At 72.1% G+C, this 55,365-nt stretch carries 52 protein-coding genes, 1 tRNA gene and 1 pseudogene (2 of these 54 only partly in view); 17 read left to right on the top strand and 37 right to left on the bottom strand.

All coding sequences use genetic code 11. The features are described from left to right. From bcp to AC2RP6_RS24870, 4 genes are all read left to right on the top strand, one after another. A protein-coding gene (gene bcp, locus AC2RP6_RS24885; protein WP_486448204.1) for a thioredoxin-dependent thiol peroxidase crosses the window boundary here: on the top strand, positions 1 to 54 show its end. The gene continues 414 nt to the left of window position 1, outside the view; the window shows 54 of its 468 coding nt (coding positions 415–468); its start codon lies off the left edge, out of view; its stop codon occupies positions 52 to 54. 126 nt (positions 55 to 180) lie between these two features. Then, a complete protein-coding gene (locus tag AC2RP6_RS24880; protein WP_486448203.1) occupies positions 181 to 807 on the top strand; it encodes an HNH endonuclease signature motif containing protein in 627 nt (208 codons plus the stop codon). Then, a complete protein-coding gene (locus tag AC2RP6_RS24875) occupies positions 804 to 1,676 on the top strand; it encodes an HNH endonuclease signature motif containing protein (RefSeq protein ID WP_486448202.1) in 873 nt (290 codons plus the stop codon). The genes AC2RP6_RS24880 and AC2RP6_RS24875 overlap by 4 nt, the downstream gene beginning before the upstream one ends. A gap of 11 nt (positions 1,677 to 1,687) precedes the next feature. Next, positions 1,688 to 1,763: transfer RNA gene (locus AC2RP6_RS24870), tRNA-Leu, on the top strand. Between the two features lie 57 nt (positions 1,764 to 1,820). Here the strand turns inward: AC2RP6_RS24870 and rdgB are convergent. From rdgB to AC2RP6_RS24850, 4 genes are all read right to left on the bottom strand, one after another. Beyond that, positions 1,821 to 2,435, bottom strand: coding sequence for an RdgB/HAM1 family non-canonical purine NTP pyrophosphatase (gene rdgB / locus AC2RP6_RS24865; protein WP_486448201.1), 615 nt, complete (start codon positions 2,433 to 2,435; stop codon positions 1,821 to 1,823). A gap of 7 nt (positions 2,436 to 2,442) precedes the next feature. After that, the gene (locus AC2RP6_RS24860; protein WP_486448200.1) at positions 2,443 to 2,823 is read right to left on the bottom strand and encodes a hypothetical protein; all 381 of its coding nucleotides are present in this window, start codon (positions 2,821 to 2,823) and stop codon (positions 2,443 to 2,445) included. 138 nt (positions 2,824 to 2,961) lie between these two features. Continuing rightward, positions 2,962 to 3,687, bottom strand: a complete 726-nt coding sequence (rph, locus tag AC2RP6_RS24855) for a ribonuclease PH (protein WP_486448199.1) — start codon at positions 3,685 to 3,687, stop codon at positions 2,962 to 2,964. Between the two features lie 161 nt (positions 3,688 to 3,848). Then, positions 3,849 to 4,082: a PTS sugar transporter subunit IIB gene (locus tag AC2RP6_RS24850; RefSeq protein ID WP_030026567.1), complete on the bottom strand. Its 234-nt coding sequence runs from the start codon at positions 4,080 to 4,082 to the stop codon at positions 3,849 to 3,851. 243 nt (positions 4,083 to 4,325) lie between these two features. On the opposite strand from AC2RP6_RS24850, the gene AC2RP6_RS24845 reads away from it, so the two are divergent. Further along, positions 4,326 to 5,621: a PTS transporter subunit EIIC gene (locus AC2RP6_RS24845; RefSeq protein WP_486448198.1), complete on the top strand. Its 1,296-nt coding sequence runs from the start codon at positions 4,326 to 4,328 to the stop codon at positions 5,619 to 5,621. Between the two features lie 353 nt (positions 5,622 to 5,974). After that, the gene (locus AC2RP6_RS24840; protein WP_486450439.1) at positions 5,975 to 7,201 is read left to right on the top strand and encodes a PTS transporter subunit EIIC; all 1,227 of its coding nucleotides are present in this window, start codon (positions 5,975 to 5,977) and stop codon (positions 7,199 to 7,201) included. A 76-nt stretch (positions 7,202 to 7,277) separates the two neighbouring features. Here AC2RP6_RS24840 and AC2RP6_RS24835 read toward each other — a convergent pair whose 3' ends face one another. Next, positions 7,278 to 8,030, bottom strand: coding sequence for an MBL fold metallo-hydrolase (locus AC2RP6_RS24835; RefSeq protein ID WP_486448197.1), 753 nt, complete (start codon positions 8,028 to 8,030; stop codon positions 7,278 to 7,280). A gap of 195 nt (positions 8,031 to 8,225) precedes the next feature. Between AC2RP6_RS24835 and AC2RP6_RS24830 the strand changes: the two genes are divergently transcribed. Both AC2RP6_RS24830 and AC2RP6_RS24825 read left to right on the top strand, forming a co-directional pair. Next, on the top strand, positions 8,226 to 8,645 hold the full coding sequence (locus AC2RP6_RS24830; RefSeq protein ID WP_486448196.1) for a hypothetical protein: 420 nt from the start codon (positions 8,226 to 8,228) through the stop codon (positions 8,643 to 8,645). After that, the gene (locus AC2RP6_RS24825) at positions 8,645 to 8,998 is read left to right on the top strand and encodes a DUF488 domain-containing protein (protein WP_486448195.1); all 354 of its coding nucleotides are present in this window, start codon (positions 8,645 to 8,647) and stop codon (positions 8,996 to 8,998) included. The genes AC2RP6_RS24830 and AC2RP6_RS24825 overlap by 1 nt, the downstream gene beginning before the upstream one ends. Before the next feature lie 130 nt (positions 8,999 to 9,128). Here the strand turns inward: AC2RP6_RS24825 and AC2RP6_RS24820 are convergent, their stop codons facing one another. The 7 genes from AC2RP6_RS24820 to clpS all read right to left on the bottom strand — a co-directional run bounded on the left by AC2RP6_RS24820 (position 9,129) and on the right by clpS (position 13,871). Beyond that, positions 9,129 to 10,079 (bottom strand): PLP-dependent cysteine synthase family protein, encoded by a 951-nt coding sequence (locus AC2RP6_RS24820; RefSeq protein ID WP_486448194.1) that lies wholly within the window; start codon positions 10,077 to 10,079, stop codon positions 9,129 to 9,131. Next, positions 10,079 to 10,366, bottom strand: a complete 288-nt coding sequence (locus AC2RP6_RS24815; protein ID WP_486441971.1) for a MoaD/ThiS family protein — start codon at positions 10,364 to 10,366, stop codon at positions 10,079 to 10,081. The genes AC2RP6_RS24820 and AC2RP6_RS24815 overlap by 1 nt, the downstream gene beginning before the upstream one ends. A gap of 91 nt (positions 10,367 to 10,457) precedes the next feature. Further along, positions 10,458 to 10,565, bottom strand: coding sequence for a putative leader peptide (locus AC2RP6_RS24810; protein WP_310941867.1), 108 nt, complete (start codon positions 10,563 to 10,565; stop codon positions 10,458 to 10,460). 77 nt (positions 10,566 to 10,642) lie between these two features. After that, on the bottom strand, positions 10,643 to 11,065 hold the full coding sequence (locus AC2RP6_RS24805) for a M67 family metallopeptidase (protein WP_486448193.1): 423 nt from the start codon (positions 11,063 to 11,065) through the stop codon (positions 10,643 to 10,645). Positions 11,066 to 11,187: 122 nt separating this feature from the next. After that, positions 11,188 to 12,627 carry an amino acid permease gene (locus AC2RP6_RS24800; protein ID WP_486448192.1) on the bottom strand — a complete coding sequence of 480 codons (1,440 nt, stop codon included), beginning with the start codon at positions 12,625 to 12,627 and terminating at the stop codon, positions 11,188 to 11,190. A gap of 318 nt (positions 12,628 to 12,945) precedes the next feature. Next, positions 12,946 to 13,557 (bottom strand): DUF2017 domain-containing protein, encoded by a 612-nt coding sequence (locus tag AC2RP6_RS24795; RefSeq protein ID WP_486448191.1) that lies wholly within the window; start codon positions 13,555 to 13,557, stop codon positions 12,946 to 12,948. Next, positions 13,557 to 13,871, bottom strand: a complete 315-nt coding sequence (gene clpS, locus AC2RP6_RS24790; RefSeq protein ID WP_030026546.1) for an ATP-dependent Clp protease adapter ClpS — start codon at positions 13,869 to 13,871, stop codon at positions 13,557 to 13,559. The genes AC2RP6_RS24795 and clpS overlap by 1 nt, the downstream gene beginning before the upstream one ends. Positions 13,872 to 13,951: 80 nt before the next feature. Between clpS and AC2RP6_RS24785 the strand changes: the two genes are divergently transcribed. Both AC2RP6_RS24785 and AC2RP6_RS24780 read left to right on the top strand, forming a co-directional pair. Further along, a complete protein-coding gene (locus AC2RP6_RS24785; protein ID WP_486448190.1) occupies positions 13,952 to 15,280 on the top strand; it encodes a nicotinate phosphoribosyltransferase in 1,329 nt (442 codons plus the stop codon). 175 nt (positions 15,281 to 15,455) lie between these two features. Continuing rightward, on the top strand, positions 15,456 to 16,058 hold the full coding sequence (locus AC2RP6_RS24780; protein WP_486448189.1) for an isochorismatase family protein: 603 nt from the start codon (positions 15,456 to 15,458) through the stop codon (positions 16,056 to 16,058). Positions 16,059 to 16,084: 26 nt separating this feature from the next. On the opposite strand, the gene AC2RP6_RS24775 is transcribed toward AC2RP6_RS24780, so the two are convergent. Beyond that, positions 16,085 to 16,387 (bottom strand): hypothetical protein, encoded by a 303-nt coding sequence (locus AC2RP6_RS24775; protein WP_030825287.1) that lies wholly within the window; start codon positions 16,385 to 16,387, stop codon positions 16,085 to 16,087. 113 nt (positions 16,388 to 16,500) lie between these two features. Further along, entirely contained in the window at positions 16,501 to 18,858 is a 2,358-nt protein-coding gene (locus tag AC2RP6_RS24770; protein WP_486450438.1) for an immune inhibitor A domain-containing protein, read from the bottom strand. A 475-nt stretch (positions 18,859 to 19,333) separates the two neighbouring features. Between AC2RP6_RS24770 and AC2RP6_RS24765 the strand changes: the two genes are divergently transcribed. After that, positions 19,334 to 19,630: a hypothetical protein gene (locus tag AC2RP6_RS24765; RefSeq protein ID WP_486448188.1), complete on the top strand. Its 297-nt coding sequence runs from the start codon at positions 19,334 to 19,336 to the stop codon at positions 19,628 to 19,630. 90 nt (positions 19,631 to 19,720) lie between these two features. Here AC2RP6_RS24765 and AC2RP6_RS24760 read toward each other — a convergent pair whose 3' ends face one another. Beyond that, positions 19,721 to 20,446 (bottom strand): RDD family protein, encoded by a 726-nt coding sequence (locus AC2RP6_RS24760; protein ID WP_486448187.1) that lies wholly within the window; start codon positions 20,444 to 20,446, stop codon positions 19,721 to 19,723. A 119-nt stretch (positions 20,447 to 20,565) separates the two neighbouring features. After that, on the bottom strand, positions 20,566 to 22,026 hold the full coding sequence (locus AC2RP6_RS24755; protein ID WP_486448186.1) for an RDD family protein: 1,461 nt from the start codon (positions 22,024 to 22,026) through the stop codon (positions 20,566 to 20,568). 258 nt (positions 22,027 to 22,284) lie between these two features. On the opposite strand from AC2RP6_RS24755, the gene AC2RP6_RS24750 reads away from it, so the two are divergent. Then, complete coding sequence (locus tag AC2RP6_RS24750) at positions 22,285 to 22,764, top strand: SsgA family sporulation/cell division regulator (protein WP_486448185.1); 480 nt, start codon at positions 22,285 to 22,287, stop codon at positions 22,762 to 22,764. Between the two features lie 98 nt (positions 22,765 to 22,862). Here the strand turns inward: AC2RP6_RS24750 and AC2RP6_RS24745 are convergent, their stop codons facing one another. After that, positions 22,863 to 24,245, bottom strand: a complete 1,383-nt coding sequence (locus tag AC2RP6_RS24745; protein WP_486448184.1) for an FAD-binding oxidoreductase — start codon at positions 24,243 to 24,245, stop codon at positions 22,863 to 22,865. A gap of 96 nt (positions 24,246 to 24,341) precedes the next feature. On the opposite strand from AC2RP6_RS24745, the gene AC2RP6_RS24740 reads away from it, so the two are divergent. Further along, entirely contained in the window at positions 24,342 to 25,847 is a 1,506-nt protein-coding gene (locus tag AC2RP6_RS24740; protein WP_486448183.1) for a tetratricopeptide repeat protein, read from the top strand. A 187-nt stretch (positions 25,848 to 26,034) separates the two neighbouring features. Here the strand turns inward: AC2RP6_RS24740 and hppD are convergent, their stop codons facing one another. Further along, complete coding sequence (gene hppD / locus AC2RP6_RS24735; RefSeq protein ID WP_486448182.1) at positions 26,035 to 27,189, bottom strand: 4-hydroxyphenylpyruvate dioxygenase; 1,155 nt, start codon at positions 27,187 to 27,189, stop codon at positions 26,035 to 26,037. A 141-nt stretch (positions 27,190 to 27,330) separates the two neighbouring features. On the opposite strand from hppD, the gene AC2RP6_RS24730 reads away from it, so the two are divergent. From AC2RP6_RS24730 to AC2RP6_RS24720, 3 genes are all read left to right on the top strand, one after another. After that, positions 27,331 to 27,810, top strand: a complete 480-nt coding sequence (locus tag AC2RP6_RS24730) for an Lrp/AsnC family transcriptional regulator (protein WP_486448181.1) — start codon at positions 27,331 to 27,333, stop codon at positions 27,808 to 27,810. A 126-nt stretch (positions 27,811 to 27,936) separates the two neighbouring features. Continuing rightward, positions 27,937 to 28,611 (top strand): ArsR/SmtB family transcription factor, encoded by a 675-nt coding sequence (locus AC2RP6_RS24725; protein WP_486448180.1) that lies wholly within the window; start codon positions 27,937 to 27,939, stop codon positions 28,609 to 28,611. Next, positions 28,608 to 29,903, top strand: a complete 1,296-nt coding sequence (locus AC2RP6_RS24720; protein ID WP_486448179.1) for an MFS transporter — start codon at positions 28,608 to 28,610, stop codon at positions 29,901 to 29,903. Before AC2RP6_RS24725 ends, AC2RP6_RS24720 begins: the two co-directional genes overlap by 4 nt. Here the strand turns inward: AC2RP6_RS24720 and AC2RP6_RS24715 are convergent. The 15 genes from AC2RP6_RS24715 to AC2RP6_RS24645 form a co-directional block, all read right to left on the bottom strand. Then, on the bottom strand, positions 29,833 to 30,630 hold the full coding sequence (locus AC2RP6_RS24715; protein WP_486448178.1) for a S16 family serine protease: 798 nt from the start codon (positions 30,628 to 30,630) through the stop codon (positions 29,833 to 29,835). The genes AC2RP6_RS24720 and AC2RP6_RS24715 overlap by 71 nt on opposite strands. Positions 30,631 to 30,813: 183 nt before the next feature. After that, positions 30,814 to 31,455, bottom strand: coding sequence for an IclR family transcriptional regulator (locus AC2RP6_RS24710; protein WP_030662724.1), 642 nt, complete (start codon positions 31,453 to 31,455; stop codon positions 30,814 to 30,816). Between the two features lie 340 nt (positions 31,456 to 31,795). After that, positions 31,796 to 33,580 carry a DEAD/DEAH box helicase gene (locus AC2RP6_RS24705; protein WP_486448177.1) on the bottom strand — a complete coding sequence of 595 codons (1,785 nt, stop codon included), beginning with the start codon at positions 33,578 to 33,580 and terminating at the stop codon, positions 31,796 to 31,798. 145 nt (positions 33,581 to 33,725) lie between these two features. After that, a complete protein-coding gene (locus AC2RP6_RS24700; protein ID WP_486448176.1) occupies positions 33,726 to 34,121 on the bottom strand; it encodes a type II toxin-antitoxin system death-on-curing family toxin in 396 nt (131 codons plus the stop codon). Positions 34,122 to 34,135: 14 nt separating this feature from the next. After that, a complete protein-coding gene (locus tag AC2RP6_RS24695; protein ID WP_486448175.1) occupies positions 34,136 to 34,336 on the bottom strand; it encodes a hypothetical protein in 201 nt (66 codons plus the stop codon). A 225-nt stretch (positions 34,337 to 34,561) separates the two neighbouring features. After that, positions 34,562 to 36,031 carry an MFS transporter gene (locus AC2RP6_RS24690; protein ID WP_486448174.1) on the bottom strand — a complete coding sequence of 490 codons (1,470 nt, stop codon included), beginning with the start codon at positions 36,029 to 36,031 and terminating at the stop codon, positions 34,562 to 34,564. Positions 36,032 to 36,509: 478 nt separating this feature from the next. Then, positions 36,510 to 37,676 carry a type VII secretion-associated serine protease mycosin gene (gene mycP / locus AC2RP6_RS24685; RefSeq protein ID WP_486448173.1) on the bottom strand — a complete coding sequence of 389 codons (1,167 nt, stop codon included), beginning with the start codon at positions 37,674 to 37,676 and terminating at the stop codon, positions 36,510 to 36,512. A 27-nt stretch (positions 37,677 to 37,703) separates the two neighbouring features. After that, on the bottom strand, positions 37,704 to 39,161 hold the full coding sequence (locus AC2RP6_RS24680; protein ID WP_486448172.1) for a WXG100 family type VII secretion target: 1,458 nt from the start codon (positions 39,159 to 39,161) through the stop codon (positions 37,704 to 37,706). After that, positions 39,158 to 39,667 carry a hypothetical protein gene (locus AC2RP6_RS24675; protein ID WP_486448171.1) on the bottom strand — a complete coding sequence of 170 codons (510 nt, stop codon included), beginning with the start codon at positions 39,665 to 39,667 and terminating at the stop codon, positions 39,158 to 39,160. The genes AC2RP6_RS24680 and AC2RP6_RS24675 overlap by 4 nt, the downstream gene beginning before the upstream one ends. Positions 39,668 to 39,835: 168 nt before the next feature. Next, on the bottom strand, positions 39,836 to 42,124 hold the full coding sequence (locus tag AC2RP6_RS24670; protein ID WP_486450437.1) for a xanthine dehydrogenase family protein molybdopterin-binding subunit: 2,289 nt from the start codon (positions 42,122 to 42,124) through the stop codon (positions 39,836 to 39,838). A gap of 50 nt (positions 42,125 to 42,174) precedes the next feature. Beyond that, positions 42,175 to 44,532: a (2Fe-2S)-binding protein gene (locus tag AC2RP6_RS24665; RefSeq protein ID WP_486448170.1), complete on the bottom strand. Its 2,358-nt coding sequence runs from the start codon at positions 44,530 to 44,532 to the stop codon at positions 42,175 to 42,177. Further along, positions 44,529 to 45,446, bottom strand: a complete 918-nt coding sequence (locus AC2RP6_RS24660) for an FAD binding domain-containing protein (RefSeq protein WP_486448169.1) — start codon at positions 45,444 to 45,446, stop codon at positions 44,529 to 44,531. The genes AC2RP6_RS24665 and AC2RP6_RS24660 overlap by 4 nt, the downstream gene beginning before the upstream one ends. A gap of 314 nt (positions 45,447 to 45,760) precedes the next feature. After that, a complete protein-coding gene (locus AC2RP6_RS24655; RefSeq protein ID WP_486448168.1) occupies positions 45,761 to 47,413 on the bottom strand; it encodes a beta-N-acetylhexosaminidase in 1,653 nt (550 codons plus the stop codon). Positions 47,414 to 47,579: 166 nt separating this feature from the next. Next, on the bottom strand, positions 47,580 to 47,864 hold the full coding sequence (locus AC2RP6_RS24650) for a DUF3039 domain-containing protein (protein ID WP_030010729.1): 285 nt from the start codon (positions 47,862 to 47,864) through the stop codon (positions 47,580 to 47,582). Positions 47,865 to 47,893: 29 nt separating this feature from the next. Next, a complete protein-coding gene (locus tag AC2RP6_RS24645) occupies positions 47,894 to 48,454 on the bottom strand; it encodes a YqgE/AlgH family protein (protein ID WP_486448167.1) in 561 nt (186 codons plus the stop codon). Positions 48,455 to 48,717: 263 nt separating this feature from the next. Here AC2RP6_RS24645 and murA point away from each other — a divergent pair. Continuing rightward, a pseudogene (gene murA, locus AC2RP6_RS24640) lies at positions 48,718 to 50,046 on the top strand (UDP-N-acetylglucosamine 1-carboxyvinyltransferase); the annotation flags it as partial. 364 nt (positions 50,047 to 50,410) lie between these two features. On the opposite strand, the gene AC2RP6_RS24635 reads toward murA, so the two are convergent. The 4 genes from AC2RP6_RS24635 to AC2RP6_RS24620 form a co-directional block, all read right to left on the bottom strand. Next, positions 50,411 to 50,692, bottom strand: coding sequence for an HU family DNA-binding protein (locus AC2RP6_RS24635; protein WP_007264399.1), 282 nt, complete (start codon positions 50,690 to 50,692; stop codon positions 50,411 to 50,413). A 300-nt stretch (positions 50,693 to 50,992) separates the two neighbouring features. Then, the gene (locus tag AC2RP6_RS24630) at positions 50,993 to 52,429 is read right to left on the bottom strand and encodes an NAD-dependent malic enzyme (protein WP_030847449.1); all 1,437 of its coding nucleotides are present in this window, start codon (positions 52,427 to 52,429) and stop codon (positions 50,993 to 50,995) included. A 460-nt stretch (positions 52,430 to 52,889) separates the two neighbouring features. Then, on the bottom strand, positions 52,890 to 55,208 hold the full coding sequence (locus tag AC2RP6_RS24625; protein ID WP_486448166.1) for a HelD family protein: 2,319 nt from the start codon (positions 55,206 to 55,208) through the stop codon (positions 52,890 to 52,892). A 103-nt stretch (positions 55,209 to 55,311) separates the two neighbouring features. After that, positions 55,312 to 55,365, bottom strand: the 3' end of a protein-coding gene (locus AC2RP6_RS24620) for a CGNR zinc finger domain-containing protein (RefSeq protein WP_486448165.1). 507 nt of this gene lie beyond the right edge of the window; only the last 54 of its 561 coding nucleotides appear in the window; its start codon lies beyond the right edge, outside the window; the stop codon is at positions 55,312 to 55,314.

Below are 55,365 nucleotides of genomic sequence, written 5' to 3'. Positions count from 1 at the left end.
AACGTGAAGGCGACGGGCCACGTGGCCAAGATCCTCAAGGACCTGGCCATCTGACCCCCGAGCGGGCCGCCCCACCCGGCGCGGCCCGCTCCGCTTGTCGGCCGCTCCGAGCCGCACCCGTCCGGTCACCGGCTCGTTACTCCGTACGAGGGCCGCACGCGTGGCCGGGAGGGGAGAGCCGTGGGGGTCAGGTACACGCCGGAGCTGCTGCGAGCGGCAGCTCGCGGGACGGACAACTGGGACGACGCCGTCCGGTGGTGCGGGGGCACACCCAGCAGCGGCAGCAGGCGCTACCTGCGGGCGAAGATGCGGGAGAGCGGGGTCGACTGCTCCCATTTCCCCACCACGTGGGCACGGCACACAGAGGCGCGGCTCCGGGAGCTGGTGGCCGAGTCCGCATCCGTCGTGGAGGTGGTCAAGCGCCTCGGCATCAGCAACGTCGGGGGCAACCAGACGCACATCTCCCGGCGCATCGCGGCCCTGGGTATCGACACGTCCCATTTCGCCGCCACCCGCAATCCCCGTCCGAAGGGGGCGCTGGGGCCGACTCTGTCGCTCAGGAAGCCGCAGGACGGCAGGGTCCCGGGCGAGCGCCTCCTGCGTCAGCTGCTGAAGGCCGGAGTGCCGGAGGTGTGCGCCGAGTGCGGGATCGGCCCGTCCTGGAACGGCAGGCCGCTCCGCCACGAGGTCGATCACGTCAATGGCGAGTGGTGGGACAACCGGCGGGAGAACCTCCGTCTCCTGTGCCCCAACTGTCACGCGACCACGGACACTTACCGTGGCCGCAAGGGGAGGAAGCCCGCATGAGCGAGGTCAGGTTCACCAGGGACCTGCTCAGCCGAACCGCGCCCCGGGCCACCAGTCTGGTCGACCTGCTGAGGCTGCTGGGCGTGCCGCTCCTGGCAGGCCCCCGCCGGTACGTGGGCGCCAGGCTGGCCCACTACGGGATCGACACCTCCCACTTCGTGGACGAGCCACTCCCCGTCAGGATCCGGCAGCGCTACACGGCGGAACGGCTCCGGGAAGCGGCGGCCCGCACGGACAGCATCGCCGGGATGCTCTCTTTCATGGGCGTCGAGCCCTACAACAGTGCCCCTGTGCACATCGGCAAGCTGCTCGATCGCTTCGGGATCGACACGTCGCACTTCTCGCACCGGCCCCCTGCGCTGTCGCGCCGCTTCTTCGCCCGCGACGAGATCGAACCCGCAGTCGCCGGGTCGAAGAGCATGGCGGACGTCATGCGCGCGCTCGGCCACCATCCGTACGACGGAGCCGCACGCGCCAAGGCACGGCGCAGCATCGAGGAGTACGGGCTGGCGACCGGGCACTTCACGGGGCAGGGACACGCCCTTGGCAGCCGATCGCCCGGGCGCAGGTCCGCGGCGGAGATCCTCAGGCGGCTCGACGACGGATCCGCACGCACCAAGACGGCGACGCTCCGCCGTGCCCTCGACGACGTCGGCGTCCCGCATGTGTGTGCGGAGTGCGGTATCGGGGACGTCTGGCGCGGCCGCAGACTCGTCCTCGAGATCGATCACGTCAACGGTGACCGGCTGGACAATCGCCGAGCGAATCTCCGCTGTCTGTGCCCCTCGTGCCACAGCCAGACCCTGACCTTCGCCAAGCCGGGGCGCAAGGCCGTCCCTTCGCAACGGACTGCTGTCCGCGACCAGTAAGGTGGTCGCACGGGTCCGTACCCCAGCTGGCCGAGAGGGCGCCGGTTTAGGTCCGGTGTGTCGTGGGTTCGAGTCCCACCGGGCCCACGACGAAAGGGCGGTGTTCCCCACAGGAACACCGCCCTTCGGCGTGTGCGGGTGTCGTCAGTCCAGGAGGGCGCGGATGAAGGGGACCAGGGCGCGGAAGGCCTGGCCGCGGTGGGAGATGGCGTTCTTCTCGGCCGGGGTCAGTTCCGCGCAGGTGCGGGACTCGCCGACGGGCTGGAGGATCGGGTCGTAGCCGAAGCCGCCCGTGCCCGACGGGGAGTGGCGCAGGGTGCCGAGGAGGCGGCCCTCCACGACGCGTTCGGTGCCGTCGGGGAGTGCGAGGGCCGCCGCGCACGCGAAGTGGGCTCCGCGGTTCTCGTCGGCGATGTCGCCGAGCTGGGCGAGGAGCAGGTCCAGGTTGGCCTTGTCGTCGCCGTGGCGGCCGACCCAGCGTGCGGAGAAGATGCCGGGGGCGCCGTGCAGGACGTCCACGCAGAGGCCGGAGTCGTCGGCGACGGCGGGCAGACCGGTGGCTCGGGCCAGGGCGTGGGCCTTGAGGAGGGCGTTCTCGGCGAAGGTGACGCCGGTCTCCTTGACGTCGGGGATCTCCGGGTACGCGTCCGCGCCGACCAGCCCGTGGGGCAGGCCGGCGTCGGAGAGGATGGCGCGCAGTTCGGAGACTTTGCCCGCGTTGCGGGTCGCGAGGATCAGGCTGCTGGGCGTCGAGGTCATGCCCCCATTATCCCGGGGTGCAGACCTTGGAGATCTCGCTCGCGGCGTCGGCGACGGGCTGGATGTCCGGGACGGAGTTGCCGCTGTCGATGGAAGTGCGGACGTTCTTGACGGCCGTGTTCATCGAGTCGATGGCCTTGCCCAGGTCGGCGTTGTCGGTCTGGTCGCCGATCTTCTTGAGGTTCGCCTCGATCTGGTCGAGGGCGTTCTTGGCGTCCTGCGGGCTGTTGCCCGCCTGGGAGACGGCCTGCTGGAGGTCGTTCGCGCCGTCCGTGATGGCGACGGCGGTGTTCGCGCAGTCCATGGCCGTGGAGATGGCGTCGCAGGCGGTGAGGGCCGAGACGGTCAGGACGGCTGCCGCGGCGACCGCCGCTATGCGGAGCTTCATGCGTTTCTCCCGAGAGGACCTGTACGAAGTGGACGTGGGCGTGGGCGGGCACGGGCGGGCGCACGGTCGTTGCACCGTGCGCCCGTTGTCGTGTCCGTTGCTCCTTGGGACGCCGGGGGGCGTCCGCCGGTTGCCCGGCTACAGGCCCAGCGCGCCGCGCTGGATGGCTTCGAGGTCCGCGCAGCCGCCGGCGGCGAGGTCGAGGAGGGCGTTGAGTTCCTTGCGGTCGAAGGGCTCGCCCTCGGCGGTGCCCTGGACCTCGACGAAGCGGCCGTCGCCCGTGCAGACCACGTTCATGTCGGTCTCGGCGCGCACGTCCTCCTCGTAGCAGAGGTCGAGGAGCGGGACACCGTCGACGATGCCGACGCTGACGGCGGCGACGGTGCCGGTGAGGGGCTTGCGGCCGGCCTTGATCAGCTTCTTCTGCTGGCCCCAGGCGACGGCGTCGGCGAGGGCGACGTAGGCGCCGGTGATGGCGGCGGTGCGGGTGCCGCCGTCGGCCTGGAGGACGTCGCAGTCGAGGACGACGGTGTTCTCGCCGAGGGCCTTGTAGTCGATGACGGCGCGCAGGGAGCGGCCGATGAGGCGGGAGATCTCGTGGGTGCGGCCGCCGATCTTGCCGCGGACGGATTCGCGGTCGCCGCGGGTGTTGGTGGAGCGCGGCAGCATCGAGTACTCGGAGGTGACCCAGCCTTCGCCGCTGCCCTTGCGCCAGCGCGGGACGCCTTCGGTGAAGGAGGCGGTGCAGAAGACCTTGGTGTCTCCGAAGGAGATGAGGACGGAGCCCTCGGCGTGCTTGCTCCATCCGCGTTCGATGGTGACCGGGCGGAGCTGTTCGGGCGTACGGCCGTCGATGCGAGACATGGGTCCGAGCCTAGTGGACACCCCTCTGCGCGCAGACCCGTCTCTGCGCGAGGACCCCGCCTCCGTGCAAGGACCCCGCCCCTACGCGAAGACCCCGTCCGGGGTGCGGGACGGGGTCCGTCGGTGCTTCGGGCCGTGGGCCCTGGCTCAGGGGGTGCGGGTCACATCATGTCTTCGATGTCGGCGGCGATGGGGTCGGCGTCGGTGCCGATGACGACCTGGACCGCGGTGCCCATGCGGACGACGCCGTGGGCGCCGGCGGCCTTGAGGGCGGCCTCGTCCACGAGGTCGGGGTTGACGACCTCGGTGCGCAGGCGGGTGATGCAGCCTTCGACCTCTTCGATGTTCTCGATGCCGCCGAGCCCGGCGACGATCTTCTCAGCCTTGGTGGCCATGTGTTTCTCCCTGAGTGATGCGAAGAACGAGTCTCAGCGGCCGGAACATGGATACCCACCCGCACGGCCCGCGTTGTCACGGTAACGCACGGTTGGCCCATCTACGCGAGCGCGTGTCCGGTCCCTGCCGAATGATGACGATCAGCAGCAACCTGCCCACAACTGGTCTACACCAGTGTGCACGGAACTGCTGCCGCATCCAAAAAGCCGTATGCAAAAACCGTGCCGGTCAGGGAGACGCCGATGAGTGCGAGCAGCACCGCCGCAGTACCACGACCGTCCCGGCGCAACAGCCTCTACCAGGGGCTGCAGAAGATGGGGCGGAGCCTGCAGCTGCCGATCGCGGTACTGCCGGCGGCCGGCATCCTGAACCGGCTGGGGCTGATCGACGCCGAGGGGACCGGTGTCTGGCCGCAGATCGCCAAGGTGATGGCGGCGGCGGGCGGCGCCCTGCTCAACGCCGACCTCGGCCTGCCGCTGCTCTTCTGCGTCGGCGTCGCGATCGGGATGGCGAAGAAGGCGGACGGTTCGACGGCGCTGGCGGCGGTGGCCGGCTTCCTCGTCTACCGCAGCGTGCTGCGGGCGTTCCCGGTGCCGTGCCCGGACGGGACGAAGGACGTCGGGGGCGGCTGTCTGGGGCCGGACGAGACGTTCGCGCAGTACACCTTCCAGAATCCGGGGGTGTTCGGCGGCATCGTCATGGGCCTGCTGGCGGCGTGGTTCTGGCAGCGCTACCACCGGGTGAAGCTCGTGGACTGGCTCGGCTTCTTCAACGGCCGCCGGCTCGTCCCGATCATCATGGCCTTCGTGGCGATCGCCTTTGCCGCGCTCTGCCTGTGGATCTGGCCGCCGATCGGTGCCGCACTGGAGAGCTTCTCCGACTGGCTGGTGGGCCTGGACTACTGGGGTGCGGGCATCTTCGGCGTCGCGAACCGGGCCCTGCTGGTGATCGGCCTGCACCAGTTCCTGAACGTGCCGGTGTGGTTCCAGTTCGGCAGCTTCACCAAGCCGAACGGCGAGGTGGTGCACGGTGACATCAACATGTTCCTCAGCGGTGACCCGGACGCGGGCCTGTTCCTGACGGGCTTCTTCCCGATCATGATGTTCGCCCTGCCGGCGGCGGCCCTGGCGATCACGCACTGCGCGAAGCCGCAGCGGCGCAAGGAGGTCGGCGGGTTGATGCTGTCGGTGGCGCTCACCTCGTTCGTCACGGGGATCACGGAGCCGCTGGAGTACTCCTTCCTCTTCGTCGCGCCGGCGCTGTACGCGGTCCACGCGGTGCTGACGGGCGTTTCGATGGCGGTGACGTGGGCGTTCGGCGTGCACGACGGCTTCAGCTTCTCGGCGGGTCTGATCGACTACGTCATCAACTGGGGGCTGGCCACGAAGCCGTGGCTGATCATCCCGATCGGCCTCGGGTTCGCGGTCGTCTATTACGCCGTCTTCCGCTTCGCGATCACGAAGTTCGACATTCCGACGCCCGGCCGGGAGTCGGACGAGGAGATCGAGGCGATGCAGGCGGAGAACACCAAGGCGTAACCGGCCCGGCCCGCAGGGCCGTTCGGCCCGGCCCGCGAAGGCCCTCGGATCACGGATCCGGGGGCCTTCGTCCTGCCCGTGGGTGCGGGTGCCGGGGTGGCCGCGGCGGCACCCGTTCCGTGTGGCGTAGACCACAGGAAAACGAAGGTTCCTTATCTATCCCTCACCGTGCTACAACTGGTCTACACCACGATTGGTGTAGACCACGCGGGCCTGTCCGAGCCCGCGTACCCCCATTTCTGAGACGTCGCCGTCCCCCGTTCTTTTCCCCGTCGGCGTCGCCTTGCCCACTGGAGGAAGTTGTGTCCACGGCTACCGCCCCCGCGGCGGAAAAGAAGAAGGGCGCTGGCGTGATGGCCGTCATGCAGCGCATCGGCCGGAGCCTCATGCTCCCCGTTGCCGTGCTGCCCGCCGGCGCGCTCCTGCTCCGCCTGGGCGCGGACGACATGCTCGGCGACAAGGACGTCTTCCCGACGTTCGTGCTCAAGATCGCCGGCTACATGGCAGCCGGTGGTGGCGCGATCCTCGACAACATGGCGCTGCTGTTCGCCGTCGGCATCGCGATCGGCTTCGCCAAGAAGTCGGACGGTTCCACCGCCCTGGCCGCCGTCACCGGTTACCTCGTCTTCCAGAAGGTCCTCGCCACCTTCACCGACAGCAACCTGCCCCAGGTCGCCAAGGTCGTCGGCGGCAAGATCGTCATGGTGGACGCGCCGGTCAACGCGGGTGTGCTCGGCGGCGTCGTGATGGGCATCATCGCCGCGCTGCTCTACCAGAAGTTCTACCGGACCAAGCTGCCGGACTGGGCGGGCTTCTTCGGCGGCCGCCGCCTCGTCCCGATCCTCTCCGCCCTCGCGGGTCTGGTCACGGGCATCGTCTTCGGTCTCATCTGGCCGGTCCTGGGCACGGGTCTGCACAACTTCGGTGAGTGGCTGACCGGCTCGGGCGCCGTCGGCGCGGGCATCTTCGGTGTCGCCAACCGTGCGCTCATCCCGATCGGCATGCACCACCTGCTGAACTCCTTCCCGTGGTTCCAGGCCGGTTCGTTCGACACCCCCACCGGCGCCGTCCACGGTGACATCGGCCGCTTCCTCGCCGGCGACCCGACCGCCGGACAGTTCATGACCGGCTTCTTCCCGATCATGATGTTCGCCCTCCCGGCGGCCTGCCTCGCGATCGTCCACTGCGCGCGCCCCGAGCGCCGCAAGGTCGTCGGCGGCATGATGTTCTCCCTCGCGCTCACCTCCTTCGTCACCGGTGTGACCGAGCCGATCGAGTTCACCTTCATGTTCATCGCCCCGGTGCTGTACGCGATCCACGCGGTGCTGACCGGTATCTCCATGGCGCTCACCTGGGCCCTGGGCATGCGCGACGGCTTCGGCTTCTCGGCCGGTCTGGTCGACTTCCTGCTCAACCTGGGCATCGCGGAGAAGCCGTGGATGCTGGCTCTCGTGGGCCTGTGCTTCGCGGCGGTCTACTACGTGATCTTCCGCTTCGCGATCATCAAGTGGAACCTCCCCACCCCGGGCCGCGAGTCCGACGAGGAGCTCGCCGAGCTGCAGAAGGCCGAGGCCAAGTAAGCAGCCCCGCCTCATACGGAAGCCCCCGCTCTCTCCTCCGGGAGGGCGGGGGCTTGCGCATGTTCACGGGTGCCGCTCAGACTTCGTAGACCGCGCCCGCGTACGCCAGGTCGACCGGGCCGTCGTAGACCGCGCGGGCGTCGGCGAGGTTCTGCGCGGGGTCCGTCCACGGCGGGATGTGGGTGAGGACGAGCCGTCCGACGCCGCCGGCGTGCGCGTACTCCCCGGCCTCGCGGCCGTTGAGGTGGAGGTCCGGGATGTCCTCCTTGCCGTGCGTGAAGGAGGCTTCGCAGAGGAAGAGGTCGACGCCCTCGGCGAGCTGGCCCAGCTCGGGGCAGACGCCGGTGTCGCCGGAGTAGGTGAGCGAGCGGCCGCCGTGCTCGATGCGGATGGCGTAGGACTCGACGGGGTGCGCGACCCGCTCGGTACGGACCTGGAAGGGGCCGATCTCGAAGTTCCCGGACTTCAGGGTCCGGAAGTCGAAGACCTCGCTCATCGAGCGCTCGTCGGGGACGTCGTCGTAGGCCGTGGTCAGGCGCTTCTCGGTGCCTTCGGGGCCGAAGACGGGGATGGTGCCGCAGCGGCCGCCCTCGTGGCGGTAGTAGCGGGCGACGAAGTACGCGCACATGTCGATGCAGTGATCGGCGTGCAGATGGCTCAGGAAGATCGCGTCGAGGTCGTAGAGACCGCAGTGGCGCTGCAGGTCCCCGAGGGCGCCGTTGCCCATGTCGAGGAGCAGCCGGAAGCCGTCGGCCTCGACGAGGTAGCTCGAACAGGCCGATTCCGCGGACGGGAACGACCCCGAACAGCCGACGACGGTGAGCTTCATGGAGCGTGAACCTCCGTGGACGGTCCGTGGACGGAATGCGGGCCGTGCGTGGGTCGAGCGTAAGGCGCGAAACGTCCGGTCGCTCCTCCGCGGCAGGCCGTTGTGGGGGGAATCACCTGCGCTGTCACCCGGGGGAGCGACGGTGGGTACGGGCGTTGCCGTGCCGGGGCCTTCCCGCACGGCTACGGTCGAAACATGGACACGTCCTGGTGGCCCGCGGTGGCCGCGGTCGTGGCCCTGGCGTTGGTGATGCTGATCGCCGGGGGGCGGCTGGGCGGCACGCGCCGGGCCCCGCCCGCGCACGGCACGGGCAGGCCGCCGCACCCGCAGGCGGGTGAACTGTGGACGCTGGCGGACGGCCGGACCTGCCTGGTTCTGGGGGTCGGCCCGGTACGGGAGCACCGGGCGCGGGTCGCGTGGGTCACCGCGAAGTACGACGACCGGCGGGCCGGGGTGATCCCGTTGCCGCCGGGCACGGTGGGGATGCAGGGCCGGGCGGCCTTCCTGGAGGCGGACCGGCCGGACGAGGTGTCGCTGTGGGAGTTCCGGGCCCGGCTGGGGATGCTGGACCCGGCGGTGTGGGACGAGGTCAAGGGACTGGGAGGCGGTCGGTGATGACGGCGATCCGCTTGCGGCGCGTGTACGACCCGCCGGAGCCGGAGGCGGACGGGCTGCGGGTGCTCGTGGACCGGCTGTGGCCGCGGGGGCTGGCGAAGGCGGCGGCGGGGGTCGACGAGTGGCCGAAGGCGGTCACGCCGTCGACGGAGCTGCGGAAGTGGTTCCACGACGGGGGCTCGGCGGAGGAGTTCCGGCGGCGGTACGAGGCGGAGCTGGCGGAACCGGAGGCGGTGGCGGAGCTGGATCGCCTGCGCGGGCTGGTCGGGGACGGGGCGGTGACCCTGCTGACGGCCGTCAAGGACCCGGGGTCCAGCCACGCCGCCGTCCTGGCGGAACACCTCTCGGCCTGACCGGCCCCGGCCGCTGCGCGGAGCTTCTCCCCACCCCGCCCGTTCGCCGTTTCCCGGGCGCTGCCCGGACCCGCGCCTCAAACGCCGACGGGGCTGGAATCGCGCTGCGCGCGATCCAGCCCCGATGGGGTCAGGCCCAGAGTTGGCCCTGGAGGACCTCGATGGCCTCTTCCGTGGTCGCCGCGGTGTAGACGCCGGTGGAGAGGTACTTCCAGCCGCCGTCGGCCACGACGAAGACGATGTCCGCCGTCTCGCCGGCGGCGACCGCCTTGCGGCCGACGCCGATCGCCGCGTGCAGGGCGGCTCCGGTGGAGACGCCGGCGAAGATGCCCTCCTGCTGGAGCAGGTCGCGCGTGCGGGTGACGGCGTCGGCCGAGCCCACCGAGTAGCGGGTGGTGAGCACGGAGGCGTCGTACAGCTCGGGGACGAAGCCCTCGTCGAGGTTGCGCAGGCCGTACACGAGGTCGTCGTAGCGCGGCTCGGCCGCGACGATCTTCACGCCGGGCACGTGCTCGCGCAGGTAGCGGCCGACGCCCATCAGGGTGCCGGTGGTCCCCAGGCCGGCCACGAAGTGGGTGATCGACGGCAGGTCGGCGAGGATCTCCGGCCCGGTGGTGGCGTAGTGCGCGCCGGCGTTGTCCGGGTTGCCGTACTGGTAGAGCATGACCCAGTCGGGGTGCTCGGCGGCCAGTTCCTTGGCGACCCGGACTGCGGTGTTGGAGCCGCCGGCGGCCGGCGACGAGATGATCTCGGCTCCCCACATGGCCAGCAGGTCGCGCCGCTCCTGACTGGTGTTCTCGGGCATCACGCACACGATGCGGTAGCCCTTGAGCTTGGCCGCCATCGCCAGCGAGATGCCGGTGTTGCCGGAGGTCGGCTCCAGGATGGTGCAGCCGGGGTGCAGCCGTCCGTCCTTCTCGGCCTGCTCGACCATGTGGAGCGCGGGGCGGTCCTTGATCGAGCCGGTCGGGTTGCGGTCCTCCAGCTTGGCCCAGATCCGGACGTCGTCCGAGGGGGACAGCCGGGGCAGCCGGACCAGCGGCGTGTTGCCGACGGCGGCCAGCGGGGAGTCGTAGCGCATTACTTCGATCCGCCGGCCACGGCCGGGAGGATGGTGACGTTGTCGCCGTCCTTGAGGGCGGTGGAGATGCCGTCGAGGAAGCGGACGTCCTCGTCGTTGAGGTAGACGTTCACGAAGCGGCGCAGCTGGCCGCCGGCAGCCTGGTCGATGAGTCGCTCTCGAATGCCCGTGTGCCGCGTCTCCAGGTCCGCGAAGAGGTCGGCGAGCGTGGCGCCCTCACCGTTCACGGCCTTCTCGCCGTCGGTGTAGGTGCGGAGGATGGTGGGGATGCGGACCTCGATGGCCATGGCTGGGCTCCAGTCGTCAGGACGTAGGCAGGTGTGCGTGGGAGTGCGGGCGCGCGGTGCGTCGGCCCTCCGCGCGGAAGGGCTCCGGTGCTCAGGCGGCAGGACAGATGGCGCTGGCGAGGCGGCACAGGTCGACGTGCAGCCGCGCCACGAGCAGCAGCCTGCCGGGCGTCTCGATGCTCACGTCGTGGGGAACCATGCGGTCATGTTAACGATTCCCGGTCCCCGGTTTGGAGTGTGATCCCGCATCGTGGACGCCTTCTGCTCACATGGTGGTCAGTAGGCCGCTACGACCTGCACTTCCTCCTCGGTGATCACCCCGTCGACGATGCGGTACGAGCGGAACTGGAACTCTCCGAGCCCGTCCTCGTCGGCCGTGGACACCAGCACGTAGTGCGCGCCCGGCTCGTTCGCGTACGTGACGTCCGTGCGGGAGGGGTAGGCCTCGGTGGCGGTGTGCGAGTGGTAGACGATCACCGGCTCCTCGTCGCGGTCGTCCATCTCGCGGTAGAGCTTCAGGAGGTCCTTCGAGTCGAACTCGTAGAAGGTGGGCGAGCGGGCGGCGTTGAGCATCGGGATGAACCGCTCGGGGCGGCCGGTGCCCGCCGGGCCGGCCACGACACCGCACGCCTCGTCGGGGTGGTCCTGGCGGGCGTGCTCGACGATCCGGTCGTACAGGGCCTGGGTGAGGGTCAGCATGAGCGACAGGATAAGCAGACGGGCCCCTCCGTACCGAGGAGTGGTACGGAAGGGCCCGCATGGTGGACAGGGTGTCCACGGGGGCAGGGTTCCCGGCCGAGGCAGGCGGCCGGGAGCCGCTGCTAGGAGGCCTTGGTGAAGGCCGCGCCGCGCGGGTCGCGGTTCTTCATGACCAGGTAGGAGACGCCGAGGATGACGCCCCACAGCGGCGCGCAGTACAGCGAGACGCGGGAGTCCTTGTCGGCGCCCATCATCACGATGACCATGCCGATGAAGGCGAGGGCGAACCAGCTCGTCCAGGGGGCGCCGGGCGCCTTGAACTTCGAGCCGGGCAGCTCGCCGCGGTCGGCCTTGGCCCGGTAGCGGATCTGGCAGACCAGGATCATGATCCAGGCCCACATGCCGGAGATGGTGGCGAAGGAGACGACGTAGTCGAAGGCCTTGCCGGGGGCGACGTAGTTGATCCAGACGCCCACGAGCATCAGAGCGGCGGAGAAGGTGGTGCCGATGAGCGGGGTGCCGCTCTTGGTGAGCTTGGTGAAGACCTTCGGGCCCTGGCCGTTGAGGGCGAGGTCGCGCAGCATGCGGCCGGTGGAGTACATGCCGGAGTTGCAGGAGGACAGGGCCGCGGTCAGGACGACGAAGTTGACGATGGCGGCGCCGATGCCCAGGCCCATGCGCTCGAAGGCGGCGACGAAGGGCGAGACGCCCGGCTGGAAGTGCGTCCACGGGACGACCGACAGGATCATGATGAGCGCGCCGACGTAGAAGACGGCGATGCGCCACGGCACGGTGTTGATGGCCTTGGGGAGGGTCTTCTCGGGGTCCTTGGACTCGCCGGCGGTGACGCCGACCAGCTCGACCGCGAGGAAGGCGAACATCACAATCTGCAGGGTCATCAGCGTGCCGCCGATGCCCTTGGGGAAGAAGCCGCCGTCGTTCCACAGGTTGGAGACGGTGGCGGTGTCGGCGGCGTCGGAGAAGCCGATGGTGAGGATGCCGGCGCAGATCAGGATCATGCCGACGATGGCGGTGACCTTGACCATGGAGAACCAGAACTCCAGCTCGCCGAAGAGCTTCACGGAGATCAGGTTGGCGGCGTAGAGGATGACCGTGAAGATCAGCGCGTAGGCCCACTGCGGGAAGCTGTCGTGGGTCCAGTACGACATGTACTGCGCGGCCGCGGTGACCTCGGTGATGCCGGTGACCACCCAGAACAGCCAGTACGTCCATCCCGTCACGTAGCCCCAGAACGGGCCCAGGAACTCGCGGGCGTAGTCCGAGAAGGAGCCGGAGACGGGGCGGTACATGAGCAGCTCGCCCAGGGCCCGCATGATGAAGAAGATGACCAGGCCCGCGATCGCGTAGGCCAGGATCAGGCTGGGGCCCGCCTTGGAGATCGCCTTGCCGGCGCCCAGGAAGAGGCCGGTGCCGATGGCTCCGCCGATCGCGATCATCTGGATCTGGCGGGCGCCGAGCGTGCGGTGGTAGCCCTCGCCGCCATCGCCCTGGGTGCCCTCGCCGGGCGTGTTGCCGTGCTGCTCGACCTGCACTGAGGTCATGTCTGGTGCGCCTTTCTCCACTGCCGGCCCGCGCCTTCGTTGGCTGCGGATCGGGTCCTCGATCCCCCCGGATACGGATGGAGTTGCACCCGGCGGTCTGCCGGTTCAAGCGGGCCGGGAGACATGGGTGGCGTCCCTTCGGCGGTCGTGAAGATTTATCACGTGCTTACGACTGCCCGAGGGGGAGAAATGTGGTGCACGGCATCAAAATTTCCGGACAAAGCGCAGCGATCATGACAGATCACCGCATCGCGGTGATCTGATCGTTATCCGGATTTGAGCGTCCGCTGAGCGAACGGTGTTCCTTCTTGAGGTTCCTCAGAGGGTTTCGATCAAGGATTCCTGGAGTCCGCCCAGCCAGAGGTACGCCATCACCATCGGCTTGCGCGGGTCGTCGTCCGGCAGCCGGAAGAGCGCGGCGCCCTCGTCGTCCTCGGTGATGTCGAGCCGGGAGGCGAGGGTCAGGCGCAGGTCGTTGAGCCCGCCGAGCCAGCGCAGCGGCAGCTCGCCGGTCAGCTCCAGCACGGCGGCGCCGTCACCGGCCGGGGTGATCGCGTCCAGGCTGCGTACGAGCGACAGCGCGTCCTCGCGCTTGCGGGCGCGCAGGTCGTTCTCGGTGTAGCGGCGGAACTCGGCCGCGCGGGCCTTGAGCTCCAGCGGGTCCACGCCCTCGTCGCCCGCGCCGTCCGGAGAGCCGTAGGCATCGGGGAAGAGGCGGGCCAGCGCCGGGTCGGACGGCGGTTCGGTGGGCCCCTCGGCGAACAGCGCGGCGAGCGGGTCGGCGTCCTCGGCCGGCTCGGGGTCGCCGGGGCCGATCAGCTCCAGCATCTGGACCGCGAGGGAACGCAGGATGGAGATCTCGATCTCGTCCAGCGCGATGGCGGCTCCGCCGCCCTTCAGGGACTCGAACATCCCGGTGGACCGGCCCATCAGGTGCGGTCCTGGGAGAGGGTCGCCCACAGGCCGTAGCCGTGCATGGCCTGCACGTCGCGCTCCATTTCCTCGCGGGAGCCGCTCGACACGACCGCCCGCCCCTTGTGGTGGACGTCGAGCATCAGCTTGTGCGCCACGTCCTTCGAGTAGCCGAAGTACGCCTGGAACACGTACGCCACGTAGCTCATGAGGTTGACCGGGTCGTTGTGCACCAGGGTCACCCAGGGGACGTCGGGTTCCGGGACCGCGAAGGTCTCTTCGGCCGACTCGGTGCGTTCGATCTCAAGGGGAGCAACACTCACTCGTCCCATGCTGCCACCGTGATGGGCCCGTTGCACAAACGGGATCCACATCTCGTCACTTTGACGAAATGTGCGCTAGCATCGCCGCCATGAACCCTGCGGACCTGGGCCTGCCGGTGGACGTGCCGTCGACAGCGCTCTTCACGGACCATTACGAGCTCACGATGTTGCAGGCCGCCCTGGCCAACGGCACCGCCGACCGACGCTCGGTCTTCGAGGTGTTCACCCGGCGGCTCCCCGAGGGGCGCCGCTACGGGGTGGTCGCGGGGACCGGGCGGGTGCTGGACGCGGTGGAGAACTTCCGCTTCGACAGCGCGGTGCTGGAGTTCCTGCGCGAGCGGGCCGTCGTCGACATGCGGACGCTGGACTGGCTGGCCTCGTACCGCTTCTCCGGCGACATCTGGGGCTACCCGGAGGGCGAGGTCTACTTCCCCGGCTCGCCGATCCTGCGGGTGGAGGGCAGCTTCGCCGAGTGCGTGCTGCTGGAGACGGTGATCCTGTCGATCCTCAACCACGACTCGGCGATCGCGGCGGCCGCCTCCCGGATGTCCTCGGCGGCGGGCGACCGCCCGCTGATCGAGATGGGGGCGCGGCGCACGCACGAACTGGCCGCCGTCGCCTCGGCGCGGGCCGCGTACGTGGGCGGCTTCGCCTCCACCTCGGACCTGGCGGCCGGATTCCGGTACGGCATCCCCACCGTCGGGACCAGCGCGCACGCCTTCACGCTCGTCCACGACAGCGAGCGGGACGCCTTCACCGCGCAGGTGGCCTCGCTGGGGCGCGGCACCACCCTGCTGGTGGACACCTACGACGTGGCCGAGGCGGTGCGCACCGCCGTCGAGGTGGCGGGTACCGACCTGGGCGCGGTGCGGATCGACTCCGGGGACCTGTTGCTGGTGGCCCACCGGGTGCGCCAGCAGTTGGACGACCTGGGGGCGACCTCGACGAAGATCGTGGTCACCTCGGACCTGGACGAGTACGCCATCGCCTCGCTGGCGGCGGCTCCGGTGGACGCGTACGGCGTGGGCACCCAGCTGGTGACGGGCAGCGGGCACCCGACGTGCTCGATGGTCTACAAGCTGGTCGCGCGGGCCACCTCGGCGGACCCGAAGGCGGCGCTGGCACCGGTGGCGAAGAAGTCCTCGGGCGGGAAGACGTCGATCGGCGGGCGCAAGTGGGCGGCCCGCCGCCGGGACGCCGAGGGGGTGGCGGAGGCGGAGGTCGTGGGCGTGGGGCCGGTTCCCGCGGCCCTGGCGGACGACCAGCTGCTGACCCACCTGGTCAAGGCCGGCGAGGTGGTCGCCCGCGAGCCGCTGGAGGCGGCCCGCGACCGGCACCGCGCGGCGCGCGCGTCCCTCCCGCTGAGCGCGACCCAGCTCTCCCGCGGCGAGGCCGTGATCCCCACCGAGTACGCATAGCCCCGCGGGCCCGCCCGGCGGGAGAGCCGGGGACCGGCGCGGCGCCGCTGCGGGGGCTCCGCCCCCGAGCCCCGCGGGTCTGGGGCAAAGCCCCAGTTTCGGGAAGGGGCGGGGCAGGGGAAGAGCCCCCCGCAAGGGCCGCCGCAGCACACCATCAAGCCGAAGGGCACGCGAAATGCACCGCGCACTGATCGTCGTCGACGTACAGAACGACTTCTGCGAGGGCGGCAGCCTCGCGGTCGCGGGCGGGGCCGACGTCGCCGCCGCCATCACCGAGCTGATCGGCCAGGCGACCGCCGGGTACCGGCACGTCGTCGCCACCCGCGACCACCACATCGACCCCGGGTCGCACTTCGCGCACCCCCCGGCCGAGCCGGACTACGAGACCTCCTGGCCGGTGCACTGCGTGGCCGGGACCGAGGGGGTGGGGTTCCACCCGAACTTCGCGCCCGCCGTGGCCTCCGGCGCGGTCGCCGCCGTCTTCGACAAGGGCGCGTACGAGGCCGCGTACAGCGGCTTCGAGGGCGCGGACGAGAACGGCGAGGGCCTCGCGGCCTGGCTGCGCGAGCGGCACGTCGACGAGGTCGACGTGGTCGGCATCGCCACCGACCACTGCGTGAGGGCGACCGCCCTGGACGCCGCCCGCGCCGGCTTCACCACGCGCGTGCTGCTGGACCTGACGGCGGCCGTGGCCCCGCACACCACCGAGCGGGCCCTGGAGGAGCTCCGTGCGGCCGGTGTGGCCCTCGTGGGCACGGCCGGGCCCCGGACCCGGTAGACCGGGACACGGCCCCGGGCGGCCCCTCAGGTGCCCAGGAGGGCCCGGATGGGGTGCCACAGCTCCTGGGCGCGGTCGGGTGCGCCGCGCCACAGCAGGCCGTCCGGGTGGTGCAGGACGGCCGTCACCTCGTCGGGTGTGGGCGGCTGTGCGTTGCCCCGCAGGTACACGGCCCGCATCCCGAGGTTCCGCAGCCTGGTCAGGGCGCGGGCCCGGTTCGCGGCGTGCACCAGCACGCGGACATTTCCGCCCTCACCGGACGGCCTCGGCAGCGTGAGCGCAACGACCACGCTGCCGCCTGGCAATCTGACGAAACCTCCACCGGGCACGGCAGTCATCTCCCCCGTCAATAAGAACCTCGTACCGGGGCATCTAAACGCGATCGGCCGCCGCCCGCTAGGGGGCGACGGCCGATCATGCTTTGACCTGCGGTTCTACCGAATTACTTCTTCGAGGGACCCACCTCGACGGTCATGACCTCACCGTCGTAGGTCTCCTTCAGGATCTTGATCTTGGTGTTGGTGTCAGTGACCTTCACCGATCCGGTCGGGTTCTCGTCGGAGTAGTACTTGCCCGGGTTGCGGTCGTCGAAGACCAGGTTCGCGGGCTTCGGCTTCAGGAACAGCGACTCGCCGTTCTTGTGCAGCGTGAACGCGTCCGTGGAGTACGCGCTGAAGGTGGCGTCGTACGGCTGGATCTTGTTCCGCAGCAGGGTGCCGTCCGCCCACTTCATGGGCTTGGCGTTGGCGTCGATCGGCAGGATCAGGCCCTGGCCCGGGTGGACGCTGGTGTTGTTGTCCTTCTGGCTGGTGTCCCACTGCCAGATGAGCAGACCGTCCTGGTACGGGTAGTGCTCGACCCAGTCCGGCTTGGTGTTGCCGAAGCCGAAGTTGTACGGGCCCACCTTGAGGGTGGAGTCGTACGAGACGTAGCGGCGGTTCTCGGCCAGGTAGTACTGCGCGTACTCCTTGGTGAAGCCGGCACCGATCCGCGAGAAGCCCTTGCCGGTCCAGCCGTTGTCGCCGTTCTCGGCGCCGTCGGTGAACAGCGCGGAGCCGTCCGCGGTGATGGTGAGGGCGTCGGCCGTGAAGCCCTTGCCGCCCGCGCCGCCGTCCGTCTGGTAGCGGAAGCGGAGGTCGACCTTCTTGCCCGCGTAGGCGTCGAGCGGGAAGTTGAGGTTCTTCCAGGCACCCGAGACACCGGTGAGCGACGGGCTGCCGGAGGCGTCGGCCGGGATGGCCGTGCCGTCGGCGGTGCCGGCGAGGGCGGTCCAGGTGGCGCCGCCGTCCGTGGACACCTCGGTGTAGAGGTAGTCGTAGTCGGCCTCGATGTCCCACCAGCCCTTGAGGGACAGGGCGGCGGAGGACTTGCCCGTCAGGTCGACGGAGCGGGTGAGGGTGTTCTTGAGGTCGTCACCCATGTTGCTCCACCACTGGGTGGAACCCTCGGCGGGAGCGACGACGTCCGTCTGCACCTTCTTCTTCGGCAGCTCGACGACCAGGGCCTGCTTGTCCTTGGTGTTGAACTCCGACACACCGAGCTTGTGGGTGGACTTCGTCGCGGCCTTGGCCGTGTCGTAGTTCAGCCAGCCCAGCTGCAGCTTGTCCCAGGCGGTCATGTCGCCCGGCATGTCGCCTATGGAGTCCTTGCCGGTGCCGAGCCAGGAGCCGGCCGACATCAGGGACCAGAAGCCGACGCTGTTCTCGCCGCCACCGGTGGTGTCGTAGAGGTCGGGCAGACCGAGGTCGTGACCGTACTCGTGGGCGAAGACACCGAGGCCGCCATTCTCGGGCTGCATGGTGTAGTCGCCGACCCAGATGCCGGAGTCGCCGATCTGGGTGCCACCGGCCTTGTTGTTGGCCGGACCGGTCTTGCCCGCGGCGGTGCCGTAGGCGTACCAGCGGTGCGCCCACAGGGCGTCGGGGCCCTGCACGCCGCCGCCGGCCGACTCGTCCTCGCCCGCGTGGACGATCTGGAAGTGGTCGATGTAGCCGTCGGGCTCGTTGAAGTTGCCGTCGCCGTCGAAGTCGTAGCGGTCCCACTGGTCGTACTGGGCCAGCTTCGCCTTGATCTCGGCGTCGGTCTTCCCGGCCTTCTTCTGCGCCTCGACCCACGCCGTGACGCCGTCCTTGACGGTGTCCCAGACGTTGGAGCAGTTGGACTGGCCACAGAAGTTGGAGCCGTAACGGGCCTCGTTGTACGGGACCTTGACCCAGTCGGCGACCTCGCCCTCGACCGAGTAACGGCCCGAGGAGGTCTTCTCGTAGTACGTCTTCAGGGAGTGCTTGCCCTCGCCGCTGGCGAAGTACAGGTCCTGGAAGTACTGACGGCTGAAGTCCTTGCGCCAGGCCGTGCTGTTGTCCTTCGCACGGTCGGGCTGCGCGATCGTGTTGTGCATCGGACCGGGCGTGCCACCGTACTTCGGCACGGCCGGCTTGGGGCCGGGACCGTCCGGGTCGTGCATGGTGGTGTTGTCGACCTGGTCGCCGAACTCGACGAGGATCGTGAAGATCTTGTCGGTCTTCTCGCGGCCGAGCTCGACGTACTTCTTGTCGTCGAGCTTGACGACCTTGGAGGCGCCGCGCTGCTCGACGCCCTTCTTGCCCTGGAGGACCTGGTCCAGGGCGGCCTTGCGCTGCTGGGCCTGCTGCTCGCTGAACGGGCCCTTGAGGTCGTGCTCGACGACCTTGGCAGGGGTGGTCGGGTCCTGCCGGTCGGCCACCGGGGCGGCCGAGGCCTTGCCCTCGGCCTGGGCCGCGGTGACGGTGAAGAAGGTTGCACTGGTCGCACAGGCGGCCATGGTCACGGTGACGGCGGCAGCGCGAATCGCACGCCGTCTGGCGGAATTGCTGGTCACTTGATGTCGTTCCCCTCCCGCGGCCGCAACGTCTGAGTTCGGAACTTCTCCATAGGAGCGGGGGGTTCCGCGCGGCGCGCGTCTCAAGTGACGACATTTGACCGGAGAGACGCGAGAAAAGACAGACCTTGACTTGAACCTTACAACTGCACTATGCGGTCAGGGAGTTCCGCTATCCGGACGTTCCCCTGCCATACGGGGCGAAGGCCCCTTCCCGACCCCGATACGGGTCCGTACCGTCCCCTTTCTCCCCCTGGCCGGGCGCGAGAAATGACCCCGTGCGCCCCCTGTGCTCCGGCACCGTGTGTTAGGTCACGCTTACCGGGGGCTCGCCCCGGGCATCCCGTCTGGGAGTCACTTGACGCCCGACGTCGGTCGAGCCGACTTCCCCTCCCCCTCACCGAGGACGGATACCGCCATGCCGCGTCCGACTGCCGCACAGCTCGCGTACGGGTCCGCCACGGTCATCGTGTCGACGATCGCCATGCTGCTGCTCTCGCAGACGAGCACCGGGCTCGGCGTCGCGGTCATCTCCGCCGCCGCGCTCGCCCTGGGCCTGCTCGTCGCCCTCACCGTACCCGCGCCCCGGCGCCGGGGCCGCCACGCGGCGCGTACGGGCGCCGGCGCGGCCGCCGCGTCCGCCGACGGGGCGGCGCAGGGCGCCCGGGTGCCCGACCCGCGGACGGCTCCGGCCGAACACCCCGTCCACCACTGAGACTCGGCCCTCCGGCGGGTGCAGGACGCGCCGGCGGGCGGCCTCCTCGGGGGAGGCCGCCCGCCGGGCGTCCGGCGCCTGCGCGCCGTCCTAGGTCGCCTGGACCACCACGGTCTTGGCGGCCTTGTCATGCAGGCCCTGCTTGTACGGCTTGTCGACGAGGATCGAGATGATCAGCGCGATGGGCCACAGGCAGAAGCAGCAGATCAGCGTCGGCAGCCAGAGCACGGCGGCCCGGGTCAGGGACGTCCCGGAAGGGGGCACGGTGCCGTCGTTGAGCATGGCGACGCGCAGGCCCATCGCCTTCTTGCCGACCGTCCGGCCGTCCTTCTTGGTGAACCACCAGTCGTAGCCGAGGTAGAAGACGATCGAGATCAGGGTCATCAGCAGACCGCTGCCGCTGTACGACTTGGTGAAGACCTCGCTGACGTCCTCGCCGCGGTCGGTCTCGACCACGTAGCGGTTCGTGCCGAAGGCCAGCTGGATGAGGAACAGCGGAATCGCGACGATCACCACGTCGATGACGCGCGCGGCGAGCCGCTTGCCGAAGTCGGCGAGCGGGGGCATGCCGGCCAGCGGGTCGGGCATGCCGTAGCCGCCGCCACCGCCGTACGGGTCGCCTCCGCCGCCGTACGGGGGCGGAGGGGGCGGGTACCCCCCGCCGGGACCCGGGCCGCCCGGAGGCGGCGGACCGCCGCCGGCGGGGGGCGGCGGACCGTACGGCGAACCGCCCGACGGAGGCGTCGGTTCCTCGGGCTTCTTGCGGAACGGGTCTTCCTCGGGCGGCGGGCCCGGCGGCGGCTGGTCGGTACTCATGGCCCGAGTCGAACCCGGGTCCGCCACCCGCGCAACGGGACCGCGTCCGTTCGGGGGGACCGGCAGGACAAGGTGCGGTGCCGGGCGCCGCGGGCCAGGTGCAACGTTGACGACAGGGCCTAGCGGGCCACGTATGTCCCGGCGGCCTTGTCGTGCCAGGCCTGGCGGCGGGGGCGGTTCACGAGGCACCACAGGCTGCCGGGCAGGCCCAGGAAGGCGTACACGAGCCAGCGGCGCAGGGCCGCGGCGAAGGTCGGCGGACGCAGGGTGGCGGTGGCCAGCACGCGGACGCCCAGCAGCTTCTTGCCGGGGGTGCGGCCCCAGCGGGCGGTGGGCAGCACCTCGTAGAAGAGGCCGAAGAGGAGCACGGCCGAGAAGACCGTACCGAGGCCGGTGGCGATGGTCGCGTCGAGCAGCCAGACGGTGGTGGTGCGGCCGCTCGCGCGGGCCGCGTCGACCTTGGCCTGGACGTGGGCGGTGGCCCCGGGCAGCAGGGGCAGGGCGACGGCGGCGGCCACGGCGCCGTGCACGAGGGAGTCCAGGGCCCGGGCGAGGGCACGGCGTACCAGCCCGGCGGGGCGCACGGCCCGTTCGGCCATCCGCTCGAAGACGGCCCGGGGCGTGCCGGCCCGGCCGGTACGGGCGCCCGTGCGGGCCTCCTCGGACCCGCTGGGCTCCCAGCCGGCGGCGGCCGGCTCCGCCGCCGGGGCCGCGTCCGCGGCGGGCTGCGGCACCTTCGGGCGGACGCCCGCCGGGCGGGGCTCCCACACCTCGGGCCGGGCGGGCGCGGCGGCCCGCTCGGGGGCCGGGGCGGGGGCCGCAGCGGGAGCCGGGGTCGGAGCGGGGGCCGGGGTGGCAGCGGGGGCCGGGGTCGCCTCGGGCCAGGAGGAGGTGACCCCCGTGGGGCCGGGGCCGCCCGTGCCGGGGGCGTCGGGCCATGCCGGGGCGGCCGGGGCCGCGGGGGTCTGAGCGGCCGGGGAGCGCGCCGACAGGATGCCCGCGGACGGTGCGGGGAGCCTCGCGGGCTCCGCCGCGGGGGACGGCGTACGGGCCAGGGAGATCCCCGCGGCCCGGGCGGACGGCTGCCCGGGCTCGGCGGCGGGCGCAGAAGCCGGGGCGGGTGCGGGCGCCGGGGCGGGTGCGGGCGCCGGGGCGGTGGCCGGTTCCGGTTCGGCGTCCTGCGGGCTGCCCCAGGACACCCGCCGGTCGCGCGGCCCGCCGAAGCCGGCCTGGTGCACGGGGTCGGCCTGCCACACCACCGGGGCCGGTCCCGGTTGCGGCGCGGGCTCCGGCAGCGTCTCGGTCGCGGAGGTCTCGTCCAGGAACACCGGCCCCGTCTCGTCGGCGCGGACGGCGGGCGCGCCGAGGGGAGCCCGGGCGGTGAGCGGGCGGACCGGGACGGGAGCCGGGGCGGGGGCGGGGACGGGCGTGGGGACGGGGGCGGGCGCCGCCGGGGCGGGGCGGCTCGTACCCGGGACCCAGGCCGCGCCGTTCCAGTACCGGATGTACCCCGGGATGGACGGGTCCGGATAGTAGCCCTCGCGGGCCGCGTGCTCGCCGTCACCAGGGGAGGCCGTCATGTCCCCAACTCCGATCGTGGCTTGAGGCTTGTGCAAGGGGAGGACCATAGCCAAGAACCGTGGGCCGACAGGTCCGGTAACGGGAGAATCCAAGCCATTGAGCGAACGTCACTCCACACTACGGTTTTCGGCCAGCCGACAGGATTCGGCCAATCTTGCGTTCGTCGCCGAAAGTCGCGTCATACCCGGGCACATGAGGGCTCTCTGCGGGTGTGGGGCGGTAACCGGCCCCACGCACCGAACCGAAGTGAGGCAGTCATGCACCACCCCGTCATCGAGCGCGAGCTGGAACTGAAGCTGGTCCTGTCACCCGAGCGCAGCATCCCCGTGCCCGCACGGCTGCTCTACCTCACGGAAGACCCGTACGCCGTCCACGTCACCTTCCACACCGGCTCGGACACCCCGGTCTACTGGACCTTCGCCCGCGAGCTGCTCGTGGAGGGGGTGTTCCGCCCGTGCGGTCACGGTGACGTCCGGATCTGGCCCACGAAGGTCGACAACGAGGCCGTGCTCTGCATGGCGCTCAGCTCCCCCGACGGCGACGCCCTCCTGGAGGCCCCGGCGCTGTCGGTGTCGGCGTGGCTGGAGCGGACCCTGGACGTCGTCCCGCCGGGCAGCGAGTCCGAGCGGCTCGGCCTGGACGCGGCGCTGGCGGAGCTGCTCACCCCGACCCCGGCCGACGACCTGTGGCTGCGCGACCCGTGGCCGTCGGACGAGTCGGCGGACGGGGACCTGTGATGACGAACGGTCCCCGCACGCCGCGCGGCCCCCGCAATCCGCGCGGGCGCCGGATACCGCGCGCCCTGCGCAACCCGGCCGGTCTGCGCCTCGTACGGTCAGAAGAGCTTGCCGGGGTTGAGGAGCGCCAGTGGATCGAAGGCCTGCTTGACGGCGCGCTGCATCTCCATTCCGACCGGCCCGAGTTCACGGGCGAGCCATTCCTTCTTGAGTACGCCGACGCCGTGTTCGCCGGTGATGGTCCCGCCGAGGGAGAGGCCGAGTCCCATGATCTCGCCGAACGATGCGCGCGCCCGCCGCGTCTCGTCCTCGTCGGCGGGGTCGAAGCAGACGATGGGGTGGGTGTTGCCGTCGCCGGCGTGCGCGCAGACGCCGATGAGGAGGCCCTGGGCGCGGGCGATGGCGGCGGTCCCGTCGAGCATCTCCCCGAGCCGGGAGCGGGGCACGCACACGTCGTCGATCATCGTGGCGGGCCGGAGCGCCTCCAGCGCGGGGAAGGCCATCCGACGGGCCTGGAGCAGCAGTTCCGACTCCGCCTCGTCCTCGGCGGGTACGACGGCGGTGGCTCCGGCGGCCGTGCACAGCGTGCCCACGGCGGTGAGGTCCTCGGGGGCGTGCGGGGTGTCGAAGGCGGCGAGCAGCAGCGCCTCGGTGGCCTCGGGCAGGCCCATCCTGCCGAGGGCGTTGACGGCGTGGACGGTCGTACGGTCCATCAGTTCCAGCAGGGAGGGGGTCAGTCCGGCCTCCATGACGGCGCAGACGGCTTCGCAGGCGGCGGCGACGGAGGGGAACTCCGCGGCCAGGACCAGTTGCCGGGGCGGCGCCGGCTTGAGGGCGAGGACGGCCCGCACGACGATCCCGAGGCTGCCCTCGGAGCCGACGAAGAGCCGGGTGAGGTCGTATCCGGCGACGCCCTTGGCGGTGCGCCGGCCCGTGCGCAGGAGGCGGCCGTCGGCGAGGACGACGTCGAGGCCGAGGACGTACTCGGCGGTGACGCCGTACTTGACGCAGCACAGGCCGCCCGAGGCGGTGCCGATGTTGCCGCCGATGGTGCACTGCTCCCAGCTGGAGGGGTCGGGCGGGTAGTACAGGCCCCGTTCGGCGACGGCCCGTGAGAGGACGGCGTTGACGACGCCCGGTTCGACGACGGCGATCCGGTCGACGGCGCTGATCTCCAGGATCCGGTCCATCTTCACCAGGGACAGCACGATGCAGCCGTCGGTGGCGTTGGCGCCGCCCGACAGGCCCGTGCGGGCGCCCTGCGGGACCACGGGGATCCGGAGGGCGGTGGCGGTGCGCATGACGTGCTGGACCTGTTCGACGGTCCGGGGAAGGACGACGACCGCCGGGGTGCCGGCGGCGCAGAAGCTGGCCATGTCGGTGGCGTAGGAGGCGGTCACCTGCGGGTCGGTGAGGAGGGCGTCGGCGGGGAGCCCTTCGAGGAGGCTCGCGCGCAGACGTGCGGAGAGGTCATCATCCATGGGGCCAGCGTGGCACCCGGGGCCATCGGTGTGAACACGCCCGCGCCCGTCTTCGGACACCCCGGCCTGCTCTTCATATTGACGCACAGTGACCCCATGGACCGTATCGACGACGATTCGCAGACGCCGGCGCCGCCCGTGACCTTCACCGGCCGCAAGACGCTCGTGGCCGCCGGGGTGGCGGTGGTCCTGATCGCCGGGGCCCTGTTGATCAGGCCGGCCCGGACGGGTGACGACGCCCGTCCGCCGGGGCCGAGCGAGCGCGCCGCCGCGGCGGTGGGCATGGGTGCGCCCGCCGGGGCGACCGACGTGGTGGCGCTGGTGGCGGACCGGGAGAAGTGGGTGGCGTCGCACGCCGACGACCACGCCTCGTGGGCCGTCCTGGGCTCCGCCTACCTGGAACAGGCGCGGCGGACCGCGGACTCGGCCTGGTACCCGAAGGCGGAGAAGGCCCTGAAGCGGTCGCTGGAGGTGCGTCCGGCGGAGAAGGGCAACTTCGACGCGATGACGGGCATGGGCGCGCTGGCCAATGCCCGGCGGGACTTCGGGACCGCCCGGAAGTGGGGCGAGCTGCTGCGGGCGCAGGCGCCGCGGCGGTGGTCGGCGTACCCGGTGCTGGTGGACGCGTACACGGGACTCGGCGATTACAAGGGCGCCCAGAAGGCGATGGAGCTGCTGCTGGAGCTGCGGCCGGGGCTGGTGGCGCACATCAGGGCCTCACAGGTCTACCGGGACCGTGGCTGGCGCGAGGACGCGGTGGTGTCGATGGAGTCGGCGGCGGCCGCGGCGAAGGCGCCGGCGGAGAAGGCGTACGCGCTGTTCCGGCTCGGGGAGCTGTCATGGGAGCGGGGTGACGCGGCGGAGGCGCTGCGCCAGTACGAGGGGGCGCTGCGGACGGATCCTGCGCAGGCGGAGGCGCTGGCCGGGCGGGCCCGGGCACTGGCGGCGCTGGGCCGCGGCGGGGAGGCGGTCCGGGACTACCGGATGGCGCTGGGGCGGACCCCGGTGCCGCAGCTGGCGCGGGAGCTGGGCGAGCTGTTGGAGTCGCTGGACCGGGGGCAGGAGGCGCGGGCGCAGTACGCCGCGCTGGCGACCATGGCGGCCCGGGACGGCGCGAACGGGGTGGACGAGGACGTGGTCCTGGGCCTGTACGAGGCGGACCACGGGGATCCGGCGGCGGCGGTGCGGCGGCTGTCGGCGGAGTGGGAGCGGCACAAGAGCATGGAGGCGGCGGACGCGCTGGGGTGGGCACTGCACCGGGCGGGCGAGCACGCGGCGGCCCTGGAGTACGCGAAGAAGGCGACGGAGCCGGGGCTGCGCAGCGCCGACTTCGCCTACCACCGGGCGATGATCGAGCGGGCCCTGGGCGACGAGGCGGGGGCGCGGCGGCACCTGCAGGAGGCGCTGCGGACGAACCCGTACTTCTCGCCGGTGCGGGGGCCGCTGGCGAAGGAGGCGCTGGCGTCGATCGGCCAGCCGCCCCCGGGCGGCCCGGAGCACCTGCAGCCGGTCGAGCCCTGGGTCGAGCCGGAGCTTCCGAAGCCGAACCCCAAGCCGAAGCCCGCGGCGAAGCCCGACCCGAAGCCCTCCCCGACCCGCTGACCCCGCACGGGCGCACGGCCCCGTACGGCCCCGTGCGCGGGGTGGCGGTGCGCCGCGTTTTGGCCCACTCCCCTCCGGAGGACACCACGCGGCGCCGCGCCCGGTCCCGCGCACCGGGGCCGACGGCAGGCCATGCCCCAGGCCCCCGGCGTCCGCCGGGGGCCTGGGGCACGTGTGTGACGCGACCTCAGAGGTTGCCGCGCTTCTCCTGCTCGCGCTCGATGGCCTCGAACAGCGCCTTGAAGTTGCCCTTGCCGAAGCCCATCGAGCCGTGGCGCTCGATGATCTCGAAGAAGACCGTCGGGCGGTCCTGCACCGGCTTGGTGAAGATCTGCAGCAGGTAGCCGTCCTCGTCGCGGTCGGCCAGGATCTTCAGCTCGCGCAGCTCGTCGATCGGCACGCGGGTGTCGCCGACCCACTCGCCGAGGGTGTCGTAGTAGGAGTCCGGGACCGACAGGAACTGCACGCCCGCCGCACGCATCGTGCGGACGGTGGCGACGATGTCGTTCGAGGCCAGCGCGATGTGCTGGACGCCGGGGCCGCCGTAGAACTCCAGGTACTCGTCGATCTGCGACTTCTTCTTCGCGATGGCCGGCTCGTTGATCGGGAACTTGACCTTCTTGGTGCCGTCCGCGACCACCTTGGACATCAGTGCCGAGTACTCGGTCGCGATGTCGTCGCCCACGAACTCCTTCATGTTCGTGAAGCCCATGACCTTGTTGTAGAAGGCGACCCACTCGTTCATGCGGCCGAGTTCCACGTTGCCGACGCAGTGGTCGATGGCCTGGAAGGTGCGCTTGGCCGGGGCCGCGACCATCGGCTCGACGGCGACGTAGCCCGGCAGGTAGGGGCCGGTGTAGTCGCCGCGCTCCACGAGGGTGTGGCGGGTCTTGCCGTAGGTCGCGATGGCGGCCATGACGACCGTGCCGTGCTCGTCCTTGACCTCGTACGGCTCGTCGAGGCCGCGGGCGCCCTGCGCGACGGCGTAGGCGTAGGCCGCGCGGGCGTCCGGGACCTCGATGGCGAGGTCGACGACGCCGTCGCCGTGCTCGGCGACGTGCTCGGAGAGGAAGCGGCCGTGGTCGGTCGTCGCCTTGATGACCGAGGTCAGCACGAAGCGGGCGGAGCCGTTGGTCAGGACGTAGCTGGCCGTCTCGCGGCTGCCGTTCTCCGGTCCGGAGTAGGCCACGAGCTTCATGCCGAAGGCGGTCGAGTAGTAGTGCGCGGCCTGCTTGGCGTTGCCGACGGCGAAGACGACCGCGTCCATCCCCTTCACCGGGAAGGGGTCTGCCTCACGCGCGGTGTGCGGGGTGGTTTCGAGGTTCGCCAGAGACTCAGTCATGAGCGCAGAGTCCCGCCGATCCACAAGCTGCGCAATAGTTTCCTGAATGACTGTACACACTGCACAGCAGAGCCGGAGCATGGCTGAAACATCTGTGCACTATGACCACCCACGGACACGCGTGGGCACCCGGAGGCACCCATGGGTATCGACGAACTCGACGGCCGGCTCATCGTCCTGCTGGCCCGCGAGCCCCGGATCGGGGTGCTGGAGGCGTCGCGCAGGCTGGGCGTGGCCCGCGGGACGGTCCAGGCGCGCCTGGACCGGCTCCAGTCCAGCGGGGTCATCCGCGGGTTCGGCCCGCAGGTCGATCCGACCGCTCTCGGGTATCCGGTGACCGCGTTCGCGACGCTGGAGATCAAGCAGGGCCAGGGCGCCGACGTACGGGCGCACCTGGACGGGGTCCCGGAGGTGCTGGAGCTGCACACGACCACCGGCCACGGGGACATGCTGTGCCGGCTGGTGGCCCGGTCCAACGCCGATCTGCAGCGGGTGATCGACCGTGTCGTCGGCTTCGAGGGGATCGTCCGGGCCTCTACGGCGATCGTGATGGAGAACCCGGTGCCGTTCCGGATCATCCCGCTGGTGGAGCAGGCGGCGGAGGACGACACCCGCGCCTGAGGACGCACGGACGGATGGAGGGAGCCGAAGGAGGGAGCCGAAGGAGGGACGCGGAGGGAGGAGTTCCAAAGAATGCGTTGCAAAGAAACCCTTGCATAGGTTCCTTTGCAACTCTACGGTGATGCCATGACCCGGAACGAGAAGCCGCAGCAGACGCCCGAACCCTTGACGCCCGCAGGGGCGTCGGAGTCCCGCACCCCCGTGGAGCCCGACGTCCGCGCCCTCGACGCCCGTGCCCTGCGCGGCCTCGCCCACCCCCTGCGCATGCGCCTGCTGGCCATGTTGCGGCAGGACGGCCCGGCGACCGCCTCCCGGCTGGCCGAGCGCCTCGGCGAATCCAGCGGGGCCACCAGCTACCACCTGCGCCAGCTCGCCGCCCACGGCTTCGTGGAGGACGCACCCGAACGCGGCAAGGGCCGCGAGCGCTGGTGGCGGGCCGCGCACGAGGGCACCCGCTTCGACGAGACGCTGCTGGACGAGGGGGACGAGTCCACGCGCGCCGCCGCCGACGTCTTCCTGCGTCAGATCGCCGCGACCCACGCGCAGGAACTCGACACCTGGCTGACCACCTCGCACACCTGGCCCGCGGAGTGGCGGACCGGCTCCGACTTCAGCGACTTCACGCTGCGGCTGACCGCCGCGCAGACCGACGAGCTGGTCCACCGGCTGCACGACGTGATCAACAGCTACCGCGACCTGCCCGCCGAGGAGGGCATGGAGACGGTCCGCTTCCACACCCACGCCCTCCCCCGCCGCACCGGCGGAGCACCGGGCGGCACCGGCCACGGCCACGGCGCATGAGCCGGCGCCCGCTGGCCGCCGTACTGGCCGCCAACACCGTGTCCATAGCCGGCAGTTCCCTCACCCTGATCGGCGTCCCGTGGTTCGTGCTCCAGACCACGGGCAGTGCCGGCCGGGCCGGCGTCGTCGCCTTCTGCGCCACCCTGCCCGTCATCGTGGCCGCCCTGGTCGGCGGACCGGTCATCGACCGGATCGGCCGCCGCCGGGTCTCAGCCGCCTCCGACCTCATCTGCGGGCTGTCGGTCGGTGCGATCCCCCTGCTCCACCACGTGGGCGTGCTCGAATTCTGGATGCTGTGCGCGCTGATGGCCGTCGGCGGCCTCGTGCACACCCCGGGGCTGACCGCCCGCGGCGTGCTCCTGCCGAGCCTCGCCGAGCACGCCGGCACCACCCTCTCCCGGGCCGCGAGCCTCTACGACGCGGTCTCGCGCGGCGCCCGGATGGTCGGGGCGGCCGTGGCCGGCGTACTGATCGCGGCGTTCGGCGCCGAGACCGTCCTGCTGCTGGACGCCGCCACCTTCGGCGTGTCCGCCCTGCTCGTCTCCGCCTTCCTGCGCGGGGTCCCGGCCGCCGAACCGCAACGGGCCGCGGGCAAGGTCTCGTTCGCCGCGTACCGGACCGAACTCGCCGAGGGCTGGGCCTTCCTGACCCGCTCCCGGCTGCTCCTGGGCATCACGGTGATGGTCATGATGACCAACGGCCTGGACCAGGGCTGGTCCTCGGTCCTGCTGCCCGTGCACGGCCGGGACGTCCTCGGCGGCGCCACCACCATCGGCCTGATGATCTCCCTCTTCGGCGGCTTCGCGCTGCTGGGCGCCCTGCTCTACGGGGCGTGGGGCGAGCGGTTCCCGCGCCGGGCGGTGTTCGCGACGGCCTTCCTGATGTCCGGCGCGACCCGCTACGTGGTGGCCGCCCTCACCGACACGACGCTGCCGCTCGCGGTGACGATGGCGCTGGCCGGTCTGGGCGTGGGCATGCTGAACCCGATCCTGTCCACGGTCCTCTACGAGCGGGTCCCCGAGGAGCTGCGCAGCCGGGTCGCGGGAGTGACCACGGCGGGCTGCGAGCTGACGATGCCGATGGGCGGGCTCGCGGCGGGCCTGCTCGTCGACGGGCTCGGGGTGAGCACCGCGCTGCTGCTCTTCGGCGGTGCGTACCTGCTCACGACGCTCGCTCCGCTGGTCTTCCCGTCCTGGCGCGGGATGGAGCGCGAGCCGGACGTCAGCAGGACGGGACCGGCTCTCCCCGGTTCAGTGCGCGCAGGGCGTTCACCGCATCCGTCAGCGAAGTGACGGGCACCAGCTGGAGCCCCTCGGGCAGCTCCGACTGCGCGTCCGCGCACTCGTCCCTCGGTACGAGGAACACGCTGGCCCCGTCGCGCCGCGCGGCCTGGGTCTTCAGAGCCACACCCCCGACGGCGCCGACCGTGCCGTCGGCGGTGATGGTGCCCGTACCGGCGACGGTGCGGCCGCCGGTGAGGTCGCCGCCGCTGCCGTCACCGTCGAGCTTGTCGACGATGCCGAGGGAGAACAGGAGCCCGGCGCTCGGGCCGCCGACGTCGGCGAGGTTGAGGTCGACCTTCACGTCCTCGGGGTCCTTGTGGAGGAAGCCGAGGGCGGCATCGGCGGCGGCCGACTGCGACTTGGCCATTTCCTCCAGGTTGTGCTTCTCGATCTCCTCGTCGCTTCCACCGGAGGAGTACACGACCTCCCGGGGCAGGACCGCCTGATCGGTCCTGAACCAGTGGCCGGCGAGCTCGTGCAGCTTCATCGTCGAGGACGGCCCGGTGGCGCGGATGGTGGTCATCCGCAGCTGTCCGCTGGTGTCCCGGACCGGAGCCCCGGACACGGTGATGACGGGCTTGCCCTGGTCGGACCCGAGAACGTCGGCCGTGAGCCCGGGCACGGCGACCACGAAGGGCAGCGGCGCGAGGGCGGCGACGGCGAACAGCCCGAGCACGGGCAGGGCGCAGACGGCCAGGGCGGCGGGACGCGGCAGACGTGTGAGACGAGAGAGCACCCGCCCAATCTATCCGCCGCACCAGCCCCGCAGGCGCCCTCGGCCCCCGCCACGCATTCCGGCCCGGCCGCACCCTCCGGCCCCGCCGGCGTTCGATGCGCGGGGGCACGGGGGCGGAGCCCCCGCAACGGCGCCGCACCCGGCAAGCAAACGGAAAGCCCCCGGATCCGCCGGGCCCGCGGTCTAGCGAAGGGCGTCGGCGACCTCGCGCGCCGCGTCCACCACCCTCGGCCCCACCCGCTCCGGCACGGCGTCGGCCAGCATGACGACGCCGACGCTGCCCTCCAGCCCGCTGATGCCCACCAGCGGCGCCGCGGCCCCGCTGGCGCCCGCTTCGAGCTCGCCGTGGGTCAGCGTGTACCCCGGTTCGATGAGGGAGCCCTGACGGGCGGCCAGGATGGCCCGCCCCGCGGCCCCGCGGTCCAGCGGGTGGCGGAACCCGGCCCGGTAGGCCACGTGGTAGTCCGTCCAGGTCGGCTCCACGACCGCGACGGCCAGCGCCTCGGTGCCGTCCACGAGGGTCAGGTGCGCGGTGGCGCCTATGTCCTCGGCGAGGGACCGCAGCGCGGGCAGGGCCGCCTCGCGCACCAGCGGGTGCACCTGCCGGCCCAGCCGCAGTACCCCGAGCCCGACCCGGGCCCGCCCGCCGAGGTCACGGCGGACCAGGGCGTGCTGTTCGAGGGTGGCGAGGAGCCGGTAGACCACCGTGCGGTTGACGCCGAGGCGGTTGGACAGCTCGGTGACGGTCAGACCGTGGTCGGTGTCGGCGAGCAGTTTGAGGACTCTGAGCCCTCGGTCGAGAGTCTGGGAGGTCTCCGCGGTCACGACGCCTCTCCCTCTTTCGGTGAGCGGCGGTGACTCTCGCGGGCGCGCACCGCCGGTCCCACGGCGGCGCACAGGAGAGGCCGCCGGTAGCGGCCATTGCACCGGCTGCGCTCCCGCGGCGGCGCTGCCACGGTGCGTTCGATGCGGGGAATGTAGCGAGCAGGTCCGCTCAGCGGAAGGGCTCGTCCAGAATCCGGGCGCGTGCTACCTGTTTGTGCCGTTTCCTGATCGCCTCACGTGTCGATTCGTGACAACGAATCGCACAGGCGCGGGATCGGCGGGACGACGACGGGGTCCGTGCGAACCTCCGCACGGACCCCGTGGCGCGTACCGGTCGAACTCACCGCATACGGGTCGCCCACTCCTGCACCTTCTTGATGCGCTCGCGGATCTGCCCCGCGGTCGCCTCCGCGCTCGGCGGCCCGCCGCAGACGCGGCGCAGCTCCGTGTGGATCACGCCGTGCGGCTTGCCGCTCTGGTGGACGTAGGCGCCCACCATCGTGTTGAGCGACTTGCGCAGCTCCAGCAGTTCCTTGTGGGAAACGACGGGCCGGCGCTCGGCGGGCAGCTCCAGCAGGTCGGCCTCGGTGTCGGGCTTGCGCCGGCTGTGGGCGATCTGCCGTGACTGCCGCTTCTGCAGCAGCATCTGCACCTGGTCCGGTTCCAGCAGCCCGGGGATGCCGAGGTAGTCCTGCTCCTCCTCGCTGCCCGGGTGCGCCTGCATGCCGAATTCGGCGCCGTCGTACAGCACCCGGTCGAAGACGGCGTCGGACTCCAGCGCCTCGAAGGACATCTGCTCGTCCTCGCCGGTGTCCTCGTCCTCCTGCCGGTTCGCCTCGTCCATCTCCTTCTCGGACTCGGCGTACGGGTCCTCCTCGCCCTGCTTCTTGGGCTTGTCGAGGACGTGGTCGCGCTCGACCTCCATCTCGTTGGCGAAGCCGAGGAGATAGGGAATGGTCGGGAGGAACACGGAGGCGGTCTCGCCGCGCCTGCGCGAACGCACGAAGCGGCCGACGGCCTGGGCGAAGAACAGCGGGGTGGAGATCGTCGTGGCGTACACGCCGACCGCGAGGCGGGGGACGTCGACGCCTTCGGACACCATGCGGACGGCGACCATCCAGCGGTCGTCGTTCGCGCTGAAGGTGTCGATGTTCTTCGACGCCCCGGTGTCGTCGGAGAGCACCAGGGTGGGTCTGGTCCCGGTGATCTCCCGGATGAGCTTGGCGTACGCGCGCGCCGAGTCCTGGTCGGAGGCGATGACGAGACCGCCCGCGTCCGGGATGCCCTTGCGGACCTCGGTGAGCCGCTGGTCGGCGGCGCGCAGTACGTTCGGCATCCAGTCGCCGCGCGGGTCCAGAGCGGTGCGCCAGGCCTGCGAGATGGCGTCCTTGGTCATCGGCTCGCCGAGCCGGGCGGCGATCTCGTCGCCGGCCTTGGTCCGCCAGCGCATGTTGCCGCTGTAGGAGAGGAAGATGACCGGCCGGACGACGCCGTCGCCGAGCGCGTTGCCGTAGCCGTAGGTGTAGTCGGCGGAGGACCGCCGGATCCCGTCGTTGCCCTCTTCGTAGGTGACGAACGGGATGGGGTTGGTGTCGGAGCGGAAGGGCGTGCCGGTCAGCGCGAGCCTGCGGGTCGCCGGGTCGAACGCCTCCAGGCAGGCCTCGCCCCAGGACTTCGAGTCACCGGCGTGGTGGATCTCGTCGAGGATGACGAGCGTCTTGCGCTGCTCGCAGCGGTTGCGGTGGAGCATGGGGCGCACGCCGACACCGGCGTAGGTGACGGCGACGCCGTGGTAGTCCTTGCTGAGCGGGCCCGCCGAGTACTCGGGGTCCAGCCGGATGCCTATCCGGGCCGCGGCCTCCGCCCACTGCTTCTTCAGGTGCTCGGTGGGCGCGACGACGGTCACCTGCTGCACGACGTGGTGGTGCAGCAGCCAGGAGGCGAGGGTGAGGGCGAAGGTGGTCTTGCCTGCACCGGGGGTCGCGACGGCGAGGAAGTCCCGGGGCTGGTTCTGGATGTAGCGGTCCAGCGCTCCCTGCTGCCAGGCACGCAGCTTGCTGGCGGTGCCCCACGGGGCACGGCCGGGGAAGGCGGGTGAGAGGTGGTGGGAGGCGGTAGTAGTCACGGTCTCCGGTTCGTGCTCTCGGCGTACTCGGTACGGGCAGGCGGTCGTACGTAGGACAACCGGGCCACCCTACCGGGGCGGGCCCGTCCCTCGCGGAGGGACAGGCCCGTGACCTCGGGCGGTGCGGCGAGCGTCACATCGGCCGTCACAGGGAGCGCAGTCGGGCGGCGATCGCCGCGACCTCCGTCTCGTGGCCGGCGGCCACGGCGACGACCAGGTCGTGGGCGGCGTCCTGGTCGGCGTCGGCGAGGTCGACGCCGTTGACCGCGAGGAAGGTCGCGGCCGCCAGCCACGCGGTGCGCTTGTTGCCGTCGACGAGGGGGTGGTTCGTCGCGATGCCGTGCAGCAGCGCGGCGGCCTGCTCGTACGGGTCCTCGTAGGCCGGGGTCCCCGACATCCGGGCCCGCGGCCGGTGCACGGCCGACTCCAGCAGCCCGGGGGCCCGCAGTTCGACGGGCTGGTCCCGGGCCAGGCAGGCAAGGGCCGCGAGATCGAGGATCTCGGCGAGGGTGAGGTGTCGGGTGGGGACGCCGGCGCTCATGCTCTGGTCCCCCCTCACTCGCCGAGCCGCTTGAGGAGGTCGGCGTGCCGGTGGGCGAGCCGACGTGCCGCTTCCGCGACGTTCTCCCGCTCGGCCCGCAGGTGGGCCCGTACGGCGTCCCGTACGACGTCCTCGGGCGCGCACCCGGTGGCGTCGGCCAGATCGACCAGCTGCGTCCACTCGGCGTCGGCGAGCCCGATGGTGATCTCGTTCATGACGGGAACGTATCCGCCGGGGCCGGGCCGGGCACGGGAATTGCGGGGCTCGGCCGTCCGCGGGTACGGGCTCAGCCGTCCGCGGGTACGGGCTCAGCCGTCCGCGGGTACGGGCTCAGCCGTCCGCGGGTACGGGCTCAGCCGTCCGCGGGTACGGGCTCAGCCGTCCGCGGGTACGGGCTCAGCCGTCCGCGGGTACGGGCTCAGCCGTCCGCGGGTACGGGCTCAGCCGTCCGCGGGTACGGGCTCGGGCTCGGGCTCCAGCCGGGTCGCGACCCACGCGCCCACCAGTGCCACGCACGCCATCGGCAGGAACACGACCGCGAAGGCGGCGGGGTGCGAGGCCCCCGCCCCGTCGGCGGTCACGGCGTGCGCGGCCCCGACCGCTCCGCCGCCGAGCGCGGCGAAGGCGGCGCCCCCGGCGGCCAGCAGCACGACGTTGGCGAGGGCGTCGGAGATCTGCAGGGCGGCCGAGTTGGCGCCGACCTCCTGCGGCGGGGACAGCTTCAGCAGCAGCACGCTGGTGGAGCCGATCACCAGGCCCATCCCGAGGCATCCGACGGCCCAGGACAGCGCCAGCGTCCACACCGGGACGGACTCGATGAGCACGGCGGGGGCGGCGGCGATCGCCAGGGCCACGAGCACCATCCCGATGACCATGAGCCGTTCCCGGTAGGGGGCCGTGCGGCCCTGCGACTGCACCCAGGAGCCGCCCGCCCAGGTCAGCCCGCCCAGCGCGAGGGAGAAGCCGGCCATGGTGGGGCTCAGTCCCCGCTGGGTGACGAGCATCAGCGGTACGAAGCTCTCGGCGGCGATGAACGCCCCCGCCGCGACCCCGCGCAGCAGCACCACGGACGGCAGTCCGCGCCGGGCCAGGTACGTCCCGCGCGGCAGCAGCCCCAGCACGGCGGGCACCAGCAGGGCCGCGCCGGCGATGCCGGGGACGAGCGAGAGCCACCGCAGGTCCTGGGCGGCGTACTGGAGCAGGCCCGCGCCGACGGAGATCCCGAGCGCCAGCCGGATCCGCCGCCGGTCGACGGCCCGGGGTTCGCCGTCGACGGGGCCGGAGGCGCTGCGCCGGATGGCGGGCAGTGCGACGACGAGGGGGACGACGACGAGCACGGGTATGCCGAGGAACACCCAGCGCCAGCCGAGGTGCTCGGTGACCGTGCCGGAGGCCAGCGGCCCGACGATGGAGGGGACGACCCAGCTGGCGGCGAAGGCCGCCATGATCGCGGGCCGCAGCCGCTCCTCGTAGGCCCGGCTGACGACGACGTAGAGCGCGACGATGACGAGCCCGCCGCCGAAGCCCTGCACGGCGCGGCCGCAGACGAACACCCACATGGCGCCGGCGGTCCCGGAGACCACGAGCCCGGAGGCGAAGGCGGCGATCCCGACGGTCAGCGGCTTGAGCGGGCCCTGCCGGTCGGCCCACTGGCCAGCCAGGACCATGCCGAAGAGGCTGGTCGTGAAGTAGGAGGAGAACGCGAAGGCGTAGAGCGCGATCCCGTCGAGCTCGCGCGCGGCGACGGGCATGGCCGTCCCGACGGCGGTCGCCTCGAAGGCGATGAGGAAGACGACGGAGATGATCCCGATGCTGAGCGTCCGGTACGCGGGCCCCATGACACCGCCGTCCCGCGGCGGGGTCGGGAGGGGTGCGGTTCTCTGGGGCACGCGGGGTTCGAGGGCGCTCATCGCCCCAGCGTAAGGTGCACAGCCCCGTTTCGACCCTGTCCGTTCGACGGATCCCGCCCTCGGCCCCGAGACCTAGGCCGGATCCGCAAACCCTCCCCCAGCTGCCGCCGGGGTCCGCCCTGCGGGCGGCCGGCGCGCACGCTGGCTGCGGGGTCGGCGCACGCACCGGACCCGGCCGCGCCCGCCCCGTCGGCGGCCGGCGCCACCCGGGCGGCGCCTTCGCCGTCCGGACACTCCCCGGGACTGTGAACGCCGCATGCCAGTGCTGTTGCGTCCCGGCCCGTGTCCTTCCCGCCCGGGCGCCCTCCCCGTACGGTCATGGACATCGCCACCGCCGCGCCGCCGACCCCGGCGTCACGGCCTCGGCCGAAGGCCGCCCGGAAGCCGGCGCACTCCCGGGCGGCCTCCGCCGTGCCACGATGCCGCTGGGCGGCGCGGGAGCCGCCGACCGACACCGCGTGGACCGGGTCGGATCCGCTCAGCGGCGACGCCGCACGAGGACGGCGGTAACGGCCCCACCGATGAGCACACACGCCCCGAGCCCGAGCCCGACCCACAGCAGGGAGCTTCCCCCCTTCGCCTCCTCGGCCCGGGGAGCGGATGCGGACGGCGCGACCGAGGGCTCCGCCGAGGGCGACTTGCCCCCGGCCTGGGACGCGGCGGCCAGGTCGGGCAACGGATACACATCGGCGGGCCCGGGGTCCCCGGGCGTCTGCAATGCGACGCGTGGCCGGACGGCGCCGTAGCCCACGTAGTCGTTGCGCTGGAACCCTTCGGAGGGCTTGCCCGCTGTGTTCAGCAGAACGCGCAGGACCTGGTTGTTGGTCCACTCGGGGTGGACGGACCAGAGGAGCGCCGCAGAGGCGGAGGCCAAGGCGGAGGCGTCACTGGTGCCATGGGTTTTGCAGACCCCGGTCTTACCCTTGCAAGCCGTGACGACGTCCATGCCCGGTGCAACCAGGTCGACCTGTGGACCGTGTTGCGATTCCTTGGTCGTCATGCCCTTTGAATCCACCGCGCCAACTCCCACGACTCCGGGTGTTGCAGCCGGGTAGAGAACCTCGTTCGTGGAGTCCCCATAGTTCCCGACGCCGGCGAAGATGAGCTTTCCCTTGGAAAGCGCGTACTTCACGGCGTCAGCCCGATCCCGATCGTCCTCCGGCTTCCCGCCAGTAGCGAGGGAGATGTTGATGACTCTGGCATCCGAATCGGCCGCATACCGTATAGCTTCGACCATGGACGGCGTCGATGCTGCTTCCAGCATGTCTGGGATGCGGATAGGGAGAATCTTGGCGCCCGGTGCGAGGCCATACGCACCGTCGCCCGTCGGGTGTTTACCTGTAGCTGCAATGATCGCGGAGACGCCAGTGCCGTGGCCGAAGTAATCGTTGTCCCGGCCCACTTCGGCATCACCTACCGGGAACGCCTTTCCAGGAAGGACCTGGCCTTCGAGCTCCGGAACCTGGTTAACCCCAGTGTCAATCACCGCAACGGTGATGCCACTGCCCGTACTTGTATTCCAGATCTCGTCGGCCTTCATGGCGTCGAGATGCCACTGCTGCGATCGGATGGTCTCCGCGTGGGCCGGGGTCGCGGCGACCCCGGCCAGCAGGAGGCCCACCAGGGCCGCGGTCGCCTTACGCATGCGCATCTCGTACAACGTCCGTTCTGGTCAGTCGATCACGGGTGGGGCAACACGACGGGTGCCCTGCCAGGTCTCTTCGTCCTCGGTCAGGTAGTCAGGACGCTCGCTCCCCTGGCTGTCCCGACGCCTACTCGGAGGCTGCGCCCCGGCGTGGCCCATGGGACCAGTGCCGTTGCGCACAAGGCCCGAACCGCCCTGGGTGAACGGCTGGCCCGCCGCGATCGGACGACCAACCGCACCGGCCTGACGACCGCCCATGACCCCACCCGGCTCCGAGGCCAGTCGGCGGCCGGTCGGCATGCCTCCCTGGCCACCGCCGTAGTGGCCGCCGGCGCCGTGCCCCATCCCGCCGCCGATGGGTCGGCCGGCCTGAGTGCCCTCGCCGATGACCGTGCCCCGCGGGATGCCGGAAGCCGGACCGGTGGACGTCACGGGACGTCCCCCCATGATGCCGGCGTCACGCGGGGGCAGCCCGGGCGAGCCGATGACCTTGCCGCCAGGAGAAACGCCAGGACCACCCAAGCCCGGGTAGGGACCAATGCCAGGACCGGTGGCAAAGGGACCAGGTCCCTTCAGGCCTCCGACCGGGGCGACGGTCATAGGCGGGACGAAGGGGCCTTGGGTAGGCCCGGCAGGACCCGTGGCCGTGGGGATGCCAGGTGCCGCAGTAACAGGCGGCGCGCTAGGGGGCGGAAGCGCGGCGACGGTGTCGAGATCCACGTCCACCTCGCGATCGCTGATAGACGGCACAGGCACCGACGGGATCTGGTTGCCCGGCTCTGGCTGGTACCCGAGCACTGAGTCTTGGTTACTCGACCACGATCGGTTGTCCGAGCCCACCGGAGAGTACGAAGAGCCGGACGCACCGGATCCTCCACCGGCCCCGCCGCCAGACCTTTGCAAATCCTGCGAGCCATAAACAGCTGGGGGCACGAAAACGTCCGGCGGCGGCGGGAACGTAGGGATCTCCGCCTTACCCATCTGCACTGCGGACTGGTCGTACGCCCCAGCCAACTTGTTCATGGCGTCTACAGCGCGTGCGTGGTCTCCACTCAGCTTCGACCAGGCCTCCTGGCCGAGCTGCACCGCGTCCGGGTCGTTGTGGTACTCCCGGGACGTCGCGAGGTTCTCCCTGAGCTTCGCGTCCGCAGCCGCGTCGTACGGGGGGAAGTTCCCCGATCCGTCCTTGGACGGCTTGACCTCGAGCATGACCTGGGCCGCCTCGGCCATGTACTTGCCGCCCGCTTTGCTGTAGTCAGCCAGCACCAAAGTGGCACTACCAGCGCTGCTCACCCAGTTCTGGAAGGCCGTAGCGGCTTCGCCTTCCCAGCCCTTGACCTTGTGGTCCTTGAGCTTGTTCCCGATCTCTTCGATCGTCTTGGCGGCGTCAGTCAGCTTCGTACCCAGCGCCGACACCTTTGCCGGATCGAGCGACTCGATCATCGCGTGCAGCTGCCCGTGCGTGTAGTTCTCGAAGTTCGTCATGCGAGAGGAACCTCCGAGGTCTCGTTCGGCTGCTGGCCGTCGGTCTTCTTTTTCGCTTGCGGGTCACGGTCCGCGACGTAGTGGTCGTGGGCCTGCTTCGCGATGACGACCATGCGCCGCTTCTGCTCCTCGTCCACATCCGCGTAGCTGCCGTTCGCGGTCTGGACCGCGATGCCCAGCCCCTCGATCTGGTCCGCCAGCCCCTTCGACAGCTTCTGCAGCTCCGAATGGACCGTCTTGTACGCCTCGTACAGCTTGTCCGCCTCGGGGAAGCCCTGGCCCAGGGCGCCTGTCGGCAGGGTGCCGTCGGCCAGCTTGCCGTGGTCCGCCGGAGATTCCTGAAGGGACGTCAGAAGGCCGTCCACAAGGGTCTTGTAGCCCTTCAGGTCGTCGTACTCGATGCGCAGGGCCGCTGCCCTTGCCTGGGCGTCAGCCTGGGCTCTGATCGATGCCGCGATGTCCCCCGACAGGCCCTGCGCCAGAATTCCGCCGTTGTCCTCTGCCACGATGGCTTCCCCGACTCCCCGTCTCCCCGCGGTCGCGGCGCCCGGCGCCGCTCCCCGTCCCCGTTCGCACCCGTTCGCACGTGCGCGCCCACACTCTCGGCGATCACTCTAGCGACCGGTACCGACAGGCCCAAGTCCAGGGTTGCACGTGCAATGCGGGTCACACGGTCACGAGTTGGGCGCCGCCACGGCCGCCGAGGGGCGGATCGGGAGTCTGTTGACCGGGCGGCCCGTGGCCGCGCGGACCGCCGAGGCGATCGCCGCCGGGGTCGTCACCACCGGGACCGCGCTCGCTGCCTTCGCGCCGAAGGGGGCCACCACGTCGCGCTCCTCGACCAGCTTGACGATGCGGACCGTCGGGGCGTCCAGCGCCGTCGGCAGGGCGTAGCCCGTCAGGTCGGGGTGGCGGACCAGGCCGGCGACCGTACGGAGGTTCTCCGTGAGGGCCGCGCCCACGCCCTGGGTGACGCCCGCTTCGATACGGGCCTCCAGCCGGCGGGGGTTGAGGATGCGGCCCACGTCCTGGGCGACGGCGAGTTCCACCACCCGTACCGAGCCCAGCTCGATGTCCACGTCCACCACCGCCCGGATCGCGCAGAAGGCGAGGCCCACGAACGCGTCGCCCTGGCCGTCCGCGTCCAGCGGTTCCGTCGGGTGGGGGCGGCACTGGGCGGTCGCCCAGAGTTCCTTGCCGGCCATGGCCTCCGGGACCGTCATCGAGAACGCCCCGTCGTAGGAGGTGATGCGGCCGTCCTGGATCTGCAGGAGTTCCGTCGACATGCCCAGCTTGTGCGCCATGGGCTGCAGGAGCTGGGTGCGGACCATCTTGGCGGCGCGCTCCACCGCGCCGCCCGACACCCACGTGTGGCGGCCGTGCGCCGCCGGGCCGGCCGGGGGCTGGTCGGTGTCCACCGGGGCCACCGCCACCTCGTCGACGCCGAGGACCTCCTGGACGATCTGGCGGGCCAGGGTGGCGAAGCCCTGCCCGGTGTCGACGGCCGCGCAGATGACGGTCGCCGCGCCGTTGACCACCTTCACCGTGGCGGTGGAGACCTCGTCGGTGCCTTCGGCGCCGAGCATGTGCACCATGCCGACGCCGTAGCCGACGCCGCGCCGCACCGCACCCGGCTCGCCCGCGCCCTCCGGGCCGCCGGGCAGCAGCCACTCGTCCTCGGGGGCGTCCTTCGGGAGGGACGGCAGCTCGAAGTCGCGCACCGAACGAAGGAGTTCGGCCACGGGGGCCGGGCAGGTGACGGTCTGGCCGGTCGGGAGGAGGTCTCCCGTCGCCAGGACGTTGCGCATGCGCAGTTCCGCGCCGTCGATGCCGAGGGCGGCCGCGAGCTTGTCCATCTGGCCCTCGTACGCGGCGCACACCTGCATCGCGCCCTCACCGCGGACGTGGCCGGACGGCGGGTTGTTGGTGCGTACCACCCAGCCCTCGACGAAGGCGTGCGGGACGACGTACGGGCCGCACGCGAAGGCCACCGCCGCCGCGAGGGATTCCGCGGAGGCGTCGGCGTACGCGCCCGCGTCCATCAGGATCTGCGCCTCGACCTTGACCAGGCGGCCCTCCGCGTCCGCGTGGTGGCGGTAGCGCAGCAGGGTCGGGTGGCGGTGGGTGTGGCCGAGGAAGGACTCCTCGCGGGTGGCGGCCAGCTTCACCGGGCAGCCCGTGCGCAGGGCGAGCAGGCCGAGCGGGAGCTGGAACGCGGCGTCCTCGCGGTCGGCCGTGGCACCCGGCACGCCGGTCACGACGACGCGGACGCGGTCCGGTTCCAGGCCGAAGCAGGCGGCGGCCAGGTCGCGGTCGGTGTGCGGGTCGGTGGAGGCGGTGTACAGGTCGACGCCGCCGTCGGGGCGGGGCACGGCCAGCCCGGCCTCGGCGCCGATGGGCGCGGGGTCCTGGCGGCCGATCCGGTACAGGCCCTCGACCACGACCTCGCCGGTGGCCTCCGGGTCGCCGTAGCGCAGCGGGATGTGCCGGATCAGGTTGCCGTCGGGGTGCAGCGGGGCCGCGCCGAAGGACTGCTCGGGGTCGGTGACCGGGTCGAGGAGCTCGTACTCGACGGTGATCGCGGCCGCGGCGAGCCGGGCCGTGTCGGGGTGGTCGGCGGCGACGGCGGCGATGGGCTCGCCGTGGTGGCGCACGACGTCGTGCGCGAACACCGGGCGGTCCGCGATCCGGCGGCCGTGGGTGGTGGCGCCCGGCACGTCGGCGTGGGTGACGACGGCGCGCACGCCGGGCATCTCGGCGGCGGCGGTGGTGTCGATGGAGACGATGCGGGCGTGGGCGTGCGGGGAACGCAGCACGGCGGCCCACAGCAGGCCCTCGGCCCACAGGTCGGCGGCGTAGGGGAAGGTGCCCTCGGTCTTGGCGCGGGTGTCGGTGGCCTCGACGGAGGCGCCGATGCCGCGCGGGACCTGCGGACCGTCCGGCGGTTCCGGGGTCGTCGTCAGGGCGGTCGTCGTGGTGTTGACCGTCGTCGCGGTCGCCGCGTCCTGCCCGCTCACGCCGTGCCTCCGTGGTGGATGCCGCCCTCGCCGGGCGCTGCCTGGTGCGGGATGCGCGGCTCGGACGCACCCTCGGCCTGCGGCTGGGCGTGCCCCTGGGCGTGCCCCTGCCCGTACGCGTGGCCCTGGCCGTTGCCCTGCGCCGCCGCATCCCCGGACGCGGCGGAAGCGGCCGCAGTGGCGGAAGCGGCCGCCGTGGCCTCCCGCTCGGCCACGACCTCGCGGACGGCCTCGACGACCCCCGCGTAGCCGGAGCAGCGGCAGAGGTTGCCGCACAGCGCCTGGCGGGTCTCCAGCTCGCTGGGGGCGTGGTTGCCCTCCAGCAGGTCGTGGATGGTCATGGCCATGCCGGGCACGCAGAACCCGCACTGCACCGCACCCGACCTGCACAACGCCTGCTGCACGTCCGAGAGTTCCCCGCCCGTGGCGAGACCCTCGACGGTGCGGACCTCGCTGCCGGCCGCCGTGGCCGCCGGGACCAGGCAGGAGGCGACGAGGCGGCCGTCGACCTGCACGGCGCAGGCGCCGCACTCGCCCTGCGAGCAGCCGTCCTTGGCGCCGGCGAGGCCGAGCCGCTCGCGCAGCACGTAGAGCAGGGACTCGCCGATCCAGGCACCGGTGACGGGCCGGTCGGCGCCGTTGACGCGCAGGACGTAGGAGGCCTGCGGATGCTCGTGGTGGACGGCGGCGGCGGGATGCGCTTCTTCCTCGTACGCCGGCACCCCGGCCGGGATCCCTTCGCCGGTTCCCCCCACCGGGGGCTCCGCCGGGCTGTCGGCGGTGTCCGCGAGCGGAGTGGAGCCGGCCGGGATCTCCTCGGGGGACGGGGCGGCCTCGGCGGGCGTCAGCCCTGCGGCGTCGGCGTGGTCCGGCGCCGGCGCCCGGTCCTGGGCGGGGGCCGCGTCCGGGGCGGGGGGCGACGCGGGCGCGGGCTCGCGGTCCGGTACCGCGAAGCCGTGGCCGTCCGTCGCGGAGGCGTCCGTCACGGACGCGTCCGCCTCGGCGGTCGGGGCCGGCGCGGACTCCGGTGCCTGGCCGAAGGCGGCGAAGCCGTGCCCGTCGGTGTCCCCGGCAGGCGCAGCCGAGTGCAGGAAATGACCGGAGTGACTGGAATGTCCGGCATGCCCGGGGTGTTCGGCGTACTCGCCCTGGCCGGCGTGCCCGATGTGCTGCGAGTGCCCGAAGAGGTTGGAGTGCTCGCCGTGTTCGGCCCGCTCGACATCTCCGTCGCGCTCGACATCTCCGTCGCGCTCGACGTACCCGTCGTGTTCGGCGTGCCCGTCGCGCTCGACGTGCCCGTCGTGTTCGGCGTGTGCCATGGGCTCCGGGTCCGCGTCCGGCGCCTGGGCCCGTGCTCCGCCGAAGAGGTCCACGCCGCCGGCCGCCGCGGGCTCCTCCGCCGCGGCTCCCGGATGGGGCCGCTCCCCCGCGAGTGCCGCCGCGGCCGACCCGTGCGCGGGTTCGGCCTCCTGCAGCGCGGTGCCCACCCCGGGGCCGCCGAGCACCCGCGGTCCACGGCCGGCGGCGCCCACGCCGGGCCCGCCGAGCAGCCGTCCCGCGGCCTGCGCCGTCGCGGCGGCAGCGGCGGCCGCCGCGGCGGCCTCGTCCGTGCCGGGCAGGACGCCCGCGTCCTGGTCGTGCGCCTGACCGGGGTCGGTGGCCGGCTGCTGCGTCAGGTAGGCCCACGGGGCCGGTGCGCCGCCCGGCAGGGTCGCCGGGGCCTGGCTCCAGTCCGCGTCCAGGCCGCCCGTGCGGTAGTCGCCCTGCTGCGGCGCGAAGTCGGGCACGGCCCACTGACCGGTCGCCGGCTGCGCCCCCTCGGGCTCGTGCACCGCCTCGGGGAAACGCCACTCCGCCGTCTCACCGGGGTCGTGCCCCGGCTCGGTCTCGGGCTCCGGCTCCGGCTCCGGCTCCGGCTCGGCGAACGCGGCCGCCACCGACGCCGGGATGGGGATCGAAGCGGGAATCGGCCCGCCCACCGAACCCGACACGGACCCCGACCCGGACCCCGGCCCGAACCCGGAGCCCGTACCGGCGCCGGACCCCGCCCCCGCGGCGTCCGCGCCCGAGGCACCGCCGCCCGCCTCCGGCCACTGCGCCGGGATCGTCCACGTGCCGGTCGCCGCCGGGTCGGTGCTCGCCGAGCCCAGCGGAACGATCATCGGCGGCGGCACGTAGCCGTGTCCGGGCGCCGCGAGCGGCTCACCGGTGCCGAGCGCGTCCAGCATGTCCTGCGGCAGCTTCACGAAGGCCGTGGCGTCCGAGTCGTACTCGCCGCCCTGCGGGACGGGTTCCCAGCCCCAGCCCGCCGTGCCGTTCCCCTGGGTCACGTTCTCGTTCTCGTTCTCGCTCATGAGGTCAGCGCCCTTCCGAGGGCCCTCCGTGCCAGTACGGCCACCGTCCGCCGCAGGTGCAGTACGCCCGGAGCCACTGGTTCCCCCTGGTCGGGGACGCAGGCGGCCGCGACGTACTCGCCGAAGGCCTCCAGCGCCTCGGGGGCCAGACTCCGCCCGCCGTCCCAGTCGATCAGCGAGGCCACCCACTGCTCGGCCTCCAGGGGGCGCAGCGGCATCGGGGCCACGGCGCCGATCGCGCAGCGCACACCCCGGCGTGCCGGGTCCAGTACGAGCCCGACGGACGCCACCGCGCGCCCGGGTCCCGTCCGACCGGTGGCCTTGAGGAACACCTGCGGGGCGTGCAGCAGCGGCACCCGCACGAAGCCGATGAGCTCGCCGGGCCGCAGCATCTCCCGCCCGGCCAGCAGGTGCGAGACCGGGATCTCGCGCTGTCCGCCCGGGCCGACGATGACCAGTACGGCCTCCAGCGCGGCCAGCACGGGCAGCGCGTCGCCCGTGGGCGCGGCGGTGGCGATGTTCCCGCCGAGGGTGCCGGCGTTGCGGATCTGCGGGGGCCCGGCGGCGCGGGCGGCGGCCGCGAGGGCGGGGATCAGGGCGGCGAAGTCCGGCCGGCCCATCCGGGCGTGGGTGAGGCCGGCGCCGAGCAGCGCGTGGCCGTCCTGGTACTGCCAGCCTCGGATCTCGTTGATCCGGCCCAGGCCGACCAGGGCGGCGGGCCGCAGCAGCCCGGCGTTGACCGCGGCCATGAGGTCGGTGCCGCCCGCGACGGGAACGGCGGCGGGCATGGCGGTGAGCGCCGCGACGGCCTCGTCGAGCGAGGCCGGCAGCGTCACGGACTGCGCCGCCTGCCGCCCCTGAGCCCCCTGAGGTGAATCAGGTGCGTGCGGTGCGTGCGGTGCGTGCGTGGTCAACCCAGCTGCCCCTTCCCGATGTCCCGGTCCTGGCGCTCACGCCTGTCCGCCGTACGGTACGTGCTCACCGCCGGGACGTGGCAACTCTGGCACATCTTCCGGGCCGCCCGGCGCGAGGGTCCTCCCCGCCGCACCCGCCTGCCCCGCCCCGGCCGCACCCGGCCCGCGGCCCGACTCCGCGCGCCCCGGCGCTCCCCGCCGCCGCCCGGTCCCGAACCCGGACCCGGAACGTCCGATTTTCCCCGTATAGCGGGACATCCAGCCAGAGTTCCGGACCCGTTCGCTTTCCGTTCAGGTCGCACCGTGCCCCCGCGTCACACGTTCGGGGGCGCGCCCTCGATCGGGCGCCCCCGGACCCCGGGCCGCCGCTGCCAGGGCAACGGGCCGCCCGGGGGCCGGTATCCGACGCCGAGCGCGTCCAACCGCGCGTAGTGCGGCACCATTCGCTCCTCGAAGCCGGCGTAGTCGCGCTCCCCCGGCTCCGGCAGCCGCGACCACACCACCTCCGCGAAGGCCGCCAGCCGCGGGAACACCTGGTAGTCGACCCGCCCCTGGTCCTGCGTCACCTCGGTCCACATGTTGGCCTGGGCGCCCAGCACATGGGCCGCCGCCTCCGGTGACAGCTTCGGCGGCACCGGCTCGAAGCGGTAGACGTCCTCCAGCGAGCGCACGTACCCGATGGGCATCGGCTCGTCCCCGCCGCCCGCCTGACGGTGGTCCAGGTACACCTGCTGCTCGGGGCACATCACGACGTCGTGCCCGGCCTCGGCGGCCGCGACGCCGCCCGCGTAGCCGCGCCAGGAGGACACGGCCGCCCCCGGTGCGAGCCCGCCCTCCAGGATCTCGTCCCAGCCGATCAGCCGCCGTCCGCGCTCGGCGAGCCAGCCGTCGAAGTGCCGGACGAACCAGGACTGCAGCCCGTCCTCGCCGTCCACCCCCAGCGCGCGGATCCGTTCCTGCGCGACGGCGGAGGCCTTCCACTGGTCCTTGGGGCACTCGTCGCCACCGACGTGGACGAAGGGCGAGACCTCCGCCGGGAACAGCTCCAGCAGTTCCTCGAAGACCCCCTCGTAGAAGCGCAGCACCGGCTCGGTGGGCGCGAGCACGTTCTCGCAGATGCCCCAGTCGTCCCACACCCCGAGGGCCGCGGTGTCGACGACGTCGGTGTTGCCCAGTTCCGGGTACGCGGCGATCGCGGCCTGCGAGTGCCCCGGAAGGTCGATCTCGGGGACGACCCGCACGTGCCGTTCGGCGGCGTAGGCGACGATCTCGCGGATGTCGTCCTGGGTGTAGAAGCCGCCGTGGGGGGTCTCGTTCCACAGCGGTGAGGCCCGGTGGCCCCACCGGCTGCGCTCCCGCCACGCGCCGACGCCGGTCAGGCGGGGGTACCGCTCGATCTCGATCCGCCAGCCCTGGTCGTCCGTCAGGTGCAGGTGGAGGACGTTGAGCTTGTGGGCGGCGAGCAGGTCGATGTAGCGCAGCACCCCGTCCTTGGGCATGAAGTGCCGGGCCACGTCGAGCATCAGCCCGCGCCAGCCGAAGCGGGGGCCGTCCACGACGGTGCCGTGCGGCAGGCTCCAGACCCGGCCGGGCAGCGGCGCCCTGCGGTGGGCGTCGGGGCCGAGCAGCTGGCGCAGGGTCTGGGCGCCCCAGAACAGTCCGGCCGCCGTCGCGCCCGCGAGTTCCACGCCGTCCGGGCCGACGTCGAGGCGGTACCCCTCGGGGCCGAGGCCGTCGGCGGCGCCCGGGTCGAGGCGCAGCCGCAGCCCTGCGGTCGTGCCGGGGGCGGGCGGCGGGAGCTCCCAGCCGGTGGCGGCGCCCAGCTCGCGCCGCAGCCACCGGGCGGTGGTCCCGGTGCCGGGGCCGGCGGAGAGGGTCGGCTCGGGGCCGAAGGTGTGGCGGCGGCCGTCCTCGTGGGGGACGGCGACGTGGGGTGCGGGGATCAGGCCCGTGCGGATCAGGTCCATGCGTCAGCCCTTCGCGGCAACCTGTTGCGCCCTGCGCAACGCACGTTCCGCCGGGTGCTCGTGGCGCCGACCCTAACGCGCCCCGCGGGCACGGCAAAGGCCCCCGGACGCACCGTGGTGCGTCCGGGGGCCCGGTCCCGCGAAGGGCGGTCGGAGCGGGTCGGGACTACTTGTCCTTGCCGCCCTTGTCCTTGTCCCCGCCGGGGCCCATGGACTCGTAGATCTCCTTGCACATGGGGCAGACCGGGTACTTCTTCGGGTCCCGGCCCGGTACCCAGACCTTGCCGCAGAGCGCGACGACGGGGGTCCCGTCGAGCGCGCTCGCCATGATCTTGTCCTTCTGGACGTAGTGGGCGAAGCGCTCGTGGTCGCCGTCACCGTGCGACACCTGCGGCGTCGGCTCTACGAGGGTCCCCGTGCCAGTCCCGCGCTCGGGCTCAAGAGTGCTCATGGAACCCAGGGTACTTAACCCCGCGCCGGTCAGTTCAGCGACGGGTCGTCCGGATAGGTGGCGACCATCGCGAGTTCGCTGCGCTGGCGGCGCAGCACCGACCGCCACAGCCGCTCCGGGTCGGGCGAGGACACGTCCCCGGGCTCCGACTCCACCACGTACCAGGCGCCCTCGCCCAGCTCCTCCTCCAGCTGGCCCGGTCCCCAGCCGGAGTAGCCGGCGAAGATGCGCAGGCCCCCCAGGGCCGGGGCGAGCAGCTCCGGCGGCGTCTCCAGGTCGACCAGTCCGATCGCGCCGTGCACCCGGCGCCAGCCGAGCGGCCCCTCCTCGCCCGGGATGACGGCGAGCCCCAGGGCCGAGTCCAGCGCCACCGGCCCGCCCTGGAACACCACGCCCGGGGCTCCGGCGAGCGGCGCCCAGGGCAGCAGGACGTCGCCGACGCCCACCGGGGTCGGCCGGTTGAGGACCACGCCGAGGGAGCCCTGCTCGTCGTGGTCGAGCAGCAGCACGACCGCGCGGTCGAAGTTCGGGTCCGCGAGGGCGGGGGTGGCCACGAGCAGCCGCCCTGTGAGGGAGGACACCTCGGTCATGCCGCCATGATCCCGCACATCCGCCGTTTCCGGGGAGCGGGCGGGAAGATCGGATCGGCCGCAGCTCAGGGCGCACGGCAGCAGCAAGGAGCGCGTACGGACGAAGCGGGCGGAACGCAACGCTCCGCCATGTGGTGGATACGGAGGGTGTTGTGCCGAATTCATGACAGTCCTACGGCCACGTCGGCCTTACGAACAAGGGGGTGGTGGCCCTTACCCTTTTCCCTGGCCCCCTGCCCACCCCTCTCCGGAACGCGAGATTCATGACCGGCATCAGTGACGATGTACTGCTTGTCCACGGCGGCACCCCGCTCGAGGGCGAGATCCGTGTCCGCGGTGCGAAGAACCTCGTGCCCAAGGCCATGGTCGCCGCTCTGCTCGGCAGCGGACCCAGCCTGCTGCGCAACGTTCCCGACATCCGTGACGTGCGTGTCGTGCGCGGGCTGCTCCAGCTGCACGGGGTGACGGTCCGCCCCGGCGAGGAGCCGGGCGAGCTCGTGCTCGACCCCACCCACGTCGAGAGCGCGAACGTCGCCGACATCGACGCGCACGCGGGCTCTTCGCGCATCCCGATCCTCTTCTGCGGTCCTCTGCTGCACCGTCTCGGCCACGCCTTCATCCCGGGCCTCGGCGGCTGCGACATCGGCGGCCGGCCGATCGACTTCCACTTCGACGTGCTCCGCCAGTTCGGCGCGACCATCGAGAAGCGCGAGGGCGGCCAGTACCTGGAGGCCCCGCAGCGGCTGCGCGGCTGCAAGATCCGCCTGCCCTACCCCTCGGTCGGCTCGACCGAGCAGGTGCTGCTCACGGCCGTCCTGGCCGAGGGCGTCACCGAGCTCAGCAACGCCGCCGTGGAGCCGGAGATCGAGGACCTCATCTGCGTGCTGCAGAAGATGGGCGCCATCATCTCCATGGACACCGACCGCACCATCCGCATCACCGGTGTGGAGCGGCTGGGCGGTTACAACCACCAGGCGCTCCCGGACCGCCTGGAGGCCGCGTCGTGGGCCTCCGCGGCCCTGGCGACCGGCGGCAACATCTACGTGCGCGGCGCCCAGCAGCGCTCGATGATGACCTTCCTGAACACCTACCGCAAGGTCGGCGGCGCCTTCGAGATCGACGACGACGGCATCCGCTTCTGGCACCCGGGCGGCCCGCTCAACGCGATCGCGCTGGAGACGGACGTGCACCCCGGCTTCCAGACCGACTGGCAGCAGCCGCTCGTCGTGGCCCTGACGCAGGCCTCCGGCCTCTCGATCGTCCACGAGACGGTCTACGAGTCCCGGCTCGGCTTCACCTCGGCGCTCAACCAGATGGGTGCTCACATCCAGCTGTACCGCGAGTGCCTGGGCGGCTCCGCCTGCCGCTTCGGCCAGCGCAACTTCCTGCACTCGGCGGTCGTCTCCGGCCCGACCAAGCTGCAGGGCGCCGACCTGGTCATCCCCGACCTGCGCGGCGGGTTCTCGTACCTGATCGCGGCGCTGGCCGCCGAAGGCACCTCGCGGGTCCACGGCATCGACCTGATCAACCGCGGCTACGAGAACTTCATGGAGAAGCTCGTGGAACTGGGTGCGAAGGTCGAGCTTCCCGGGCGGCGACCTCGTTTAGCCCCCACGGCCCACACCCGTACGGGCGTACGAAAGCCCCCCGGGCCCCGCAAGGGCCCGGGGGGCTTTCGCGTGTCCGCGCGCCGTCCGGGAGCCGTCCGGGACCACCGGACGGCTCTCGGAGCGCCCCGCAGGCTCCACACGGGCCCTGACGGGGCCTCACAGGGCCTGCCGGGGCCCGTGCGGCCGGGGAGACGGCGCCGGACGGCCGGGGCCGCACACCGGACGGCGAAAGGGCGGCCTCCCCGTCCGGGGTGGCCGCCCTTCACCGTTCTGCGTACTGCTGCTGCACTCAGCCGTGCTCGGCGTTTTTCGGGGACCTGCGCGGTCCCCGGCGCCGGGGCAGGACTTACTTGCCCTTGGCGGCTTCCTTGAGCTTGGAGCCCGCGGAGACCTTCACGCTGTAGCCGGCCGGGATCTGGATGGGGTCGCCGGTCTGCGGGTTGCGCGCGGTGCGAGCGGCACGGTGGGTGCGCTCGAAGGTCAGGAAGCCGGGGATGGTGACCTTCTCGTCGCCCTTGGCGACAATCTCGCCGACGGTCTCGGCGAGCGCGGCCAGAACGGCGTCGGCGTCCTTGCGGGTCACCTCGGCGCGCTCGGACAGAGCGGCCACCAGCTCACTGCGGTTCATGTTGTACTCCCGTGTTCAACGTGCCTTAGAGGCGTGAGATCGAAGCCGATGCTGCCAGGGCCCTAGGACAGTCCCCGGACCCGGGTCTGAACGTCAGACCCTCTCGCCCGGTTACGCATCCTGCCCCCACCAGCGGCGGGAAAGCCAATCCGGCACCCGCCGGGGTCACACGAAAAGCGCCACAGTCACGCCCCGGTGACGCTCCGTCCGCACCCGTGGAAGCGAACGGCGGAACTCGCCGGCATCCCCGCAAACCCTAGAGGCGGCCCGGCGGGCCCGCATCTCGCGACGCGCCGGGGATCAGGGAGCCGTGAGGCCCGTCACAGGCCCGTTCTGCGCGGCCGAGGCGGCCTTGCGGACGGCGCCCGCCACCGCGCCGGCGACCTTGTCGTTGAACACCGAAGGAATGATGTAGTTCGCGTTCAGCTCGTCCTCGCCGACGACGTCCGCCAGGGCGGTCGCGGCGGCCAGCATCATGCTGGTGTTCACCGTGCGGGACTGGGCGTCCAGCAGACCGCGGAAGACGCCCGGGAAGACCAGCACGTTGTTGATCTGGTTCGGGAAGTCGGAGCGGCCGGTGGCGACCACGGCGGCCGTCTGACGGGCCACGGCCGGGTCCACCTCGGGGTCCGGGTTCGCGAGCGCGAACACGATGGCGCCTTCCGCCATGGCGGCGACGTCCTCGCCGGAGAGCACGTTCGGCGCCGAGACGCCGATGAACACGTCGGCACCGACCACGGCCTCCTTCAGGGTGCCCGTGTAGCCCTCGGGGTTGGTGTTGTCGGCGATCCAGCGCAGCGGCGAGTCCGCGGCCGCGTCGACGAGGTCCGGGCGGCCCGCGTGCACGACGCCGTGGATGTCGGCGCTGACGGCGTTCTTCACACCTGCCGCGAGGAGCAGCTTGAGGATGGCGGTACCGGCCGCGCCGGCGCCCGACATGACGACCTTGACGTCCTCAACCGCCTTGCCCACCACGCGCAGTGCGTTGGTCAGGGCCGCGAGGACGACGATCGCGGTGCCGTGCTGGTCGTCGTGGAAGACGGGGATGTCGAGGGCCTCGCGCAGCCGGGCCTCGATCTCGAAGCAGCGCGGCGCGGAGATGTCCTCCAGGTTGATGCCGGCGAAGCCCGGGGCGATGGCCTTGACGATCGCGACGATCTCGTCGGAATCCTGGGTGTCGAGGCAGATCGGCCAGGCGTCGATGCCGGCGAAGCGCTTGAAGAGGGCCGCCTTGCCCTCCATGACGGGCAGCGCGGCCATCGGGCCGATGTTGCCGAGGCCCAGCACGGCGGAGCCGTCCGTCACGACTGCGACGGAGTTGCGCTTGATGGTGAGGCGGCGCGCGTCCTCGGGGTTCTCGGCGATGGCGGTGCACACGCGGGCGACGCCCGGGGTGTAGATCATCGAGAGGTCGTCACGGTTGCGGATGGGGTGCTTCGACGACATCTCGATCTTGCCGCCGAGGTGCATCAGGAACGTACGGTCGGAGACCTTGCCGAGGCTGACGCCCTCGATGCCGCGCAGCTTCTCCACGATCTCGTCCGCGTGCGCGGTGGAGGTCGCGGCGATGGTGACGTCGATCCGCAGCTTCTCGTGGCCGGACGCGGTCACGTCGAGACCGGTGACCGAGCCGCCGCTGGACTCCACGGCGGTGGTGAGCTGGGAGACCGCGGTTCCGCTCGCGGGCACTTCCAGGCGGACCGTCATCGAATACGAGACGCTGGGCGCCGTTGCCATGGCCGTTTTTCCTCTTCTGTCCCTGGTTCGCTTCACACACAGGGCCCACGCTCCACAGGCAGGTGCGGCAGGACCTGTTGTCCGATCGTCCCACCTACCAGCCGGTACAAGGTAACCAGCTACAAATTTCGGAAAGACTCTTCCACCATACGAGATATGAGAGGGCTTCGGAATGGTGGGGTCATACGAAACAGGTCCGCGCCCCCCATGGACGGGGAGCGCGGACCTGGTTTTCTCTACGTCTGTGACACCGACCCGCCATGCTCGCCTCGCGGCAAGTGGTCGCTCTGAGCGACGAAGGTTGGGCCCGGGGGCTTGGATCGAGTCGGTGCCGTACCCAGGCTAACAAAGGATCGCCGAATGTGATCCCCCTGCTCGCGGTCCGTTCCGGGGACCACGCGCCTGGCCGCGGACCATACGGCCGTACGCGCCCCCGGACCGGCCCGGGCCCCCGGCCGCGCTACGGCAGCAGCAGCTCGGGCACCCCGTCCGCGTCCGGCCTGTCCCCTTCGGCCGAGACCACCGTCAGCTGCTGCGTCGCACGGGTCAGTGCCACGTACAGCACCCGCAGGCCCGCCGGGGACTCGTCCGCGATCTCCGCCGGGGAGACGACCACCGTCGCGTCGTACTCCAGGCCCTTGGCCTCCAGGCTGCCCAGCGCCACCGCCCGCCCGCCCAGGTCGGCGAGCCAGCCGGCGGCCTCCGCGCGCCGGTCCATCGCCACCACCACGCCGACGGTGCCGTCCACCTGCTCCAGCAGCCGGCGGGTCTCCTCCCGCACCACGGGGCCCAGCTCGCCCCCCGCGGCCGTGAACCGCGGCTGCAGCCCCGTGGAGCGCACCGCCGACGGCGGCTCCATCCCGGGCATCGCCAGCCGCAGCACGCGGGAGGCGACCTCGGCGACCTCGGCCGGGTTGCGGTAGTTCACGGTGAGCGTGAAGCGGCGGCGCGGCCGGGACCCGAGGGCCTCGTCGCGGGCGGCGGCCGCCTCCTCCGGATCCGTCCAGGAGGACTGCGCCGGGTCGCCGACGACGGTCCAGGTGCCGTGCCGGCCGCGGCGGCCCACCATCCGCCACTGCATCGGCGTCAGGTCCTGCGCCTCGTCGACGATGACGTGCGCGTACTCGGTGCGCTCCGCCGCGAGCCGCTCGGCCCGCTCCCACTGGGTCTCCTCGCGGGTGGGCATCAGCTCCTCCAGCCCGCTGAGCTGGTCCAGGGGGTCCAGCTCCCGCTTCCGCTTGGGCCGGGCGGGCGCGCCGAGGAGCTGCTGGAGCTCGTCGAGCAGGGCCACGTCGTGCACCGACAGCGGGCCGCTGCCGTCCGGGCCCACCCGGCGCAGCGAGCGGGCCAGCTGGCGGGTCTCGCGCGGGTTGAGGTCCCGGCGCGACCAGCGGCCGAGCTTGCGCTCGTCGGCCATCGCGGCGAGCACCCGGCGCGGGGTCAGCTCGGGCCACCACGCGTTCAGGAAGCCGATGAAGGCGTCCTCGGTGGAGATGTCCTCGTCGAAGGCGGACCGCAGCTCCGCGGCGAGTTCCGGGTCGCTGTGCCGGCCTGACGCGCCCGTCTTGGCGTACAGGGCGTCGAGCAGCAGCTTGCGGGCGCGCGGGCGCAGCAGGTTCACGGGTGCGGTGCCGCCGAGCACGTTCTGGCGGATCCGGTTCAGCTCGGCGGCCTCCAGCTCCTCGCGGCGGCCGAAGGCGACGACGCGCAGCCGGTCGGGCGCCGGGCCCTCCCGGTCGCCGAGTTCCAGGGTGCCGCGCACGGCCTTGCGCAGGACCGACCGCATCCGGGAGGAGCCCTTGATCCGGGCCACGGCCGGATCGTCGTACGTGGTCGCCTCGGCGCCGTCGACCAGCGAGCCCAGCGCGCGGATGGCGACCTGGCCCTCCTCGCCGAGCGAGGGCAGCACGCCCTCCGTGTAGGCGACGAGCAGCGGGGTCGGGGAGACGATGAGGATGCCGCCGGAGTAGCGGCGGCGGTCCTGGTAGAGCAGGTACGCGGCGCGGTGCAGGGCGACCGCGGTCTTGCCGGTGCCGGGACCGCCGGCGACCTCGGCGACGGAGGCGGCGGGGGCCCGGATGACCAGGTCCTGCTCGGCCTGGATGGAGGAGACGATGTCGCGCATGGAGTGCGTACGGGCCCGCCCGAGCGCGGCCATGAGCGCGCCGTCGCCGATGGCGGGCAGCTCCCGGCCGTCGAGGAAGGCGGTGACCTCGGGGCGCATCAGGTCGTCCTCGACGCCCAGCACCTTGCGGCCCTTGGAGCGGATGACGCGGCGGCGCACGACGCGGCCCGGGTCCTTGGGCGTGGAGCGGTAGAACGGAGCGGCGGCCGGCGCCCGCCAGTCGATGACGAGCGGCGCGTAGTCGGAGTCCAGGACCCCGATGCGGCCGATGTGGAGCGTCTCGGCGATGTCGGCCGTGAGGTCCTCGCGGATCGCCGCGTCGGCGGGCTCGACGGAGGTGTACGCGCCGTCCGGGCCGCGTTCGCCGTCCTTGCCGAGCACGAGGTCGATGCGGCCGAAGAGGAAGTCCTCGAACTCGTTGTTGAGCCGGTTCAGGTGGATGCCCGCCCGGAATACCTGCGCGTCGCGTTCGGCCAGGGCTCCGGGAGTACCGACCTGGCCGCGCTGGGCGGCGTCGTTCATGAGGAACTCGGCCTCGTGGATCTTCTCCTCGAGGCGTCGGTACACCTGGTCGAGATGCGTCTGCTCGACCGCGATCTCCCGATCGCGGACGGAATCCGCCGTGCTGTCGACAGCGGCATTCTGCGCGGCCACCAAGGCCCCCTTCTGACGTGCATGGGCGACCGTCAACCGTACGCGAACCGGCCCCCTGCGCGCACGCCCGTTCCGGAACGGGTCTCGCTCAGTGATACGCCGACTACCGGGATCCGGACGCCGTGAGCCGCCGGCGGTGCCGGGCGACGCGCTCGCG

Source organism: Streptomyces sp. WAC03905, assembly GCF_057371075.1.
This window is presented reverse-complemented; position numbering and strand designations above follow the sequence as displayed.

Excerpts from the sequence above, each read along its gene's own strand:
- AC2RP6_RS24650 (WP_030010729.1), bottom strand. The coding sequence starts at position 47,864 with ATGAGCACTCTTGAGCCCGAGCGCGGGACTGGCACGGGGACCCTCGTA.
- AC2RP6_RS24690 (WP_486448174.1), bottom strand. The coding sequence starts at position 36,031 with ATGAGCGCCCTCGAACCCCGCGTGCCCCAGAGAACCGCACCCCTCCCG.
- AC2RP6_RS24745 (WP_486448184.1), bottom strand. The coding sequence starts at position 24,245 with ATGGATGATGACCTCTCCGCACGTCTGCGCGCGAGCCTCCTCGAAGGG.
- AC2RP6_RS24645 (WP_486448167.1), bottom strand. The coding sequence starts at position 48,454 with ATGACCGAGGTGTCCTCCCTCACAGGGCGGCTGCTCGTGGCCACCCCC.
- AC2RP6_RS24795 (WP_486448191.1), bottom strand. The coding sequence starts at position 13,557 with ATGGGCCGGTCCACCGGGATGTTCGAGTCCCTGAAGGGCGGCGGAGCC.
- AC2RP6_RS24700 (WP_486448176.1), bottom strand. The coding sequence starts at position 34,121 with ATGAGCGCCGGCGTCCCCACCCGACACCTCACCCTCGCCGAGATCCTC.
- AC2RP6_RS24815 (WP_486441971.1), bottom strand. The coding sequence starts at position 10,366 with ATGGCCATCGAGGTCCGCATCCCCACCATCCTCCGCACCTACACCGAC.
- AC2RP6_RS24635 (WP_007264399.1), bottom strand. The coding sequence starts at position 50,692 with ATGAACCGCAGTGAGCTGGTGGCCGCTCTGTCCGAGCGCGCCGAGGTG.
- AC2RP6_RS24850 (WP_030026567.1), bottom strand. The coding sequence starts at position 4,082 with ATGGCCACCAAGGCTGAGAAGATCGTCGCCGGGCTCGGCGGCATCGAG.
- AC2RP6_RS24825 (WP_486448195.1), top strand. The coding sequence starts at position 8,645 with ATGACGGCGATCCGCTTGCGGCGCGTGTACGACCCGCCGGAGCCGGAG.
- AC2RP6_RS24760 (WP_486448187.1), bottom strand. The coding sequence starts at position 20,446 with ATGAGTACCGACCAGCCGCCGCCGGGCCCGCCGCCCGAGGAAGACCCG.
- AC2RP6_RS24835 (WP_486448197.1), bottom strand. The coding sequence starts at position 8,030 with ATGAAGCTCACCGTCGTCGGCTGTTCGGGGTCGTTCCCGTCCGCGGAA.
- AC2RP6_RS24680 (WP_486448172.1), bottom strand. The coding sequence starts at position 39,161 with ATGACGAACTTCGAGAACTACACGCACGGGCAGCTGCACGCGATGATC.
- mycP (WP_486448173.1), bottom strand. The coding sequence starts at position 37,676 with ATGCGTAAGGCGACCGCGGCCCTGGTGGGCCTCCTGCTGGCCGGGGTC.
- AC2RP6_RS24720 (WP_486448179.1), top strand. The coding sequence starts at position 28,608 with ATGAGCCGGCGCCCGCTGGCCGCCGTACTGGCCGCCAACACCGTGTCC.
- AC2RP6_RS24755 (WP_486448186.1), bottom strand. The coding sequence starts at position 22,026 with ATGACGGCCTCCCCTGGTGACGGCGAGCACGCGGCCCGCGAGGGCTAC.
- AC2RP6_RS24695 (WP_486448175.1), bottom strand. The coding sequence starts at position 34,336 with ATGAACGAGATCACCATCGGGCTCGCCGACGCCGAGTGGACGCAGCTG.
- rph (WP_486448199.1), bottom strand. The coding sequence starts at position 3,687 with ATGTCTCGCATCGACGGCCGTACGCCCGAACAGCTCCGCCCGGTCACC.
- AC2RP6_RS24655 (WP_486448168.1), bottom strand. The coding sequence starts at position 47,413 with ATGGACCTGATCCGCACGGGCCTGATCCCCGCACCCCACGTCGCCGTC.
- AC2RP6_RS24810 (WP_310941867.1), bottom strand. The coding sequence starts at position 10,565 with ATGGTTCCCCACGACGTGAGCATCGAGACGCCCGGCAGGCTGCTGCTC.
- AC2RP6_RS24830 (WP_486448196.1), top strand. The coding sequence starts at position 8,226 with ATGGACACGTCCTGGTGGCCCGCGGTGGCCGCGGTCGTGGCCCTGGCG.
- clpS (WP_030026546.1), bottom strand. The coding sequence starts at position 13,871 with ATGGGACGAGTGAGTGTTGCTCCCCTTGAGATCGAACGCACCGAGTCG.
- AC2RP6_RS24725 (WP_486448180.1), top strand. The coding sequence starts at position 27,937 with ATGACCCGGAACGAGAAGCCGCAGCAGACGCCCGAACCCTTGACGCCC.
- AC2RP6_RS24665 (WP_486448170.1), bottom strand. The coding sequence starts at position 44,532 with ATGAGCGAGAACGAGAACGAGAACGTGACCCAGGGGAACGGCACGGCG.
- AC2RP6_RS24750 (WP_486448185.1), top strand. The coding sequence starts at position 22,285 with ATGCACCACCCCGTCATCGAGCGCGAGCTGGAACTGAAGCTGGTCCTG.
- AC2RP6_RS24860 (WP_486448200.1), bottom strand. The coding sequence starts at position 2,823 with ATGAAGCTCCGCATAGCGGCGGTCGCCGCGGCAGCCGTCCTGACCGTC.
- AC2RP6_RS24845 (WP_486448198.1), top strand. The coding sequence starts at position 4,326 with ATGAGTGCGAGCAGCACCGCCGCAGTACCACGACCGTCCCGGCGCAAC.
- AC2RP6_RS24730 (WP_486448181.1), top strand. The coding sequence starts at position 27,331 with ATGGGTATCGACGAACTCGACGGCCGGCTCATCGTCCTGCTGGCCCGC.
- AC2RP6_RS24740 (WP_486448183.1), top strand. The coding sequence starts at position 24,342 with ATGGACCGTATCGACGACGATTCGCAGACGCCGGCGCCGCCCGTGACC.
- AC2RP6_RS24770 (WP_486450438.1), bottom strand. The coding sequence starts at position 18,858 with ATGGCCGCCTGTGCGACCAGTGCAACCTTCTTCACCGTCACCGCGGCC.
- AC2RP6_RS24780 (WP_486448189.1), top strand. The coding sequence starts at position 15,456 with ATGCACCGCGCACTGATCGTCGTCGACGTACAGAACGACTTCTGCGAG.
- AC2RP6_RS24765 (WP_486448188.1), top strand. The coding sequence starts at position 19,334 with ATGCCGCGTCCGACTGCCGCACAGCTCGCGTACGGGTCCGCCACGGTC.
- AC2RP6_RS24820 (WP_486448194.1), bottom strand. The coding sequence starts at position 10,079 with ATGCGCTACGACTCCCCGCTGGCCGCCGTCGGCAACACGCCGCTGGTC.
- AC2RP6_RS24805 (WP_486448193.1), bottom strand. The coding sequence starts at position 11,065 with ATGCTGACCCTCACCCAGGCCCTGTACGACCGGATCGTCGAGCACGCC.
- AC2RP6_RS24800 (WP_486448192.1), bottom strand. The coding sequence starts at position 12,627 with ATGACCTCAGTGCAGGTCGAGCAGCACGGCAACACGCCCGGCGAGGGC.
- AC2RP6_RS24630 (WP_030847449.1), bottom strand. The coding sequence starts at position 52,429 with ATGGCAACGGCGCCCAGCGTCTCGTATTCGATGACGGTCCGCCTGGAA.
- AC2RP6_RS24875 (WP_486448202.1), top strand. The coding sequence starts at position 804 with ATGAGCGAGGTCAGGTTCACCAGGGACCTGCTCAGCCGAACCGCGCCC.
- hppD (WP_486448182.1), bottom strand. The coding sequence starts at position 27,189 with ATGACTGAGTCTCTGGCGAACCTCGAAACCACCCCGCACACCGCGCGT.
- rdgB (WP_486448201.1), bottom strand. The coding sequence starts at position 2,435 with ATGACCTCGACGCCCAGCAGCCTGATCCTCGCGACCCGCAACGCGGGC.
- AC2RP6_RS24840 (WP_486450439.1), top strand. The coding sequence starts at position 5,975 with ATGGCCGTCATGCAGCGCATCGGCCGGAGCCTCATGCTCCCCGTTGCC.
- AC2RP6_RS24785 (WP_486448190.1), top strand. The coding sequence starts at position 13,952 with ATGAACCCTGCGGACCTGGGCCTGCCGGTGGACGTGCCGTCGACAGCG.